Source organism: Rhodoferax sp. XS2R6 (assembly GCF_056521365.1).
Genome location: NZ_JBWMAY010000002.1, coordinates 113,267 through 168,935, shown reverse-complemented (window position 1 = coordinate 168,935; position 55,669 = coordinate 113,267). Strand labels below are relative to the sequence as shown.

Below are 55,669 nucleotides of genomic sequence, written 5' to 3'. Positions count from 1 at the left end.
GCCTACGTTGACTACTTGCATTGCCCTTGCCACGGGTGGGGTAGCCATGGCGAACTGCTCCCGCCCGATGCAAGTCCCCATGTCGTCCACGGGGCAAAGTGTGATCATCAGCGATGGCGAGATCAGCGGCATTTACCCCGAACTGCTGCGTTCACTGGGTGGCAAAGACGGTTGTGAATTTGTGCTGACGCCGGTGCCACGTGCGCGCCAGGAACTGTTGTTTGAAACCGGCAAGGCGGACCTGCTGGTGCCGGCCACCAAGACCCAACGACGCGACGAGCACGGCATATTTGTGCCGCTCACCCGCAGCCGCGCCACCCTGATTTCGTTGGATGGGAAGCGAGCACCCTTCAAGAGCGCCTACGACCTGATTGAGCGCAAGGACGTGCGCGTGGTGCTGGTGCGTGGATTCGATTACGGCGTGGCCTACCAGGAACTGACGGAGGCCCTGCAGCGGCAAAACCGCCTGGTGCTGGAATCTGACCCGCTGGCCGTAGCCCGGGTGCTCAAGGCCAACCCGGGGGATGTCACCATCATGGCGCCAGTGATTCTGGTGGGGGCTATCCAGGACGATGCGCGGGTTAGCGACATGGTGGACAAGCTGCGCTTCGACCCGATTGCGGAATTGCCCTGGGGAGACAACGGCCTTTACATCTCCAAAAACTCTCTCAGCAAAGAAGACAGCGCCACGCTGCTGGCCCTGCTGAACCGCCCCACCGTGGCGAGTACGCTGTGGAAGAGTTTTCAGACCTACTACCCGGCCAATGTGCTCAAGGAAAGCATTCGCCCACGCGACAGCAAGTAGGCGCTGCGCTCGCCTTCACCACTGGGGCGCCAGTGCCCCGTCCACCAGCCGGTAGCCGCATGTGCCCATGGCACGCGCTTCGGTTTCGTCGTGCGTCACCAAAATGGTGGCCATCTGGAACTCCGCAATACGCTGCACAAACTCCTGGCGCAGCTGCAGGCGCAGCTCGGCGTCCAGCGCCGAGAAGGGTTCATCCAACAGCAGCACGCGAGGCTGGGTGATCAGCGCACGCGCCAGCGCCACGCGCTGCTGCTCGCCACCCGATAGCTGCCACACCTTGGATTTGGCATAGGCCTGCAGGCCAAAACGCTCCAGCATGGCGCGCACCTGCTCGCGCGCCGCGGCCTTGCGCTGGCCCTGCTCCACCAGGCCAAAGGCCACGTTGTCCAACACGTTGAGGTGCGGGAACAGCGCGAAGTCCTGGAACATCAGTGCAAAGCCACGCCGCTCGGGCGGGGTGCGGGTGATGTCTTGGCCGGCAAACAACACGCGCCCACTCTCGGGCGGCTCCAGCCCGGCCACGATCTTGAGCAACGTGCTCTTGCCGCTGCCGGAGGGGCCCAGGAGCGCCGCCGTCTCGCCGGGGCGCACCTGCAGTTGCAGGTCCTGCAGCAGCGGGCGTGGTACCGCACCACGTGGTGCATGGGTGGGCTGCCAGTGTTTGCAGATGGCCTGCAGCTCAAGCATGTTCGCGGTCCTCAGAGGGCTTGGTTTCAATCAGCAAAAAGGCCAGCAGCGCCAGCCCCATGAGCACACAGGCCAGCACCAGCGCGGCGCTGCGGTTGGCCGCACCGGGGCGGCCCAGGTGCTGATAGATCAGGGTGGTGAGTGTGGCCCACTCGGGGCGCGACAAAAACAGCGTGACCGCAAACTCACCCACCGCCGTGGCCGCCGCAAACGCCATGCCACGGCGCAATGCGGGCGCCAGCAGCGGCAGCGTCACACGCACAAACGCGCGCCACGGACTGGCACCCAGGCTGCGCGCGGCATCCAGGTAGTGCTGGGGCAGGCTGTCCAGCGCGGAGGCAATGGACTTGGCCACAAATGGGTAGGCCAGCAAGGCATAGGCCGCCACCAGCAGGCCAAAGCTGCCGGTCCACGCCGGGTACAGCAGCAACAAGCCAAACGCCACCATCACCGGCGACACCATGAAGGGCAGAAACACCAGTGCCCGCAGCCACAACACACGCCGCGCCGCCAGCGCGTGCGCCAGGCCCAGCGCGGTGGCCAGCAACAGGGACAGTGCGGTGAAACGCGCCGTGTTCCACAGCGCGGCCAGCGTGTCGTCTTCCAGCAGCACGGCCCAAGCATCCGCTCCCGAATTCATAGCACCTTGCGCAATGGCGACGAGGGGTAGAGCACAAATCAGCATATAAACACCAGCCATGGCCAGCACCGCAGCCCATTGCGCCGCGCCGTGGGGTTGCACACGCGGTAGGCGGTCCGCACGGCCGGGCGCAGCCAGCCGGCGTTCAATAGCGGCGTAAGCCAACGCCACCAGCGCGGTTAGCTGCAGCATCCACACCGCCAGCACACCGGCCTGCTGCAGCTGCAGCTCGTGTGCCACCAGCGTGTAGATCTCCACCTCGGCCGTGGCGTAATCTTGCCCGCCCAGCACCAGCGCCAGGCCAAAGCCGGCAAAACAATACAGAAACACCAGGCACAGCGCCGAGGCCAGCCAGGGCGCGATGGCTGGCCACTCCACGCGCCAGAACGCACGCCAGGGCGTGGCGCCCAGCGTGCGCGCCGCGGCCACGCGCGAGGCACTCACCTGCCCCAGCGCATCGGTGCCCGCGCGCACCACCACGCAGAGGTTGAAAAACAGATTGCCGTAGAGCAGCAGCCAGGGCGTGTCCTGCAGGTCCGGCCCGCCAAACTGCACCAGCAGGCCCTGCGGCCCCAGCAGCGCCAGCACGCCCATGGCCGCCACCAGCGTGGGCACCACAAATGGCAGCATGAGCCCGCGCAGAATCAGCGTGCGACCGGGGAAATCAAAACGCGCCAACACCCAGGCCATGGGCAGGCCGAGAATGAGCGCAGCGACGCAGGTGATGGTGGCCTGGCAGAACGACCAGGCCATGCGCCAGCGCAAATACGGGTCCAACCAGGGTGCGAACAAGATGGCAACGCCCGCATCGCCCCGCCAGCCCTCCACCAGCAAACGCAGCGCAGGGGCCACCAGCACCACCAGCAAAAACACCAGTGGCAGCACGGGCAGCACCCAGCCCGCCCAGGGCTGCGCCGGGTTGCGGTGGCGCATGGTCAACTCCGCAGGCTCAGGTTTCCGCGGATTACTTCAGCACCACCTTGGTCCAGCGCGCCACCCAACCGGCGCCCTTGCTGGCAATGTCGGCATCGCTGGGTGCATTAAAAGCGGTGGGCTCGGGGGCGAACTTGAAGGCGTCGGACTTGGCCACACCTACTTCGGCGGGGTACATCCACATCTCGGTCTGCATGCCCTGTTGCACGGCGGGCGAGCGCAGGAATTCCACAAACTTCTCGGCCGCAGCGCGCTCCTTGCCGCCCTTGACCAAGGCCACGCCTTCGACCTGGCGGAACACGGCGCCGGGCAGGCTCAGCGATGCGGTGGGTGGCTCAGCCAGCTTGGTCTTGCTGTAAAACAACTCTGCTGCCGGGCTGGTGGCGTAGCTCACCACGATGGGGTGTTTGCCGCCGTTCTGGCTGAACTCGGTGTAGTAGGCCTCGCTCCAGCCCTTGGCCACCTTCAGGCCGTTGGCGCGCAGCTTGGCCCAGAAGTCAAAGGCCTTGTCCTCGCCCATGGCGCCAATGGTGGCCAGCAGGAAGGCGTAACCAGGGCTGCTGGTCGCGGGGTTTTGCACAACGAGCAATTTGGCGTAGGCAGGCTGGGCCAGGTCTTCCAGCGCCTTGGGCACGGCCACGTTGTTCTTGGCAAACCAGGCCTTGTCGTAGTTCAGGGTCACGTAGCCGTAGTCCACGGGCACCAGCGGTGCGGGCAGTTCGGCGGCGGGCTTGCGGCCTGCGGCGGCACCGGCGTAGCTGTCGAGCACGTCGGCCGCCAGGGCCTTGGGCGCCAGCGCGTTGTCGATGCCGTAGACCACATCGGCAATCGGATTGGCCTTGGTGAGGATGAGCTTGTTCAGCATCTCGCCGGCGTCACCGGCCTTGGTGATGCGCAGCTTCACGCCATTGTCTTTTTCAAACTGTGCCAGCAGGGGCTTGGGCACGGTGAATGAGCTGTGGGTCAGCACGCGCAGGTCGGCAGCGTGGGCAGCCGCCAAGCCGGCGGTCAGCAAGGCCGCGCCCAGCGTGGTCTTCAGAAACGAAAAAATCCCGTGTTGCATGGTGTGCTCGCTTTTAATGCGCCAGCAGAAGGTCGCATCAAAAACCGGCACCCGCAAGACGGGACAGGCTTCTCACACTTCCTACGCTGGCATAACCCAGATCAGGTACATGGGGTATTTCTCAGTCCTGTGACGGACACCCCCGGTGGAAGCTTGGATTGTAGGCTTTTGCGTCTGTGGGCCGCCTGCGCAGGCCTATGCCCACAGGGCCGGCTTGGCCACCATCAGGTAGAACACCGCCAGCATGGCGATGAAGGCGGGGTAGCCCAGCGCTTCCCAGCGGCGCGCGTACTGCCAGTAAAGCTCCGGCAAGGATTCGTTCTTTTCATGTGCCGCTTTCGCCATGTCGGCCATGCGCAGCTGCAGCGCCACCACGGGTGTCCAGCAGGCACCCGTGAACAGGTAGAGCGCCACCGTCACCAGCAACCATGGCGTGTGCCAGGGGTAACCGGCCAGGTAGGCCATCCACACGCCCGTGATGGGCTGGATCACCACGGCGGGCGAAGTGAACCAGGTGTCGGCCCGCACCACCAAGCGTGACACCACGGCCTGCGCGGCCACCACGCCACTGCGGTTCGCATAAAAGAAGAAAAACGCCGTGCCAAACCCGGTACCCACCAGCACCACGCTGGACAGAATGTGCACCCACTTCAAAAACACATACAGACTCACGGCGACCTCCGCGTCAAGATCCACAACACCACCGCAATCGGCACGTTTTTGGTCAAAGGCCCCAACGGATGCAACCACAGCGCAGGCTGCATGAAGGTCGCCACCACCGTCATGCCCAGCATCACCAACAAGGCCAAGCCGTAGACGCGCCGCACCGGCAACACCAGCAAAAGCAGTCCTAGCAATGCATCCACGGCAGCCCCCGCCCACACCAGGGCATCGGCCACGCGCACGTCCGTCACGCCACTGGCCACCAGCAGCATGCGGCTTTGCCCACGCAGCTCCAGCACACTGACGATCGCCGTGGCCAGCCAGACAAAAACCAGGCTGTAGCGCAGCCACCGCAGCTCAGCATGTCCCATGGCTTAGCCCTCCTCCAAGACATCCGTGACCATGCCCCACTTGGCGAACTCGGGGGTGAAGTCTTCCAACTTGTGCAGCCCCACACAAGCGCGTGCACCGGATTCCATGCGCTCACCTGCTGCCAAGCGGCGAGCCAGCAGGATGGCGGCCATGCAGGGGATTTCGGGGCCATGGTCTTTGTCAGCGGCGATGTGCCAGGCGCGTCGGGCCGGCATGTTGTCCGCGTTCAAACCACCCACGCGCACCACCATGCCGCCCAGTGCGGAACCCAGCGGGTCAAACCATGGGGCGCCTGCATTGAGTAGCCTAGCCAAAGCAGATGGATTCTTCAACACCCCATGTTTACGCAGCCAGGCCAGAAATGCAAAGGCCCGCTGGGAAAGGCCGACTTCCAGAGCCGCGCGAAACACCATGTGGTCTTGCACCTGGTAGTGCGCGGGGAATAGTTCCAGATCGGGGATGTCGCAGACCGCGCCCAACCGAGGCTTCAGGCGTTGAAACTCCACACGCTGCGGATAGGACCAGCCGGTCTGCGCCTGCCACTGCCCGCCGCGCCACACCTGCACGGGGGCACCGCAATAACTCAGCACCGCCTCCAGCGTGGCGACACCGCGCGGCGCCGTTTGTGCCGGGGCAATGCAGGTATCAATACTGTCGATGCACTGCCAGCCGCGGCACAGAAAGTCCACCACTGCAGACGACAAGGCCGGCACCGTGCTGGCACCGGTGATCGCCACCCGGTTGGCCGCCACAAACGGGCCCTGCATGGCCGAAGCAAAGTCACACACAAAACGCCGACCGTCGGCCAGGTCGATGTAATGCGCACCGGCCTCTGCACACGCCCGAGCCACCGCATAGTCTTGCCCCTGAAACGGGCCCGCAGTGTGGATCAGCAGTCCGACCCGGTGCTCGCGCAGTGTTTGTGAAAAATCCGGGCTCTGGCAATCCACCACCGCAGCGCTGGCACCCGCGCCATGCGCGTGGTTGAGTTCTGCAGCAAAGGCGGAAGCACGGCTCCCATCCCGTCCAGCAACCAGCAAGGTGATGGAGGGATCTGCAGCCAGGGCACGACAGATACGAGCGCCAAAGTTTCCGTACCCACCCAACACCATCACTCTCATGCAGACATTCCCATAAATCCCAAATCCACAGGATAGTCGGCTCGCCCAGCGGCCGCCCCAAACTGCCGCAGGTTTGGCAGGATGGTGTTCATCTCTAGTGGCCCGACGCCAAACCATCGTGCCAGTGTGGCGGCGTACTGATCCACCGAGGTACTGGGCAGCAGACGGCCTTGACCCACATGCCATTGGTCTTGTGGTGCGCCGGTGTTGCCCACGCTGACAGGGGGCGGCGCGCCATAAAAGGCGCGGCCCTTGACGGCGCCACCGACCACAAGGTGGTGGCCGCCCCAGCCGTGGTCGGAACCATCGCCATTCGACGTGAGCGTGCGGCCGAAGTCGGACGCCGTAAAAGCGGTCACATTCTGCGCCACGCCCAGCTCGACGGTAGCGCGGTAAAACGCCGCCATGGCTTCACTGACGCGACCCATCAACACGGGCTGTTGGGCAATCAGGTTGTCGTGCAAATCGAAGCCGCCCAGCGACACCATGAACACCTGGCGCTTGGCGCCCAGCACATCCCGGCCCTGGATCAGGCGCGCCACCATCTTCAGCTGGTCGGCCAGGGGATTGCCAGTGGGAAACTCCGTCATCAGTGGCGTAGTGCCACCACTTTGGCTACCGGCCAGCGCAGCGGCCACATGCACCTCGGCTTCGCGCGAACGTTGCATTACGCGTACGTATTCGTTTTCCAGTGGATGGGTGCTGGGCTCCGAAATCATCTGAGACAACAAATCTTTCACCGCTTTGGAGCCGTAGACCGCGTTATCGGTAGCCGCACGCACGCGCACGGCTCCGCCCGTGCTGACCTGGTACTGCAACGCCGAGTCGCCCGACAGAAACACCGCATTGCCGGTGACCGACATACAAGTGAACAAAGACTTGGCATTGCTGCGCAAAGCCAAGTCGCCCAGGTGCCCGCCCCAGCCCACGGTGGAGCCTTCGGGTGACGACGATTGCCAAATGGACTGCTGGTCGTTGTGCGAAAACAGCTTGGGCGGCAGCGGGTAGGTCTTGCGGTCCGGGCTGTTGAACTGGGCACGCGTGAGCGGCACCACCAGCGGCCCCACATTGAGCTGCACGGCGGCCTGCCCGGCGTTGAACAGGTCGGCCAACCCCGTCATGGCGGGGTGCAGCGCGTACTGCCGGCCCTCTGCCAGAGGATGGTGTGGCTTGAGCAGGGTGCGCTCCAGGTCGGCGCGCGCCAGGGCGATGCCGCCACCCGAATCCCCCGCCCCACCGCGCACGGTGGCGTATTGCGCGTAGCTGGCGGGGTCAAAGGTGACCACGGTGTTGGCGTAGTCATTGCCCCCGTAGAGAAAGACGCAGACCAGGGCCTTGTAGTCGGTGGCCGTGGCGGCAGCGGCCTCGCCCAGAGCGGCCAGGTTCAGGGCCGTGGGCAGGCCGACGCCGGCCAGGGCCAGCTGGCCACTGCGCTTGAGGAAGGCGCGACGGGTGTGCAATGCGGTGTTGAGCAGGTGCATGGGATGCCTCGCTTATTTCTGGACCAGGTACTGGGGGGCAGCCATGGCCAGCAGCACAGCTGAGGCCACGCGGTCCAGGCGTTTGTCGGGCGGACTGGTGGCGGTCAGCGGCGTGGCGTTGAGGGCCGCCTCCATGCGCGCCTGCAGGGCGGTGGGCAACTGGCCCGCGCACAGCAGCAGGTTGAGCCGCGCAACCAGCGCCTTGGTGTCTTGCGCCAGGGCCAGCTCGGTCGTGTAGCTGGCCTTGATGTCAAAGCCGTTCTTGGGGTTTCTGGAGTTGTTGATGTTGTTGGGCAGGTCCGGGTCGTTCACATAGATGCCGTTGCGGATCACGTTCTGCATGAAGTTCAGGTAACCCGCCACGCTGCTCTCGGTGACGATCTGGAACTCCGGCGCCGAGGCGCCGCTGGCCGCCATCTGTGTGGCCGGCGGCACATAACCGGGGCGAAAGAAGTTGAACACCGAGGGCGAGCGCAACGGGCTCTGGCCCAGCTGCGTGGCGGGGTTGCTGAGGTCGCCAATTTTCCAGCTGCCCTGGGCCGAACTGGCGCCAAAGGTGCGGCCCCACTGCACCAGGCGCAGCATGGGTTCGCGCAGGCGGCCAAAGCGGGCCTCGCGCACGCCTTCGGGGTTGCGCGCCTCGTCGTCCAGCAGCACCGCCGCAAACACCGCGCGCAAGTCACCCCGCACGCCGGCGCCGTTGTCCGCAAACACCGCCGACACGCGCGCCACATAGGCCGGACTGGGGTTGCTGGTGACCAGGCGCTGGATCATCTGCCGGCCAAAGAAGGGGCCCACATTGGGGTGGTGGAACAGTGTGTCCAGCGCGATCTTGAGCGCATCCGCCCCCGCCGTGTTTGCCGGAATGGTGACGCCCAGGAACTGCACGGGCAGGTCCGAATGGCGGTTGGCCGTGAACAGCATGCGCTGCTTGGCAAAGTAGGTGTTGCCCACCTTGCGCTTGCCTTCGGGGTCAAAGGGGGTGACCACGTTTTGCCGCTGGTCAAAGTCGTAACCCGTGAACACACGGGCCAGCTGGCTCACATCGCTCTGCACATAGGTTTCCAGCCGCTGGCCGTTGGCACCGGTTTTCTCGGTGCCGTCGGGGTTGAGCTGCACCAGGCCGATGCTGAAGAGCTGCATCACCTCGCGCGCGTAGTTCTCGTCGGGCACGCGGCCGGTGGCGGGGTTTTCTTTCTGGTTGCCCTTGGTGTTGAGGTAGTGGCCCATGGCCGGGTTCAGCGACACGTCTTCCAGCAGGTCGCGGAAGTTGCCCAGTGCGTGGCGCACCAGCGTGTCCCAGTAGTGCGCCATGGCGTGGCTGCGCCAGGCAAAATCCAGCCCCGTGAGCGAGACCACAAAGAACTCTGACATCGCCAGTGCCAGTCGCTTGCGCACCGCGTCGGGCGCGGTCATGAGCTGGTTCCAGACCATGTAGTCGCCAGGGTAGAAGTGGTCGAAGTAGCGCGTAGTGTTGTCAATCACGCCATAGCCGCGCTGGTTGAGCCAGTCCCAGCCGGTTTGGCCCAGGGGCGCATCGAACTGCTCTGCCAGCCAGCGCGCATAGCCCTGCTTTTGCACGGCGGCGATCTCGGCATCCGAGGCGGAGAACTGCGCCTGCAGCAGAAAGCGCGCGGCCTCCTGCGGCGTGTGGGCGCTGGGGTGGTGCTGGTCGGGCCGCTGCAGGGGCAGGCCGCGCCCCAGCCGCCCGCCGGGGGCAGCACAAGCCGCCAACAGACTGGCCAAGCCACCCAGGGCGGCCGCACGGGCCCAGGATGCCGATGCACTGGCGTCGGCCTCGGGGACTGCAACAGGGGTTTCGCTCACGTGATCACTCATAGGTTTACCCTCGGCAGCCGGCGGCTGCACCTTGCTGCGCATGGTAACCAGCCCCGATGACGTGGCCACACGGGTTTGCGCTAGGCTAGGCCCATGTTGCTACCTTTGCTTACCACTTTCTCCTGGCAGGAGCTGCGCCAGCACCCGTGGCGCAATGCAGCAGCCGTGGTGTCAGTGATGCTGGGGGTGGCGCTGGCGTTTGCGGTGCACCTGATCAACGCCTCGGCACTGGACGAGTTCTCGCAAGCCGTGCGCTCGGTGGGGGGCCAGCCCGACCTGGAGCTGCGCACGGCCGCTGGCAACGCCAGCAGCGTGGACCTGGCGCTATGGGGGCGGCTGCTGCACCACCCCGATGTGGCCCTGGCGGCACCTGTGCTGGAGCTCAGCACCTACGCCGTGCACGCAGGCCAGAAAACGCTGCTGCGCGTGGTGGGCGTGGACGCATTGCAGGTGGCCGCCGTAGCGCCAGACCTGTTGCCCCTGCCCGTCGCCAATGCGGACCGCCTGGCTGTTTTTGCCCCCGACACGGTGTTTCTCAACCCGCTGGCGCGCCAGGCCTTGCCAGGCGCCACACTGCAACTGCAGCAGGGGCTGCGCTTGCACACGCTGCAGGTAGCGGGCAGCGTGGCAGCGGGTGGGGCGCCGCTGGCGGTGATGGACATTGCCGCCGTGCAAAGCCTGTTTGGCCGCAACGACCTGAGCCGCGTGGATGTGCGGCTGCGCGCGGGGGTAGACCGCGCAACATTTGTACGCGAAGTCACGGGCGCCGCCGACTGGCCCGCTGGTGCCACGCTGCGTGCGCCCGGCGACGCAGTGGCGCGCATCAGCAACCTGTCGCGCGCCTACCGCGTGAACCTGACCGTGCTGGCGCTGGTGGCGCTGTTCACGGGGGGCTTTTTGGTGTTCTCAGTGCTAGCCCTGAGCGTGGCGCGGCGGGCGCAGCAGTTTGCGCTGCTGGGTGTGCTGGGCCTCGCTGGCCGGCAGCGGCTGCAGCTGGTGCTGCTGGAGGCAGGGGCGCTGGGCAGTGTGGGCAGCATGCTGGGTCTGGCGTTAGGCAGCGCGCTGGCCGCACTGGCGCTGCGCTTGCTGGGCGGTGATCTGGGCGGTGGTTTTTTTGCGGGCAGCGCACCGGCCTTGCAGTGGAGTGGCGCAGCCGCGCTGGTGTTTGGCCTGCTGGGTGTGGCCGCCGCGCTGGTGGGGGCCTGGGCGCCGGCCCGGCTGGCACAGCAGCTGCCACCGGCCCAAACCCTTAAAGGTCTGGGCACGCCAGATGCCAGCCACCACCGCGCCTGGCTGGGTGCGGCGCTGCTGGTGGCGGGTGGCCTGCTGGCGCTGCTGCCCCCGGTGTGGGAGATCCCGCTGGCGGCCTACCTGAGCGTGGCGTGTTTGCTGCTGGGCGGCATCACCGCCCTGCCCGCCGCCGTGGGCTGGGTGCTGGACGGGGTGGCGCCCTGGGTGGCACGCCGTGCCCTGCCCCTGCTGGCCGTGGAGCGCGCGCGCCGCGTGCGCGAAAGTGCCGCCGTGGCGGTGAGCGGCGTGGTGGCATCGCTCAGTCTGGCGGTGGCCTTGACCGTGATGGTGGCGAGCTTTCGCACCTCGGTCACGGACTGGCTGGACGCGGTGCTGCCCGCCGCCCTGTATGTGCGCACGGCCACCAGCGGCAGTGCGGCGGACACGGCGTACTTTGACCCCGCCTTTGTGCAAGGCGCCGCGCAGCTGCCGGGTGTGGAGCGCCTGAGCACGCAGCGCACCCTGTCACTCACGCTGGACCCAGCCCAACCGGCCATTGCGCTGCTGGTGCGCCCACTGCGCGACGCCCAGACAGGCGCACTCAACCTGCCGCTGGTGGGCAACCCCGTGCCGGTGCCCGCCGGGCGGGTGGGTGTCTATGTGAGCGAAGCCATGCTGGACCTGTACGCGGCGCAGGTGGGGCAGGACCTGCCGGCACTTTCTGCATCATTTAGGGCTCTAGCCCACGTGGAAACTGCGCAAGCAGCTACTTTTTTTGTAGCAGGCGTGTGGCGCGACTATGCCCGCCAGTTTGGCACCGTGGCCATCGACCCGGCCGACTTTGCACGCTACAGCGCCGACACGCGGGTCAACGACATTGCCTTCTGGCTGCTGCCGGATGCCGACGTGCCCCAGGTGCAAGACCGCTTGCGCACGCTGGCCAATCAACTCGCCCATACACCCGATGGTGCGGCGGGCAACTTGCTGGAGTTTGGCTCGGCCCGCGAGATCCGTGCGTCCAGCCTGAAGATTTTTGACCGCAGCTTTGCGGTGACCTACTGGCTGCAGGCGGTGGCCATTGGCATTGGCCTGTTTGGCGTGGCGGCCAGCTTCAGCGCGCAGGTGCTGGCACGGCGCAAAGAGTTTGGCCTCTTGGTGCACCTGGGCCTGACGCGCAGGCAGATACTGCGTGTGGTGGCACTGGAAGGCGCGGCCTGGACCACGCTGGGCGCCCTGGCCGGCGTGGCGCTGGGCCTGGCGGTAGCCGTGGTGCTGGTGCATGTGGTGAACCCGCAGAGCTTTCACTGGACCATGGAGCTGGCCTTACCCTGGGGCCGGCTGGCGGCGCTGGCTGCGGCCGTGGTGGCGGCCGGAACGACAACGGCCTGGCTGTCAGGCCAGGCCGCTGCGGGGCGCGATGCGGTGATGGCGGTGAAAGAGGACTGGTAAGCCCCGCCCCACCGCTGCAGGGATGCGCTTACTTCTTGGCGCGGATCTTCACCAACTCGGCCTGCGCTTCGTTCCACAGGTCCATGCCAATGTCGGCACCAATCTGGGCGTAGACGCGGGTCAGCTTGTCGCGCATGCGGGCCGACTCGGCGGGCGACAGTTCGTTGACCTGCATGCCCTTGGCCTTGAGGTCGGCCACGGCCCGGGAGGCTTCATCGCGGGTGTCCTTGCGCTCAAAGTCGCGGCTCAGCTTGGCGGCGTCGCTCAAGATTTTTTGCTCGTCTTTGGACAACTGGTCCCACCACTTCTTGCTGACCAGCACAATCCAGGGGCTGTACACGTGGTTGGTCACCGTCATGTACTTTTGCACTTCGTAAAACTTGCTGGAGAGGATGGTGTTGAAGGGGTTTTCCTGGCCGTCCACGGTGTTGGTTTCCAGCGCGCTGAACAGTTCTGAGAACGCCATGGGAACGGCGTTGGCGCCCAGGGTCTTGAAGCTGTTGAGGAACACGTTGTTCTGCATCACGCGCAGCTTGATACCGTCCAGGTCCTCCACCTTGTTGATGGCGCGTTTGCTGTTGGTCAGGTTGCGAAAACCATTCTCCCAATAGGCCAGGCCGACCAGGCCCTTGTCCTGCAGCTTGGCGCGGATCTTGTCGCCAATCGGGCCGTCCAAAAGTGCATCGGCTTCCTTGGCGTTGCTGATCAAAAAGGGCGTGTCCCACAGCGCCATCTCTTTGGTGATACCCACCAGCGTGGCCGTCGAGCCGACCATCATTTCCTGCGCACCGCCAATCAGCGAGTTCTGCATCTGCACATCGGGGCCCAGTGCGGAGGCGCCAATCGTGCGCACCTTCATCTTGCCTCCGGAGGCTTTTTCCACGGCCTCGGCAAACACCTTGGACGCACGGCCCTGGTTGCTTTGTTCGTTGAGGCCGTAGCCAAAACGGATCAGGCGCGGTTTAATGTCTTGGGCCAGCGCGGGCAGCGCCGCGCTGAACACGGCGGCACCGGCCACAGCCAGTACAGCGCGGCGGATGAGGGTAGTGGAAGTTCTCATGGAATGTCTCCTGGGTGTTGTTGTGGGAAAAAACGGGGACGAAACTCAACGCATCCACGCCACGGGCGCGGTCACGATTTGCGGGAACAGGACGAAGAGGAAAAGAATGAGCGTGTAGGTGATGAGGAAGGGATTCACGCCCTTGATCACCTGGTGCAGCGGCAGCCGGCCCACCCCGGCCACCACATTGAGCACCGTGCCCACGGGTGGGGTGATGAGACCAATGGCGCCGTTGAGCACAAACATCAGGCCGAAGTAGACCGGGTCAATCCCGGCTTTCACGGCGATGGGCAGCATCACCGGTGCAAAAATCAGGATGGTGGGCGTGAGGTCCAGCGCAGTGCCCACCAGAATCAACACCAGCATCATCACCACCATCAGGAGGCGCGGGCTCTCCACCAGCGGGCCCAGCCAGCCAGTCAGCGTGGCAGGCAGATCGGCCAGCGTGATCATGTAGCTGGCCACTTGCGCGCCGGCACACAAGAACATCACGATGGCCGTGGTCTTGGCAGCCCGCACCAGCACGCCGTACACCGCGGGCACCTTCATCTCACGGTGGATGAACAAGGCCACCACCAGTGCATAAAACGCAGCCACCACTGCGGCCTCGGTGGGGGTGAACACCCCGCTCTTCATGCCGCCGATGATGATCAGTGGCATCAGCAGCGCCCAAAACGCTTTGCGCGTGGCCTGCAGGCGCTCGCGCAGCGGCAGCGGTTGGCCTTCTGGCAAATCCATGTCGCGCAACACCAGCTTCCAGGCCACGATGAGGCCCGCGCCCATGATGAGACCCGGCACGATGCCCGAGAGAAACAGCGCCGAGATGGAGGTGTTGGTGGTCACGCCATAGATCACAAACGGCATGCTGGGCGGGATGATGGGCGCAATGATGCCGCCCGAGGCGATCAACCCGGCCGAGGTGTGCATGGGGTAGCCCTGCTGGCGCATCATGGGCATGAGGATGGTGGCCAACGCCGCGGTATCGGCCAGGGCCGAACCACTCATGCTGGCCATGAGCACCGCAGCCCCAATGGCCACAAAACCCAGACCGCCTTTGATATGCCCCACCCAGGCCTGCGCCATGGTGATGATGCGCCGGCTGATGCCACCGCTGTTCATCAGCTCACCCGCCAGAATGAAGAAAGGCACGGCCAGCAGCGGAAAGCTGTCCACCCCGGCCACCAGGTTCTGGGCCAACAACTGCGTGTCCCAAAAGTCCAGCACCCAGGCCATGGCGGCACCGGTGAGCACCAGTGACAGGGCCATGTTCATACCAATGCCCATGAGCGCCAGCATGCCGACGCAAAAGACGATAAAAGCGAGTGCTTCGTTACTCATGGCCCTACTCCACTTCTGCGCTGTGGCCGAGGTCCAGCGGCGTGCGCTGTACCAACTCCCAAGCGGCCATGGCACCAATCGCCACCGCGCACAACAGGGCCGGCAAGGGCAACAAGGCGGTGGGGTATGCCATCACCACGGAGGTGCTGTCCAGCCCCACCACCACCTGCTGCCAGGCACCACGCCCCAGCAACACACAGGCCAGCAGCACCAGGAGGCGAATCACGGCTGTCATCACCGCCAGCACCCGCGGCTTCTTTTGCAGCATGGCCACCAGGCTGGTGAACGCCATGTGCTCACCCGCCGGGTAGGCCGCGGTGGCACCAATGAACACCATCCAAACGAACAAGAGGCGCGACAGCTCTTCGCTGGCAGCCACACCGCTGCCAAAGCCGTAACGCAGCACCACGTTCACAAACACGGACACGGCCATCACACCCAGACACAGCGCCATGAGTCCATGGGTCAGGTGGACAAACTTGCCGGGCGTTGTGGCCGGGTCTTTCACGGGTTGCGTCATGCGGGCTCCTGAGTAGCGGCCAGCCACTCGGTCGTGGCGGTCTGCAACTGGGCCAGCGGACGCATGGCATCCAGGCGCAGCACACCGGCCTCGCCCACCGGGGATTCCAGCGTGGCGAACTGGTTGTCCACCAAGCTGGTGGAAAAGAAATGTAATGCACGCGCGCCCACACGGGCTTGCGCATCTGCCTTGCCAATCTCCAGAAACACAAAGCGCAAGCCCGGTGCGGCCTGGCGCAGGCGATCGCGGTAGGCGCGTTTGAGGGCTGAACAGGTGACCACCGCGCCACCGGGCCGGGCCTGCAGCTGGGCACCCAGGGTGGCCAGCCAGTCCGCACGGTCGGCATCGGTCAGGGCAATGCCGCGGGCCATTTTGTCGCGGTTGGCCGGGCTGTGGTGGTCGTCACCCTCCACCAGCGGCAGGCCAGTGGCTTGCGCCACGGCCTCACCCAGGCTGGACTTGCCACAGCCAGAGACGCCCATGATGACAATGGAATGCATAAACTTTGTGAATTGGATAGCGCTATCCAAAAATAACCAAAAAATGACGCCTGACAGATTGCAGCTCCATTCCCTGAGGGAAATTCCTGCTTAGGGGTTTGCCTGCTGCCTGTCAAACGTCGGATAGCGCTATCCTATGCGAAGATATTTACATGCCATTTAGTAGTTTCCCTAGTCCATGACCGCCTCCACCCGCCCCCGTGCCACCGGCCGCGTCACGCTGGCCGACGTGGCGCATCTGGCTGGTGTCAGCCCCATCACCGTGTCGCGCGCGCTGCGCGGTGAGCGGGCCGTGGCGGCCGAACTGGTGGCCAAAGTGCAGGCCGCGGCTGACACACTGGGTTATGTGCCCAACCCGGCGGCACGCGCGCTGGCCTCCGGCCAGAGCAGCCATGTGGCGGTGCTGATCCCCATGTTGTCCAACGCCTTGTTTGTGGATGTGCTGGAAGCCCTGCAACAAACCCTGCGCCAGGCCGGTTACCAAACGCTAATCGGTATCACCCACTACGACCCCAGCGAGGAAGAAAGCCTGCTGCGCGAGCAATTGCTGCACCGCCCGGCCGGGCTCATCGTGACCGGGCTGGAACGCAACGAAGCCACGCGCAGCCTGATTGCCCAAAGCGGTGTGCCCTGTGTGCACCTGATGACGGCGCAGGCCCCCGAAGGCGCCTACTGTGTGGGTTTTTCGCAGCGCGATGCGGGCCACGACCTGACCCGCCACCTGCTGGACCAGGGCCACAGGCGTATTGCCTTTGCAGCAGCCCAGCTGGACCCGCGCACCCTGCAGCGCCTGGAAGGCTGGCGCCAGGCCCTGCAGGCCGCAGGCCGCTACGACGCGACGCTGGAGTGGCTGAACCCGGCGGCCTCCTCGCTGTCATTGGGGGCGCGCATGTTTGAACAAATCATCGGCCAACAGCCTCCCGTGGACGCGATTTTTTTCTGCAACGACGACTTGGCCCAGGGTGCGCTGCTGGCCGCGTTGCGTTTGGGAGTGGCGGTGCCGCAGCGCGTGGCGATTGCGGGCTTTAACGACCTGACCGGCAGCGACCAGATGCTGCCACCGCTCACCACCGTGCGCACCCCGCGCGCCGAAATCGGTCAAGCCGCGGGGCAGATGCTGGTGGCGCTGATGCAAGGGGAAACGGTCGCGTCGCCTTGCATCAATCTGGGCTACACCTTACAGGTTCGCCAAAGCACTTAAGGCGCGTTGGACTCCAGCCCGCGCAGCACCCGGCCGCGGCCGGCGGTCAGAAAGTCGGTGTAACCCGCCAAACCACCCAACAGGCGCCACAGCGCGCGCGCCACCAGGGCCAGACCGTGGCCGATATCACGCGCTGGTTCCACCACATTGGTTTGCCACCGCGTCGCCAGGCAAGCCTGCGGCTGCGCCACCCATTGCAGCTGAATCCCGTCTTGCCCTTTGTGCGGCCACGCTTCCACCACCACACGCTGCCCAGCGCGCAACTGCAAGTCATGGCCCAACGCCACAAAATGGTCACCGGTTTCCAACAGCGGGGTGTGGCGGAACACATCCACCGTGGCCCAGGCGCGACCGGACACCACGCGCAACACGCCAGCCGTGCGCGGACGCAGGGTGACAGCCTTGCCCTTGGCCAGCACCCAGGGGGCGTCGGTGGACAAGGAGAACACGCCGTACTGGAGATCAGCGGCGGGTTGTTGACGCTGGGACGATCGTTGGGGCTGTTGTAGCGAGGGGCTTTGGGCTTGCATGGTGGACTCCGTTAAGGTGGTTGGGCAATGAATGATCGCGCCGCGCTGCACCACCGTCCAATGAAATCGGGCTATGCTATTCATTCCATTCCCGCATCAATTGGTTTCCTGCCATGTCCAACACCGCCCCCTCCAGCACCGAAATCCGCCTGCGCACCCGACCGATTGCCGTGGGCCACCTGCGTGCCTTGGAGGCGGTGGCCCGCCACCTCAATTTTCGGGCGGCCGCCGAGGAGCTATCGCTCACGCAAAGCGCGGTGAGCCGCCAGGTGCAGTCGCTGGAGGAAGAGGTGGGCGTACCCCTGTTTTTGCGCCACACACGCGCCGTGGAGCTGACCAGTGCGGGCGCCCAATTGTTGCGCGCCGTGGTGCCGTCGCTGGAGCGGGTGGACAGCGCGGTGCGACTGATTCGCCGCACCGCGGGGCGCAAAAGTGTGGCCATTTCCACCTGGGCGTCATTCGCCTCCATGTGGCTGATCCCGCGGCTCGAAGCCTTCCAGGCCGAGTACCCGGACATCGACATCCGCCTGGACGCCACCGACAACCCGGTAGACCTGGACACCAGCGATGTGGACCTGGCCATCCGTTACACCCGACCCGGCAACGCGGGGCCCGATGCGGTGCGCCTGTTTGGTGAACAGCTCACACCCGTGGCCAGCCCGTGGTTGCTCAAGAGCGGCCCGCCCTTGCGCAAGGCCGCCGACCTGAACCGCTTTGCGCTGCTGGAGGCCAGTGACAGCCACCGCCACCAAAACCTGGAATGGCTGACCTGGCGGCGCTGGCTGGACGGCAACGACCTGCCCAAGCTGGAGCCCAAACGTTGGATGTATTTCAACTACGCCCACCAGATCGTGCAGGCCGCCCTCACCGGCCAGGGCGTGGCGCTGGCGCGCATGCCGCTGGTGGCCGACAGCCTGGCCAGCGGTGACCTGGTGGAGGTGCTGCCCAATGGCCGCATCGACACGCCACTGGTGTACTTTTTGATTGTGGGCCCGCGCAGCCGTACTCGACCGGAGATTCAGGCCTTTTGTGCCTGGTTGATGGCGCAGGCCGCTGTCACCCGCAAGGCCATTGGTGAGGAGCCAGACCCTGAAACCCAGGCCCACCCGGACTGAGTGCCTGTTTGCGATCCCGGGCATTGCCGCGTTGCAGCCCTTCCCTGACAATGGCATCCATGCGTAAACCCCTCACCCTTACCCTGCTGGCCTTGGCGCTGCTAGGCAGTCTTGCGGCCCAGGCCCAGGAGGCGCTGGTCACCAAGCGCCAGACCACGCTGCGCGAAGGCCCGACCGAAAGCGCCGCCGCCATCGCCACGCTGCCGGCCCAAACCGCCCTGACGCGCCAGCCCACCCGCCAGGGCGCCTGGGTGCAGGTCAAAACAGCGGCCGGCGCCAGCGGCTGGATCCACTTGTTTGACGTGGGCACCGCTACCGAGCAAGGCAGTGTGGCCAGTGCCGCCACCGGAGCCCTGCGCGGCCTGTCCAACCTGTTCAGCCGTGGCAGCGCGCAAAACCAGAACACCAGCGGCACCACCGCCACCGTAGGCATACGCGGCCTGGGGGCCGAAGACATTGCCAACGCTCAGCCCAACTTGGCGGCGCTAGCCCAGGCCGAGGGGCTACGCCAGGACGCAACCCAGGCCAAACGTTTTGCCGCTGATGCCAGCCTGAGCCCGCAAGCCGTGGAGCCCCTGCCCGTGCCCGCGCCCCCCACCCCGGTGAATGCCCCTTCCTCAGGATATTCCCAATGAAGCGCCCCCTGATCGCCCTGAGCCTGGCTGCTGTCTGCTGCGCCACGCTGCCCTTGTCTGCCCAGGCACAAGACCCCGGCAAGATGCTGGGCGGCCTGCTGCAAAACATGCTCAAACCCAATGTGGCTAGCAACAACAGCGCCCCCGCTGCCGCTGCCAACAGCAGTGATTTGGTGGGCTTGCTCTCGCAGTCCATGGAGCAGATCGACGAGCCCAAAGAAATCGAGATGGGCCGCCAGCTCTCGGCCGTGCTGCTGGGCGCCAAACCCCTGCACAAAGACGTGGCACTGCAGCGTTATGTGAACCGCCTGGGCCGCTGGATCAGCCTGCAGTCCGAGCGCCCCAACCTGCCCTGGACCTTTGCCGTGCTGGACGACGCGGGCTACAACGCCTTTGCCGCGCCGGGTGGGTATGTGTTTGTGACCAAGGGACTGGTGGACTCCGTAGCCGACGAGTCGGAACTGGCCGGCATCCTGGCGCATGAGATTCACCACGTGATTGCCAAACATCATCTGGCCGCGCTGCGCAAATCCGCGCAGACCGGTTTGCTGACCCGCGCCATTGCCTCGCAACTCGGCAACAACGCCCAAGGTGCGCTGTCGGCCCAGCTGCTGGCGCTGGGACGTGAGGTGTATTCCAAGGGTCTGGACCAGGGCGATGAGTTTGACGCCGACCGCAGCGGTGTGGCCCTGGCCGCGCGCGCGGGCTTTGACCCCTATGGCCTGGTAGCCGTGTTACAACAATTGCGCACCGCCAAGCCCGACAATCCCGTGTTCACCCTGGCGCTGAGCACCCACCCCGCCACGCAGGTGCGGCTCGACCAGTTGGAGGCAGCCATGGGCCAGCGCCTGGACGCACTGTCCGGCAAACCCTCGCCCACCGTGGCACAGCGCCTGGCGCGCGCGGGTAACCGCTGAGCGCGGGCCGCCCCGCCATGCTCCAGCGGCGCGCCGCCTTGGTCGTACCGCTGCTGGCCGGCTTGTTGCCCACAGCCTGGGCGCTCCCCGCCAAACGCCTTGCGTTTCCGCGCGATGCGGGCAGTCACAACGACTTTGCCACCGAGTGGTGGTACCTCACGGGCTACGCCCATGTGGCGGGCCAGGCTGCGGCGCTGGGCTTTCAGGTCACGTTTTTTCGCAGCCGCGTCGCCAGCACCCAAGCCATGCTGTCGCGTCTGGCGGCCAAACAGCTGCTGTTTGCCCATGCCGCCGTCACCGACGTGGCGGGCAAGAAACTTTGGCACGACCAGCGCATTGCGCGCTGGTCTGGCGAGCCCGCGGGCAGCAACCCGGCGGATACGGCTTCGGCCAGCACGCAAGACACCGGCGTGCTGCTGCGCGACTGGTCGCTGCAGCGCCAGGGTGCGGACCTGCAGGCGCAGATTCCTGCGGGCGACTTCACGCTGAATTTGAGCTTCAAAGCCACCCAACCCGTGTTGCTGCAGGGGAAAGACGGCCTGTCCCGCAAGGGGCCGGAAGAAAAACAGGCAAGTTATTACTACAGCCAGCCGCAGCTGCAGGTGAGCGGCAGCATCGCACTGCAGGGTCAGACGCGCATGCTGGAGACCGGCAGCACCGCCTGGCTGGACCATGAATGGAGCCAGGAGGTACTGCACCCACAAGCCCAGGGCTGGGACTGGATCGGCATCAACCTGTTCGACGGCAGCGCGCTTACCGCGTTTCAGCTGCGCGACCGGCAAGGTGGCGTGTTGTGGGACGGTGGCTCCTTCCGCAGCGCGGCAGGGGTGCGCTACGCGTTCTCGCGCGGTGAAGTGCTGTTCAAACCAGTTCGCAATTGGCGCAGCCCGTTGAGCAAAGCCAGCTACCCCGTGGAATGGGTGGTGCGCACCCCGGCCGACTACTACACGGTCAAAGCCGTCCTCGACAACCAGGAGCTGGACAGCCGCGGCTCCACCGGCGCCATCTACTGGGAAGGCCTCAGCGAAGTCTGGGACAGCAACGGCAAGCTGGTCGGGCGCGGCTACCTGGAGATGACGGGCTATGCGGCAGCGCTAAAACTCTGACACCGCTGCAACAAACCGCAGCAAACCGACAATCAACCGCTACAAATTCAGTAGCTGCTCGCGCAATAATCACGGGCGCTAGAGGCATATTTCCTTATATTTCTCGGCCCACCTTGCCTCCACCGCCCTCGCCCCCACCTAGGCTGCCATGACCTCTTCCGACCGCCCCAAAGCCACCAACCCCAAATCCCTCTCCGGCCTGCTGCCGTTTTTGCGGCCCTACCGGGGCCGCATTGGCATGGCGCTGGTGTTTCTGGTGCTGGCGGCGGGCGCCACACTCGCGTTTCCGCTGGCGCTGCGCAGCCTGATTGACGGCGGGCTGGTGCAGGCCGACAAGGGCGCGCAGGTAATGGCGTTGCGCGAGCACTTTGCAGCGCTGTTTGGCGTGGCCGTGGCGCTGGGTCTGTTTTCAGCGGCCCGTTTTTACATGGTGAGCTGGCTGGGCGAGCGCGTCACGGCCGACCTGCGCAACGCGGTCTACAGCCATGTGCTCAAGCAAAGCCCCGAGTTTTTTGAAACCACACAAACCGGCGAGGTGCTCTCGCGCCTGTCGGCCGACACCACGCTGGTGCAAACCGTGGTGGGCTCGTCGCTCAGCATGGGCCTGCGCAACGCGGTGATGGGCATTGGCGCGCTGGGTGTGCTGGTGTGGACCAACCCGGTGGTGATGCTGCAGGTGCTGGTGGTGCTGGTCTTGGTGGTGGTGCCCAGCCTGTGGTTTGGCCGGCGCGTGCGCAAGCTCTCCCGTGCATCACAAGACCGCATTGCCGACTCCAGCGCCATCGCGGCCGAGGTACTGAACGCCATCCCCGTGGTGCAAAGCTACACCGCCGAGGGGCGCGAAACCGCGCGTTTTGTCACCTCCACCGACAACGCGTTTGAGACCGCCACCAAGCGCAGCCTGATGCGTTCGATGCTGGTCGCCTTCATCATCATCGCCACCAGTGCGGCACTGCTGTGGGGCCTGTACCAGGGCACGCAGGCCGTGGCCGAAGGCCGCATCACGGCGGGCCATTTGGGCCAGACCGTGGTCTACGTGATCATCCTGGCCAGCGCGTTTGCGGTGCTGGGCGAGGTCTATGGCGACCTGCTGCGTGCCGCCGGCGCCACCGAGCGGCTGATGGAGTTGCTGGGCACCCAGTCGCCTATCACTTCACCCTCAAAACCTCTGCTAGCCGCCATGCCTATTGCGGGAAGCGCTATCAAATTTGAAGCGATTGACTTTCACTATCCTTCGCGCCCCTTGCAGCCTGCACTGCAAAACTTCAGCCTGAACGTGTTGCCCGGCCAGACCGTGGCCATCGTCGGGCCCAGCGGGGCGGGCAAGAGCACGGTGTTCCAGCTGCTGCTGCGTTACTACGACCCGCAAAGCGGCGGCATTGTGCTGGACGGCGTGGGCACGCGCGACATGGCGCTGGACGCACTGCGCCAGCGCGTGGGCATCGTGCCACAGGACGCGGTGATCTTCTCCAGCAGCGCGCTGGAAAACATCCGCTACGGCAAGCCGGATGCCACTGACGCTGAAGTGAAGGCCGCAGCACAAGCTGCATTCGCGCACGAGTTCATCAGCGCCCTGCCTCAGGGCTACGACACCTTTCTGGGCGAGCGCGGCGTGCGCCTGTCAGGCGGGCAGCGCCAGCGCATTGCGATTGCGCGCGCCATGCTCAAAAACCCGCCGCTGCTGCTGCTGGACGAGGCCACCAGCGCACTTGACGCCGAGAGCGAACGCATGGTGCAGGCTGCACTCGAATCGGCCATGCGCGACCGCACAACGCTGGTCATCGCGCACCGCCTTGCCACGGTGCAAAAGGCCGACCTGATCGTGGTGCTGGACCACGGCAAACTGGTGGAACAAGGCACACACGCCGAGCTGGTGGCGCGCGGCGGTGTGTACGCCGGGCTGGCGGCGCTGCAATTTAACGCCTGACCTAGCAGAAACGTGGCTATGTAAAGCATTGAAATGCGGGGGTGAAGTGCCTAAAATCAAGGCATTCAACCCCCTGGAGACTCCTATGGACGTCAGCAAAGCCAAGCCGCAGCAGGTGCAACAGGCCCAAGCCACCAAACGCACCCAGGAAGTGCGGGAAACACAGCAGCGCGAGCTGCAGGCCAAGGCGGCCGAACCCAAAAAGACCGAAGAGCCCAAACCCCAACCGGTGGTCAACACCCAAGGCCAAACCACCGGCCGCCTGCTCAACGTCACAGCCTGACCTGCCATCGGAGCTGCGGCCATGGTCGCCATCACAGCCACCAACTCGGCATCGCCTTCTCTGCAGGCGACACTGAGCAAGACGCGCATCGAGCAGGCACGGCGCGAAGCCGACTCTGCCGAAGCGCGGGCCAGCGACCTGCGTGCACAGGCCGACGAAGCCGAGCGTGAGGCCCAGGACCGCAACCAGACAGCCCGCAAGCTGAGCACCGCCAGTACCAACAGCGACAGCACCTACGACAGCGCCCTGCGCCAGCAGAAAAGCGAAGTGCCACCGGCGACCCAGAACTTTCTGGAGCGCATGTACACCTCGGTCAGCCCCAAGTTTGCCGCCAGTGGCAACGCCCTCAAAACCGACAGCGACACGGCGCCCGTGGTGAACAGCCAAGGACAGGCGACCGGCCGCATCCTGGACGTCAGCGCCTAGCTCGTTATTAATTTTTTGCATAGTTTGCAAATGAAGTGGCCTTGGACAGGTCGCCATGGCCCGCCTACATTGCGGGCCATGACGACAACCACAAGGAGCATTCATGTCGCAACACCACGCTAACCCGGCGTCCCCCGCGCACCCCGCAGCCACCACCCATGCGCTGCCCTCTTACCTGCAGGCCGACCACCTCGGCCCCTGGGGCATTTACCTGCAACAGGTCGACCGCGTCACGCCCTACCTGGGCCACTTGGCACGTTGGGCCGAAACGCTCAAGCGCCCCAAACGCGCACTCATCGTGGACGTGCCGATCCAGCTGGACAACGGCACGGTGGCCCACTTTGAAGGCTACCGCGTGCAGCACAACACTTCGCGCGGCCCTGGCAAGGGCGGCGTGCGTTTTCACCAGGACGTGACCCTGTCCGAAGTGATGGCGCTGTCGGCCTGGATGTCGATCAAAAACGCCGCGGTGAACGTGCCCTACGGCGGCGCCAAGGGCGGTATCCGCATCGATCCCAAGACCCTGTCACGCGGCGAGCTGGAGCGCCTGACACGCCGCTACACCAGCGAGATCGGCATCATCATCGGGCCCACCAAGGACATCCCCGCGCCCGACGTGAACACCAACGAGCAGATCATGGCCTGGATGATGGACACCTACTCGATGAACGAGGGTGCCACCGCCACCGGCGTGGTGACGGGCAAGCCGATTGACCTGGGTGGCTCACTGGGCCGACGCGAGGCCACGGGCCGCGGCGTGTACACCGTGGGCGTGGAAGCAGCGCAGCACATTGGGCTGGATATTTCCAAAGCACGCGTGGCCGTGCAGGGCTTCGGCAATGTGGGCGGTATCGCCGGCAAGTTGTTCGCCCAGGCCGGTGCCCGCGTCGTGGCTGTGCAAGACCATGGCGGCACGATCTACCAAGAGTCCGGCCTGGACGTGCCCGCCTTGTTGGCCCACGTGGCGGCCCATGGCTCGGTGGCCGGGTTCACACCCGCGGAGACGATTGCCAATGACGCCTTCTGGGACGTGGACTGCGACATCCTGATTCCCGCGGCCCTGGAGCAGCAGATTACCAAGGCCAACGCAGGGCGCATCAAAGCCAAGCTGGTGATCGAAGGCGCCAATGGCCCGACCACGCCCGAGGCAGATGACATTCTGCAAGAACGCAATGTGCTGGTCTTGCCCGACGTGATTGCCAACGCCGGCGGCGTGACGGTGAGCTACTTTGAATGGGTGCAGGATTTCTCCAGCTTCTTCTGGAGCGAAGACGAGATCAACGCCCGCCTGGTCCGCATCATGAAAGAGGCCTTTGCCGGCGTCTGGAATGTGGCGCAAGACCACAAGGTAAGTCTGCGCACCGCCACCTTTATCGTGGCCTGCAAGCGCATACTGCATGCCCGGGAACTGCGCGGCTTGTATCCCTGATACCGGCCAAGGGCTTCTGCACGCTTATTGCAGAGGCCCTTTCAGGGCTTCGGGTAACAAGAGGGGCATGACTTCAATGCCCTCCTCTACCAACTCTTTGGCTTGCTCCGGGGTGGTTTGCCCGCGTATGTTGCGCACTTCGGCTTCGCCGTAATGCATCTTGCGGGCCTCTTCGGCAAACTGACCGCCTACGTCGGTGGTATTGGCCACCACGTGGCGGGCTACGGCCATCCAGGCGGCAGCGAGAGCCGTCTCCACCTCACCCATGCGCGCAGGCATCGCCGGACTGGCGGATGGTGTGGGCTCTGACTTGGCTGCTGGCGGCTCACGGGCGCCCGACAAGTTCAGCCGCGGCGCGCTGAGTTTTTTCACCACAGTGGGGTCTGCACACACGGGGCACTGCACCAGGCCACGCAGGCACTGTGAGACGAAGTCGTCTTCCGACGCAAACCAGCCTTCAAACAGGTGGTGCTGGCTGCATTGGAGGTCCAGGACTTTCATGGCGGAATGCTGCGCTCAGGCAGACACTGGAGTGGTCCACTCCAGGGGCCAGTCGCCACGCAGTACGTTCTGTACCCAGAGTGCACCGGCCAGGGTTTTGGCATCGGTCACCAGACCTTGCTGGCACCATTGCAGAAATTCGGTGGGGCTGGCGGTCACCACGTCGAGGAACTCCCCGTCATCGAGCTTGCGCTCGCCCAGCTGCAAGTCGCGTGCGAACCAAATGTCAATGAATTCGGTGGAATACGAAATGACCGGGTGCATGACGCCGGCCCGGGCCCAGGCGCGTGCGGTGTAACCAGTTTCTTCCAGCAGTTCGCGTTGGGCACAGCGTTGCACACTTTCCCCTGCGTCCAGTTTGCCGGCCGGAAACTCGATCATCACCCGCGCTACGGGGTAACGGTACTGGCGTTCCAGCACCAACTTGACCTCTCCACTGCCATCGTCCAGCAGGGGGATAACCATCACCGCACCGGGGTGCACCACATACTCACGCGTCGCGGGTCGGCCGCTGGGCAGCAACACCTGGTCGCGAAAGGCATGGAGGAAATGGCCTTTGAAAATTTCCTCGCCAGACGTCTTGCGTTCGATGAGGTGGCTGTCGTCTTGCATGGCAGTGCGCGGTTTACCCTGCCCGCTTGAGCAGGTAGCGGTAGACAAAACCGGGGAAGGCAAAGGTGACGAACAGCGCAAAGGTGATGGCATAAAACTCCCACCCCTGTGGGCTGATCTGCCCAGCACGATGCTCAAGACCCAAGCCGACGGCACCGGTCACGGCGTACAGAAACAACAATTCGAGCAAACGCCAGCCAAGCGACTTCTCAGCCGCCAGGCGGTAAAAACCCAGCAGCCGCTCCGTGAAAAACGGAAGGTTGGCACAGACCAACGCCAACACAACGACCAAGCCTGCCGCAAAAGAATTCATCATCGGTGATGCGCCCAAGGCAATGCCGGAACCAAGCGCTGCAGCGCTTAGCTGCCCAGCATTTGGCGCACAGAGTTGGCGCACACGGTCATCAAGCCACTGGGGAAGATACCCAGCAACAACACCAAACCGCCGTTGAGACACAACACCACACGCACATCGGCGGGCGCGGTCACGGGGGCAGTCGTAGCGGGCTCGTCAAAGTACATAACCTTGATGAGGCGCAGGTAGTAGAAGGCGCCGATGAGGGACATCAACACCGCAAACACAGCCAAGGCCAAGTAGAAATTGTCACCCGACGCAATCAGGGCTTGCAACACCGAGAGCTTGGCGTAAAAACCCACCATGGGTGGAATGCCAGCCAAAGAGAACAGGCAAATCGCCATGATGGCGGCGTACAGCGGGCTGCGCTGGTTCAGGCCGGCAAAGTCTGCGATTTCTTCACTCTCGAAACCATCGCGTGACAACAGCAAGATCACACCGAAGCTGGCCAAGGTGGTGAGCACATAACTCACCACATAAAACATGGCAGAGCTGTAAGCATTGGCACCGGAGGCGGTGTTGCCGTTCACCACGCCGGACATCAACCCGAGCAGCACAAAGCCCATCTGGGCGATGGTGGAAAACGCCAGCATGCGTTTGATGTTGGTCTGCGCAATGGCAGCCAGGTTACCGATCAGCAAGGAGCCAATCGACAAGACCATCAGCATCTGCTGCCAGTCACCGGCCAGGGGCAACATGCCCTCCACCAACAGGCGCATGACGATGGCAAAGGCTGCCAATTTGGGCGCACCACCAATCATCAGAGTCACGGCAGTAGGTGCACCCTGGTAGACATCGGGAATCCACATGTGGAAGGGCACCACACCCAGCTTGAACGCCAGGCCGGCCACCAGAAACACCAAACCAAACACCAGCACCATGTGGCGAATCTGGCCCGAAGCAATAGCCTTGAACACCTCGTTCACGTCCAGGGAGCCGGTCGCACCGTACAACATGGACATGCCGTACAGCAGGAAGCCCGATGCCATGGCGCCGAGCACGAAGTACTTCATGGCGGCCTCTGTGGCAGCCACATGGTCACGGCGCAGGGCCACCAAGGCGTAGCTGGACAGGGTCAGCAGCTCCAGGCCCATGTAGATGACCAGGAAGTTGTTGCCGGAGATCATGACAAACATGCCGAGCAGCGCAAAAATGCTCAGCGTGAACAGTTCGCCACCGCGCAGCATGTCGCGCTGGCTGGCGTAAGAGCGCCCGTACACCAACGTCACCATCACCGCCAAGGTGGCAAAACACTTGAGCCAGTTGCCCATGGAGTCGCTGACCACCATGTTGCTGAAGGCGTATTGCGTCTGGCCTGTGGAGGCATAAGACGCTTGCAACAAAGCAACTGCCGCCAAAGTGAGCAAGGTAAGCACATGGGTCACACCGCGCAGGGGGGACTTCACCCGCAAATCCACCAGGGCAATGACACACGCCATGATCAGCAAAATGAGCTCTGGCAGTACCGTGATCAAACTGAGTTTGTCTATCATCGTTCGTCTCGCAATTCAGTTGGATCAGTTCAACTTGGACACGGCCACGTGCTTGAGCAGCTCGGCCACAGAAACGTCCATCACATCGGTGAAGGGTTTGGGGTACAGGCCCATGTAGAGCACCGCCACCGCCAAAAGCGCCAGCATGAAAAATTCACGGGCATTGATATCCGTGAGGCCTCTCACGTCGTCATTGGTCACCGGGCCCAGGTAAACGCGTTTGAACATCCACAGTGTGTAGGCCGCACCAAAAATCAGCGCACTGGAGGCGGCAAACCCGATCCAGAAGTTAAATTTCACGGCACCCAAAATCACCATCCATTCACCCACAAAACCGGCGGTGCCTGGCAAGCCGCAATTGGCCATGGCAAACAACAGGGCAAATGCTGCGAACTTGGGCATGGTGTTGACCACACCACCATAACTGGCGATTTCGCGCGAATGCACGCGGTCATACAACACACCAATCGACAGGAACATGGCACCAGACACAAACCCGTGCGCAATCATCTGCACCAGACCACCGGACACACCCAGGTCATTGAAGATGAAGAAGCCCAAGGTCACAAACCCCATGTGCGCCACCGACGAATACGCCACCAGCTTCTTCATGTCTTGCTGCACCATGGCCACCAAGCCCACGTAGACCACGGCAATCAGGGACAGCGCCACCATGAAACCACCCCATTCGTGGGCAGCATCGGGGGCAATCGGCATGGAGAAACGCAGGAAGCCGTAAGCACCCAACTTCAGCATGATGGCGGCCAACACAGCAGAGCCGCCTGTGGGCGCTTCCACGTGTACGTCGGGCAACCAAGTGTGCACAGGCCACATAGGGACCTTCACGGCGAATGCCGCAAAGAAGGCAAAGAACAGCAGGGTCTGCGCCGTGCTGCCCAAAGGCAGTGCGTGCCAAGTGGCCAAGTCAAAGCTGCCACCCGACTTGGTGTACAGGTAAATCAAGGCCACCAGCATCAGCAAGGAGCCAAGCAAGGTGTAGAGGAAGAACTTGAAGGCAGCGTAGATCTTGTTGGGACCACCCCAGATACCGATGATGAGGTACATCGGAATCAGTGTGGCTTCGAAGAACACGTAGAACAGCAAGCCATCCAGTGCGGTAAACACACCGATCATGAGTCCGCTCAAGATCAGGAAGGCGCCCATGTACTGGTTAACACGCTGGGTAATGGCCTCCCAGCCTGCAATCACCACCACCACGGTGATGAATGCCGTCAGCGGTACGAACCAGAACGAAATGCCATCCACACCGAGGTGGTAATTGACATTGAAGCGACTGATCCAGCCCGCTTTCTCCACAAACTGCATGGCCGCGGTCGTGGTGTCAAACTGGCCGTACAGGGGCAAGGTCAGCAGGAAGCTGATCACGGCTCCGACCAAAGCAATCCAGCGAACCACCTTGGCATGTTCATCACGACCGCAGGCCAGCAACACCGCGCCGAAAGCGATGGGAACCCAAATAGCGAGGCTCAACAAACCCATTTTATTTTTCTCCTACTTGAGCCAAACGAAGTACGTCATCAGCACAAAGATGCCAAGGATCATGACCAAGGCATAGTGGTACAAATACCCCGACTGTCCCTTGCGAACGATGGAGGACACCCAGCCCACCAGCTTCCAGGAACCATTCACGACAGTGCCATCGATCACTGCCTGGTCACCCACCTTCCAGAGACCAGTGCCCAACGCACGTGCGCCACGGGCCAAGATGTTTTCGTTGATCCAGTCCAGGTAGTACTTGTTTTCCAACAAGTTGAACAGTGGCATGACGTTACGCTTGATCGCGGTCGGAACCGCGGGGAACACCATGTACATCAGGTAAGACGTCACAACACCTGCCAGCGCCAACCAGAAAGGGGCCGTGGAGAAGGCATGGACCGCCATCTGCGAGGGGCCGTGGAAGATGCCCGCTAGTTCTGCCATTGCACCGTGCTTCTCGGCATTCACAAAAATCACGTCTTTGAAGAAATCGCCAAACAGCATGGGCTGGATCGTCAGATAACCGATCAGGACCGAAGGAATGGCCAGCAACACCAGAGGTACGGTGACGACCCAGGGCGACTCATGCGGATGGTGATGCGCATCCCCGTGGTGACCGTGGTGGTCATCATGGTGTGCGTCAGGGTTCTGGTCAAAACGCTCTTTGCCGTGGAACACCAAGAAGTACATGCGGAACGAATAAAACGCGGTCACGAACACACCCGCCAGCACGGCAAAGTTGGCAAAACCAGCCGCGGGCAATTGGCTGAAATGCACTGCTTCAATGATGCTGTCTTTGGAGTAGAAGCCAGCGAACAGGGGGGTTCCGATCAACGCCAACGAGCCGAGCAAGGAAGTAATCCAGGTAATAGGCATGTACTTACGCAAACCACCCATCCAGCGAATGTCCTGGTTGTGATGCACCCCCATGATCACCGAGCCTGCGCCGAGGAACAGCAAGGCTTTAAAGAACGCATGGGTCATCAGATGAAACACTGCCACCGAGTAGGCGGAGGCACCCAAAGCCACAGTCATGTAACCCAGCTGCGACAGGGTGGAGTAGGCCACCACGCGTTTGATGTCGTTCTGAATAATGCCCAGAAAACCCATGAACAAGGCCGTGATGGAACCGATGACCAAAATGAAGTTCAAGGCTGTGTCACTGAGCTCGAACAATGGCGACATACGGGCCACCATAAAGATACCGGCAGTCACCATCGTTGCAGCGTGAATCAGCGCAGAAATAGGCGTAGGCCCCTCCATGGAGTCTGGCAACCAGACATGCAAGGGGAACTGGGCCGATTTGCCCATGGCGCCCACAAACAGGCAAATACAGATCACGGTGACCAGCATCCACTCGGTGCCCGGAAAGACCAGTTGGGCCAATTCACCAGACTTGGCAAACACCTCGCTGTAATTCAGAGTGCCCGCATACGCCACAATGAGGCCGATACCCAAAATGAAGCCAAAGTCACCCACGCGGTTGACCAGAAAGGCTTTCATATTGGCGAAGATGGCCGTGGGCTTGTTGAACCAAAAACCAATCAGCAGATACGACACCAGACCCACAGCCTCCCAACCGAAGAACAGTTGCAGCAGGTTGTTGCTCATGACCAGCATAAGCATGGAGAAGGTGAACAGGGAGATATACGAGAAGAAGCGGTTGTAGCCTTCATCCTCTTCCATATAACCCACGGTGTAGAGGTGCACCATCAACGAGACGAAGGTCACCACACACATCATCATGGCGGTCAGGCCATCAACCAGAAAACCGACTTCCATCTTGAGTCCACCCACCACCATCCAGGTGTAGAGGGTCTCGTTGAAGCGGGCACCATCCAAGGCAACCGATTTGAGCGTCGCAGCGGACAGAACGAAAGCCACCAGCACACCGAGGATGGTCAGCGTGTGGCTCAGCTTGCGGCCGATCCAGTTGCCACCAAAGCGGGTGCCAAAAATACCGGCCAACGCAGACCCCACCAAGGGGGCCAAGGGCACGGCCAACAACGTCGATGCAGAAAGGGTTTGACTCATTGTGATTAACCCTTGAGCGAATTGAGTTCGTCCACGCTAATGCTGTTCTTGTTGCGGAACAAGAGCACCAAAATCGCCAGGCCAATCGCGGCCTCAGCGGCAGCCACCGTCATGATGAACAACACAAAAATCTGGCCATGCAGATCATTGAGATAGTGCGAGAACGCTACAAAATTGGTGTTGACCGCGAGCAGCATCAATTCGATGGCCATGAGCAATACGATAAGGTTACGGCGATTGAGGAAGATACCCACCACCGACAGCGCAAAGAGCATGGCTCCCAGCGACAGGAAATGTCCTAAAGTCAAAGTCATTGTTTTTTCTCCGCATCTGCGTCGGCAATCACGGCCGGGGCTGCTTGCGTGGCCGCCATTTTCACCACGGTCATGCGATCACGCGACTTCACACGCACTTGGTCGCCGGGGCTCACGTATTTGCTGTCCTTGCGAGCACGCAGGGTCAAGGCAATGGCGGCAATCATGGCCACGAGCAAAATGGCTGCTGCGACTTCCAGTGGAAGCAAATACTGGGTAAACAACAAAATGCCAAGTTCTTTTGTATTGGAACTACCTGGGGCCACCACCACAGATGGATCCTCAATAATGCGGAAACCGCCCATCAATACGGCAGCCATCTCCAGCGCAATCACTACACCCACCAAGGCTGCCAAGGGGAAATGTTTCCAAAACCCGAGCCGCAAGTTCTCCACATTCACGTCCATCATCATCACGACAAACAAGAACAGCACCATTACCGCGCCCACATACACCAGGACCAATGCGATGGACAAAAACTCAGCCTTGAGCAGCATCCAGATCAGCGCGGCCTGAGAAAAGGTCAGTACCAAATACAGGGCAGCATGCACCGGATTGCGCGCCGTAATCACGCGGAAGGCTGCAAACAACAGCACCGCGGAAAAGGCATAAAAAAGACCAGTCGTAACACTCATGATTCAAACACTTTCTTGCGACAGATCAGCGGTACTTAGCGTCCGCTTGTTTGTTGGCGGCAATTTCCGGCTCATAGCGGTCACCCACGGCCAACAGCATTTCCTTGGTGAAATACAGGTCTCCCCGCTTCTCTCCGTGGTATTCAAGAATGTGGGTCTCCACGATTGAGTCGACGGGGCAGCTTTCTTCGCAGAAGCCGCAGAAAATGCACTTGGTGAGATCAATGTCGTAACGCGTGGTACGGCGTGAACCATCGTCGCGTACATCGGATTCGATGGTGATCGCCATCGCAGGGCAGACTGCCTCGCACAACTTGCAGGCAATACAGCGTTCCTCACCATTTTCGTAGCGACGCAAGGCGTGCAGACCACGGAACCGCGGCGACAAAGGGGTTTTTTCTTCCGGAAACTGCACAGTTACCTTGCGACGGAACAGGTAACGACCGGTCAGCGCGAGGCCCTTGAACAGTTCGATCAGCAAAAAACTGGACAGAAAGTCCCACAGCGAAAAAGCGGGGCTAGGGGTACGGGTAGCAGCGGACATTGTCATGGTGTAGTCCTTCACAGCCAGATGTTGAAGGAGGTTTGCATCCAGGCACCCACCACCAGCAGCCACACCAAAGTGACAGGGATAAACACTTTCCAGCCCAGACGCATGATCTGGTCATAACGAAAGCGCGGGAAGGTGGCGCGCACCCAGATGAAGAGGCTGACCACGGCACAGGTCTTCATACCGAGCCAGATCCAACCGGGGATGAAGTCCAGCGCTGCCCAAGGCGACAACCAACCGCCCAGGAACATGATGGAGGCTAGGATAGAGATCAGCCACATATTGGCGTATTCGGCCAAATAGAACATGGCGTAGGACATGCCGGAATACTCCACCATATGGCCAGCCACAATCTCCGCTTCACCCTCGACCACGTCGAAGGGGTGGCGGTTGGTCTCCGCCAAACCGGAAATCACATACACCACAAAAATCGGCAGCAGGGGCAACCAGTTCCAAGACAAAAAGCCCCAGCCCATGTTAGCGAATTGCCCTTTGCCCTGCCCCATCACGATTTCTGTGAGGTTCATGCTGCCGGAAATCATGAGAACGATCACCAGGCAAAAACCCATGGCAATTTCGTAACTCACCATCTGGGCAGAAGCCCGCAACGCACCCAAAAATGCATACTTGGAATTGGAAGCCCAACCAGCAATCACCACGCCATAAACTTCCATGGACGTGATCGCCATCACAAACAAGAGGCCGGCATTGATATTTGCCAAGGCGACATCCGGGCCGAAAGGGATCACAGCCCAGGCAGCCATGGCCGGCATGATGGTCAGAATCGGTCCGATGAAAAACAACCCTTTGCTAGCCTGGGTTGGCACCAAAATTTCTTTGGTGAGCAGCTTCAGGGCATCGGCAATAGGCTGCAGCAAACCCCAGGGCCCAACCCGGTTGGGGCCCACACGCACCTGCATCCACCCAAGGAACTTACGCTCCCACAAGGTGAGGTAAGCCACGGCCCCCATCAAGGGCAACACCACCACCACGATTTTTAACAAGGTCCAGATAAGGGGCCAGAGAAAGCCCGCCCACCAAGTTGCAGGGATCAAGCCCAAACCGGTGTTGTAAATCATGTCAATCATGACAAAGCCTCTTCTTGCGCTTGGGCGGCCCGCTGCGCATCCGCAGTCAATTGGAGTGATGTCGCACGACGAACCATGCCATCCAGTTGGTAAATGGATGCCGTCACAGGCGCGACCTCCGCCCTCTGCAGGTCAATCGCCACATCAGAGGTATTGCTCAAGCTTGCAGCGGGTACAAATACAGCCTCCCCTTGCGAATCCAAGGGGATGGACTTCAGAACATCCTGGGATGCGTCATAGTCCATACCCTGCACACCCAGCAGGTTGGCCAGAACGCGAAGCACCTTCCAAGCCGGGCGGGCCTCACCGGCAGGTTTGACCACTGCGTGGAAGCTCTGCACACGGCCTTCTGCATTGACAAAGCTGCCAGAAGTTTCCGTGAAGGGAGCAATCGGCAAGATCACATCGCTGATGTCCAAGTTGGCCTTGAAGGGGCTCAAGGTGACAACCATCTCGGCCTTGTCCAGACCCAACACGGCGTCGCGGCCCATGGCACTGTCGAACTCTGGCTCGGTATTGAGAAGCAGGGCCGCCTTCAGACCGCCAGACAACATTTGCGCGGCATTCAAACCATTCCCCTGGGGCACGGCACCCACGAGTTGGGCACCAACCGTATTGGCTGCTTCGGTGAGGTAACCCACCGTGGCGCCGGTTTGCACACCAATCCAGTTTGCCAGTGCCAGCAGGCTGGACGCCTTGGCGTGGTGTGCGGCAGCATTGCCCAGCAACACCGCTTTGCGATCACCAGACAGCAAGGAGCATGCAATCGACTGTGCTACCGGCGTTGCCGTTCCAACCGCTGGTGCAGTCACCGATTTTTCGGCCGCAATAGCCGTCGCAATATCAGCCAATGCCTGGACCCAAGAGGCCGCTGGCGCCGTGGCCACATGGGTCACGGGCAAGGCCCAATCGGAAGACTCGGACACCACGGCATTGACCACACAACCCAGCTTGGTCGCCTGGCGAATGCGCTGGGCAAACAGGGGGTGGTCTTTGCGCAGATTGGAGCCAATCACCAACACCCGCTGCAACTGCGACAGGGAGGCAATCGAGGTACCCAAATACCGCACGCCTGCAGCAGGCACGAACTCGCTGTTGCGCAAGCGGTAGTCGATGTTGTCACTACCCAAACCACGTACCAGAGCACCTGCCAGCTGCAACTCTTCGAGCGTGCTATGCGGGCTGACCAGGGCGCCAATGCTGGCAGCACCATGGTTGGACTTGATCTGCTTCAGACCATTCGCCACGTACTCCAAAGCCGTCTGCCAGTCCACGCTCTTCCACTCACCGCCCTGCTTGAGCATGGGGGTGGTCAGACGCTCATCACTGTTCAAGGCTTCGTAGGAGAAGCGGTCACGGTCTGCAATCCAGCATTCATTGACCGCATCGTTTTCCAGCGGAACCACACGCAACACCTTGTGGTTCTTCACCTGAACAATCAGGTTGGAACCCGTGGAATCATGCGGACTCACCGACTTGCGGCGCGACAGCTCCCACGTGCGGGCGCTGTAACGGAAAGGCTTGCTGGTCAAGGCTCCCACGGGGCAGATGTCGATCATGTTGCCCGACAGCTCGGAATCCACCGTGTCACCAATGAAGGTTTCGATCTCGGCATGTTCGCCGCGGTGGGACATGCCCAACTCCATCACGCCTGCCACTTCTTGGCCGAAACGTACGCAGCGTGTGCAATGGATGCAGCGGCTCATTTCCTGCATCGAAATCAGCGGACCTACATCCTTGACGGGAACCACGCGCTTTTCTTCTTCGTAGCGAGAGGACGATCCGCCATAGCCGACGGCCAAATCCTGCAACTGGCATTCACCGCCCTGGTCGCAAATCGGGCAATCCAGGGGGTGGTTGATCAACAGGAATTCCATGACCGACTTTTGGGCCTTGATGGCCTTGTCGCTCTTGGTGCGCACAATCATGCCCTGGGTCACGGGCGTGGCGCAGGCAGGCATGGGCTTGGGCATCTTTTCCACATCCACCAGGCACATACGGCAGTTGGCCGCAATGCTCAATTTCTTGTGGTAACAAAAGTGGGGGATGTAGGTGCCCGCTTTGTCGGCGGCATGCATGATCATGCTGCCTTCAACAATGTCCACCTTTTTGCCGTCGAGTTCGATTTCAATCATCTTGGGCTTTGCTTAAACGGAGGCCGCGACCATGCTGGTCTTGTGCTCTACGAGGTGCTCAAATTCGTGTCGGTAGTGTTTGATCATGGCGCGCACAGGCATGGCTGCCGCATCACCCAGGGCGCAGATGGTACGCCCCATGATGTTCTCGGCCACGTTGTCCAAAAGCGCCATATCGCTGGGGCGACCTTGGCCCTCCACAATACGGTCCACCATACGCGACAACCAGCCCGTGCCTTCACGGCAGGGCGTGCACTGGCCACAGGACTCATGCATGTAAAAGTAGCTCAGGCGTTGCAAAGCTGTCACCATGCAACGGGTTTCGTCCATCACGATGACCGCACCCGAACCGAGCATCGAGCCAGCCTTGGCAATGGAATCGTAGTCCATGGTGCATTCCATCATGATGGAAGCGGGCAACACGGGTGACGACGATCCACCGGGGATCACGGCCTTCAGTGCCTTACCACCACGCACACCGCCAGCCAGCTCCAACAGCTTGGCAAAGGGTGTACCCATGGGGATTTCGTAGTTGCCAGGGCGCTCTACATCACCGCTGATCGAATAGATCTTGGTCCCACCGTTGTTGGGCTTGCCACACTCCAGGTAGGCTTGGCCGCCGTTGCGGATGATCCAGGGGACCGCCGCAAAGGTTTCGGTGTTGTTGATGGTGGTGGGTTTGCCGTACAGGCCAAAACTGGCCGGGAACGGCGGCTTGAAACGCGGTTGGCCTTTTTTGCCTTCCAGCGATTCCAGCAAGGCGGTTTCCTCGCCACAGATGTAGGCACCAAAACCGTGGGCTGCATGCAGCTGGAAGCTGAAATTGCTGCCCTGAATGTTGTTGCCCAGCAAGCCTGCAGCACGGGCTTCTTCCAACGCCTCTTCAAAACGCTCGTAGGCCGAGAAGATTTCGCCGTGGATGTAGTTGTAGCCCACGCTGATACCCATGGCATAGGCCGCGATGGCCATACCTTCGATCACGATGTGGGGGTTGAACTGCAGAATGTCGCGGTCCTTGCAGGTACCTGGTTCACCCTCGTCCGAGTTGCACACCAGGTACTTCTGCCCCGGAAACTGGCGGGGCATAAAACTCCATTTCAGCCCCGTGGGAAAACCGGCACCGCCGCGCCCGCGCAGCGCTGATTCTTTGACCGTGGCAATTACCTGATCTTGGGTCATGCCCGCGACGCCAGTGTCGCTGTTCGGTGCTTCGCCGTCTTTGCCCAAAATTTTCCGCAAGGCCTGGTAGCCGCCGCGCGCTTCGTAATCTTTCAGCCGCCAGTTGTTGCCGTCCAGTCCTGCGTAGATCTGGGGGTTGATGTGGCGATCATGGAAACAGGTTTGCACGCCGGTGGCGCGAAACTGGGAGAGAAGGTTCTCAACGGTCATCACTTGCCTTCCGTGGCACGCAGGCCATCCACCAACTGGTCCAGCTTGTCGTTGGTCATGAAGCTGCACATGGCGCGGTCGTTGACCAACATCACAGGGGAGTCGGCGCAGGCCCCCAGGCATTCACTCTGCTGCAGGGTGAACAGGCCGTCAGCTGTGGTTTCACCCATGTGGATACCCAGCTTGTGCTCCAGATGGTGCAAGGCCTTCTGGCCATCGCGCAGCTGGCATGGCAGGTTGGTGCATACGTTCAGCTTGAACTTGCCCACCGGACGCTGGTTGTACATGTTGTAGAAAGTGGTCACTTCGTGCACAGCCATGGGCGCCATGCCCAAATGCTCAGCAATCACCTTCTCACTCTCGGCACTCACAAAGCCCAGCTCTTGCTGAACAATGGACAAACAAGCCATCACCGCAGACTGCTTTTGGTCTGCCGGGTACTTGGCCACTTCGCGGTCAAAACGCGCTTTGGTAGCGTCAGAGATCATCGGTCAATCTCTCCAAAAACAATGTCCATGGTGCCAATGATGGACACCGCATCGGCAATCATATGCCCGGTGGCCATCTCGTTGAGGCCCGCCAAATGGGCAAAGCCCGGTGGACGGATCTTCAGGCGGTAAGGTTTATTGGCACCATCGCTCACGATGTAAATACCAAACTCCCCTTTGGGGTGTTCCACGGCCGCGTAAGCTTCCCCTTCGGGCACACGAAAACCTTCGGTGAACAGCTTGAAGTGGTGGATCAACTCTTCCATGCTGGTTTTCATGGATTCGCGCGAAGGTGGTGCCACCTTGTGGTTGTCGGTGATCACCGGACCGGGATTGGCTTTGAGCCAGTCCACACATTGCTTGATGATGTGGTTGGACTGCTTCATCTCTTCCATGCGAACCAAGTAACGGTCGTACACGTCACCGGTCTTGCCCACGGGAATGTCAAAGTCCAGTTGGTCGTAGACCTCATAAGGCTGCTTCTTGCGCAGGTCCCAAGCAATACCGGAACCACGCAGCATGGGGCCGGTAAAGCCCAGGTTCAGCGCACGCTCTGGCGTCACCACACCGATATTCACGGTGCGCTGCTTCCAGATGCGGTTCTCGGTCAACAGGGTGTGGTATTCCTCCAAGCACGCGGGGAAACGCTGTGTGAAGTCTTCGATAAAATCCAACAAGGAACCTTGGCGGTTCTTGTTCAGCTCTTCCACACCTTTGGCATTGCGCACGCGGCTTGCCTTGAACTGAGGCATGGTGTCAGGCAGATCACGGTACACACCACCGGGACGGAAGTAGGCCGCATGCATACGCGCGCCACTGGCCGCCTCATACATGTCAAACAGGTCTTCACGTTCGCGGAAGGTGTAGATCAGGATGGTGGAGCTGCCGCAATCGTTACCATGTGAGCCCAACCACATCAGGTGGTTCAGCAGGCGCGTGATTTCCGAGAACATCACGCGGATGTACTGCGCACGCACCGGCACGTCAATGCCCAGCAATTTTTCAATGGCCAAGCAGTACGCGTGCTCGTTGCACATCATGGACACGTAGTCCAGACGATCCATGTAGGGCAGCGCCTGGATGTAGGTCTTGCTTTCGGCCAGTTTTTCGGTGGCACGGTGCAGCAATCCGATATGCGGATCTGCGCGCTGGATGACTTCGCCGTCCAGCTCCAGCACCAAGCGCAACACACCGTGTGCGGCAGGATGCTGCGGACCAAAGTTCAGGGTGTAGTTTTTAATTTCAGCCATGCATTCAACTGCTTACTGCAGGCCTCCGTAATTGTCTTCGCGGATGATGCGGGGCGTAATTTCGCGGGCTTCAATGGTGACGGGCTGGTAAACCACACGGCCCTGCTCTGCATCAAAACGCATCTCCACATGGCCCGTGGTCGGGAAATCTTTGCGAAAAGGATGGCCGATAAAACCGTAGTCGGTCAGGATACGACGCAAGTCGTTATGGCCTTCGAACACAATACCAAACAGGTCAAAGGCTTCGCGCTCGAACCAGTTCGCAGAATTCCAGATTTCGTTGACGGAAGACACAGAAGGCATGTCGTCATGGGGTGCAAATACCTTGAGACGCAGGCGCTGATTCAAGCTCACCGACAGCAAGTGCATGACAACGGCAAAACGCGGACCTTCGTACGCGCCGGCTTTGTAGTCAGAGTAATCCACACCACACAGGTCCACCAATTGCTCAAACTGGCATCCTGGCGCATCACGCAACAATTTGGCCACCGTCAGCACGTCGGTAGCAGACACCACCAACTCGACTTCACCCAAAGCAGTGGTCAATCGTTTGACCTTGTCACCCAAAACACGCTGCACCGCTTCCTGCGTCGCTTCAGGCCGAATGGAATAAACAGTCATATGTATCCTCAGGCCCGGGCAATGGTTTCAGTGCGACGGATTTTTTGCTGCAACTGCAAGATGCCATACACCAGTGCCTCGGCAGTGGGAGGACAGCCAGGCACATACACATCCACCGGCACAATGCGATCACAGCCACGCACCACGGAATAACTGTAGTGGTAGTAGCCACCCCCATTGGCGCACGAACCCATGCTAATTACCCAGCGTGGCTCGGACATCTGGTCGTAGACCTTGCGCAAGGCAGGAGCCATCTTGTTGCACAAGGTACCCGCCACGATCATCAGATCGGACTGGCGCGGGCTGGCGCGAAACACTTCCGAGCCGAAACGCGAGAGGTCATAACGCGCTGCAGCAGCATGCATCATCTCCACCGCACAGCACGCCAGGCCAAACGTCATCGGCCAAATGGAGCCCGTTTTGGCCCAGTTCATCACCGAGTCGTAACTCGTGGTGACAAACCCTTCTTTGAGAACACCTTCAATCATTGGATCACTCCCAGTCCAGCGCGCCTTTTTTCCACATGTACACGAAGCCGATGGTGAGCACCACCACAAACTCTGCACCGATGAGGAAACCCAGCATTCCGGTTTCTTTCAAGGACACGGCCCACGGAAACAGAAAAGCTGTTTCAAGGTCGAACAAAATGAAGAGGATAGCCACCAGGTAGTAGCGCACATCGAACTTCATGCGTGCGTCTTCGAAAGCTTCGAAGCCGCATTCGTAGGGGGAGTTTTTGGCGGGGTCGGGGCGATTGGGCCCCAGGATGTAGCCAAGTATCTGGGGGACTACGCCCACACCGACACCGACCAGGATGAACAAGAGTACGGGGAGATATTGATCGAGGTTCATCTTGAGATTCTGATCACCGTTACAGCCCAGCCAAGCAGGCCTTGGCTGAGCGGATATTTTTCTGGTGCCTTCGGCGAGACTCGAACTCGCACAGCTTTCGCCACTACCACCTCAAGATAGCGTGTCTACCAATTTCACCACGAAGGCGGCTCTCAGTTGGTGAATTTGCGTGAGGAACCTTGCGGCATTTGCTTATTCACCAGCCCTAGAGTTTACCCTGAATTTACCCTGCCGCCGGCAGGGACAAGGCATTTAAAACCCGGTTACTTGGCCGGAATTTGGGCGGCACCGGTTGCGGGCGCCGCAGGTGCAGATTCGGCTGCAGCAGGCGCGGCAGCGGGAGCGACCACGGCAGCGCCTTCGAGCACCGAGCCGGAGCTGGCGGGACGCAGATTGCCAAAGTAGGCCAGCGCCAGGGTGCAGACGAAAAACACTGTGGCCAAGATAGCCGTGGTGCGGGACAGGAAGTTAGCACTGCCGCTGGCGCCAAACAGGCTGCCGGAACCGCCGCTGCCAAAGGCCGCGCCCATGTCGGCACCCTTGCCGTGCTGAACCAGGATCAGACCAATCATGGCCAGGGCCGACAGCATTTGCACAGTCAGGATGATGGTGACGATAAAACTCATGAACTACTCCTCAATTTAAAAAATCTGCGCAACGTCAAACGGCTGCGGCAATGATGGACAGGAAGTCAGGTGCCTTCAGCGAGGCACCCCCCACCAGCCCACCGTCAATGTCTGCCTGGCCCAGCAACTGGGCGGCATTGGCGGCATTCATGCTGCCACCGTACAGGATCTGCACGCGGTCCGAATGCTCCGTGGCGGCATGCAACTGGGCACGCAACACGGCATGCACCTGCTGCGCCTGCTCGGGACTGGCGGTTTTGCCGGTACCAATGGCCCACACCGGCTCATACGCCACCACGATCTCGCTGATGCAATGGCCGTTGGTGTGGATGACAGCAGCCAGTTGGCGCTTCACCACCTCTTCGGTCAGCCCAGCTTCGCGCTCCTGCAGCGTCTCGCCCACACACACGATGGGTGTGATGCCTGCGGCCAGGGCCTTTTGGGCCTTGTTGGCCACCACAGCATCGGTCTCACCATGGTATTGGCGGCGCTCGGAGTGGCCCACGATGGCATAGCGCACACCCAGGTCGCGCAACATGCCAGCAGACACTTCACCCGTATAGGCACCCGCATCGTAGGCCGACACGTCTTGCGCGCCTACGGCAATGGCGGAGCCTTTTACCAAGGCACCCACCTCTGCCAGATACGGCGCAGGCACACACACAGCAATGTCGCAGGCCGCCTGGCCCACACCGGCCAGCAACTGCTGCACCAGCGCCGCGTTCGCGGCCGTGGAGCCATTCATCTTCCAGTTGCCCGCAATCAGTTTCTTTTTCATGCTGCATCCCACTTCAAAACAATTTTGCCAACGTGCTGGTTGCTCTCCATCAGCGCATGGGCTTTCGCCGCATCGGCTGGGGCAAACACACTGTGAATCACCGCCTTGATGCGCCCGGCGACCAACAAAGGCCAGACCACGCGCAAACAGGAGGCCGCAATCGCAGCCTTGAATGCCACGGGCCGCGCACGCAAGGTGGACCCCGTGATGGTCAGCCGCTTGCGCAGCACCAGCCCGGCGTTGACCTCGCTCTGCACACCGCCCTGCACGGCAATGATTACCAACCGGCCATCGTCTGCCAGGCACTGAACTTCCTTGGCCACATAGGCGCCTGCCACCATGTCCAGCACCACATCCACACCACGCCCCTGGGTGAGGCGCAAGGCCTCAGCCTGGAAGTCCTGGGTTTTGTAGTTGATGGCATGGTCAGCGCCCAGTGCCAGGCAAGCCGCACATTTCTCGTCGCTACCCGCTGTCGCAATCACCGTGGCGCCCAGGGCCTTGGCCAGTTGGATGGCGGTCACACCAATGCCGCTGGTTCCGCCCTGCACCAGCAAGGTTTCCCCGGCTTGCAGACGGCCCCGGTCGAACACATTGCTCCACACGGTGAACAGCGTCTCGGGCAGGCTCGCGGCCTCCACGTCACTCCACCCTGCGGGCACCGGCAGACACTGGCCCACAGGCGCCACACAAAACTCGGCATAACCGCCACCGGCCACCAGGGCGCACACGCGGCCCCCCAACTGGAAGCCGGCAGCCTGCATGGCTTCGGCATCGCCCGACACAATGGTGCCCGCCACTTCCAGCCCCGGGAGGTCGGACGCGCCTGCGGGCGCCGGGTAGTGCCCGGCCCGCTGCAGCACATCAGGCCGATTGATGCCACTGGCCGCCACGCGAATGCACACCTCCCCCACACCTGCAACCGGCGCAGGACGGTCCACCAGACGCAAAACGTCGGGCGGACCGAAGGACGAGATTTCGACAGCTTTCATAGCCAAATCGACTGGCAGCCCCCGTGCTTATTGCGCGAGCAGCTACCAATTCAATAGCAAGGTGGATTAACCGTGCTCGCCGTTTTGGGCGGGGCGGTCCAGCAGTGCTTTCATGGACAGCTTGATTCGGCCCTTTTCATCGGTTTCCATGACCTTGACCTTGACGATCTGGCCTTCGGACAGGTAGTCCGTCACCTTCTCGACGCGCTCGTGGGCGATCTGGCTGATGTGCAGCAGGCCGTCCTTGCCAGGCAACAGGTTGACCAAAGCACCGAAGTCCAGAATCTTGGTGATAGGGCCTTCGTAGACCTTGCCGATTTCGACTTCAGCGGTGATCTGCTCGATGCGGCGCTTGGCTTCTTCGGCCTTGGCGGGATCAGCCGACGCGATGGTGATGGTGCCGTCTTCGTCGATGTTGATTTGCGTGCCGGTTTCTTCGGTCAGCGCGCGGATCACGGAACCGCCCTTGCCGATCACATCACGGATCTTCTCGGGGTTGATCTTCATCGTGAACAGACGTGGTGCGAAGTTGGACACTTCGGTCTTGGCTTCGGCCATGGCGCTTTGCATTTCACCCAGGATGTGCATACGTGCTTCCTTGGCCTGGGCCAACGCGACTTGCATGATTTCCTTGGTGATGCCCTGGATCTTGATGTCCATCTGCAGCGCAGTGATACCGTTGGTGGTACCGGCCACCTTGAAGTCCATATCGCCCAGGTGATCTTCGTCACCCAGGATGTCGGTCAACACGGCAAAGCGGTTGTCGTCCTTGATCAGACCCATGGCGATACCGGCCACGTGCGCCTTCAAAGGCACGCCAGCGTCCATCAGCGACAGGCAGCCGCCGCAGACGGAAGCCATCGACGAGGATCCGTTGGATTCGGTGATTTCCGACACCACACGCATGGTGTAGGGGAACTCTTCTTTCGTTGGCAACACGGCAACCAGTGCGCGCTTGGCCAGACGGCCGTGGCCGATTTCGCGGCGCTTGGGCGTGCCCACGCGACCGGTTTCGCCGGTGGCGAACGGAGGCATGTTGTAGTGCAGCATGAAGCGGTCTTCGTAATCACCGCTCAGAGCGTCGATACGCTGGGCATCGCGCTCGGTACCCAGGGTGGCAATCACCAGAGCCTGGGTTTCGCCGCGTGTGAACAGGGCGGAACCGTGGGTGCGGGGCAGCACTCCGTTGCGGATTTCAATGGCGCGCACGGTGCGGGTGTCGCGGCCGTCGATACGGGGCTCGCCGGCCAGAATCTGGCTGCGCACGATCTTGGCTTCGATGTCGAACAACAGACCTTCCACCGCCACGCTGTCAAATGCAGCGCCGTCGGCCTTCAGGGCAGCCATGACTTCGGAATAAGCAGCGCGGCAGGCTTGGGTACGGGCTTGTTTGTTGCGGATTTGGTAGGCAGCAACCAGCTTGTCCTTGGCCAGGCCGTCGATCTTGGCGATCAGGGCTTCGTCCTTGGCAGGGGCTTTCCAGTCCCACACGGGCTTGCCAGCGTCGCGCACCAGCTCGTGGATCGCGTTGATGGCAATCGCACCTTGTTCGTGACCGAACACCACGGCGCCGAGCATGATTTCTTCGGACAGTTGTTGGGCTTCGGACTCGACCATCAGCACAGCGGCTTCGGTACCAGCAACGACCAGATCCATGATGGAATCTTTGCGTGCGGTCTGGCCGGGGTTCAACACGTATTCGCCGTTGACGTAACCCACGCGGGCTGCACCAATAGGGCCATTGAACGGCACGCCGGACACGGACAAGGCAGCAGACACAGCGATCATCGCAGCGATGTCGGCATCGACTTCAGGGTTCAACGAGACAGTGTGGATCACCACGTGCACTTCGTTAAAGAAACCTTCGGGGAACAGGGGGCGGATCGGGCGGTCGATCAGGCGGGATGTCAGCGTTTCAAACTCGCTGGGGCGGCCTTCGCGCTTGAAGAAGCTGCCGGGGATCTTGCCAGCGGCGTAGGACTTTTCCAGGTAGTCGACCGTCAGGGGAAAGAAGTCTTGACCGGGCTTGCCTTCAGTCTTGGCAACCACAGTGGCCAGCACCACGGTACCGTCCATGTCCAGCAGCACAGCGCCGGTGGACTGGCGAGCGATTTCGCCGGTTTCCATGGTGACCGTGTGTTGGCCCCATTGGAAGGTCTTGGTAACTTTGTTGAAAATACTCATGTCTTATCTCCTGTGAGTTAGGGGTCATGTTTGGGAGGTTTGGGCCACCTCACCCGAGCCCGGAGCCAACATCACAGTCCACGATGCCATTCCAGAAAAACTCCAGTTCTGACTGGAATTACTTTGGAATGACACAGCTTCGCTCTGTTTTTGCCGTCTCCGAAGTAAAAAACGCCTGAGCTAGTGACCTAACTCAGGCGCTTCACATTCGTGGGACCGATTACTTACGCAGACCCAGCTTGGCGATCAGAGCAACATAACGGTCAGCGTCTTTGCTCTTCAGGTAGTCCAACAGCTTGCGGCGACGGGAAACCATGCGCAGCAGACCGCGGCGACCGTGGTGGTCTTTGGCGTGGGTCTTGAAGTGGGGGGTCAGTTCGTTGATACGGGCAGTCAGCAAAGCCACTTGGACTTCGGGGCTGCCGGTATCGCCAGCTTGACGGGCGTTGTCTTTGACAACAGCGGCTTTGATGCTAGATGCAATCATGTGTTTTCCTAAGATTTTGGGACTGCACCAGAGGCGCCGTCCCGGTTTGTACAACTTGCGCCAAGTGCTGGAACTGCGCTTGGCGTGCGCCCTGCCGAATGCAAAGCCGCTCGATTATAACCCGGTCGCGTCAGGGACGCACCATCTTGCAGCTGCTGGCCTGCTCGGCCGCCGCCGCGGGCACAGTTTTCACCACGCGAAATCCGTAACCCGAACCTTCCACGTCAAATTTGACGCCGGGCGTGCCCTGGCGCTCCATCGTGCCCACCACCAGTGTTTGCTGGAATTGGTGGTCGGCCGCGCGCATGGTGCCCGTTTGACCACTAAAAGTGACGTTAGCCCGCTCCAGTTGTGCGGCGAAAGCTACCATATCGATAGCGCCATTGGCGCCCACCCCACCCTGCTTGCCGGCGGCCTCCAGGCTTTGGGCCAGCGCTTCCACCAACAACTGCATGCGCATGTGGACATAGTCGTCTTCGGGCTTGGGGTAGCGCACGCGGAAGGACTTGTAAAACGCCTCGCTGGCGGCGGTCTGCACATTGGGCAGCCAGTCGGCCACGGCCACCACCTTGCCAATGCCCGCATCGCCAATGGCGGCCGGGGCGCCAAGCGCGTTGCCGTAGAAGGTGTAGAACTTGCCGTCAAAACCCACGTCCTTGGCCGCTTTGATGAGCAGGCTCAGGTCATTGCCAAAGTTGCCCGTGATCACGGCACCGGCGCCGCTGGCCTTGATCTTGGTGGCATAGGGCAAAAAGTCTTTCACGCGGCCCAGGGGGTGCAGCTCGTCGCCCACCACCTGCACGTCGGGGCGCAACACGCCCAGCTGGCGTTTGGCCTCGCGACCCACGGCCTGGCCGAAGCTGTAGTCCTGGCCAATGATGTAAACACTTTTGAGTGCCTTGTCGTCCTTGAGCACATCCATGAGTGCGGCCATGCGCATGTCGGAGTGGGCGTCAAAGCGGAAATGCCAGAAGCTGCACTTCTCGTTCGTCAGCTCGGGCAGCACGGCGGCGTAGTTGAGGAACAACACGCGGCGCGCCGGGTCACGTTCGTTGTGTTTGTTGATGGCGTCGATCAGCGAAGCCGCCACACCCGAGGAATTGCCCTGCAGGATGACGCGCGCACCGCCGTCGATGGCCGAACGCAGTGCCGACAGCGCCTCTTCGGTCTGGCCCTTGCTGTCAAAACGCTCCAGCTGCAACAGCTGGTTGCCGCCCGCGCCGGCGGGCAGCTTCACGCCACCGCGGGCATTCACACGCTCCACCGCCCAGACGAAGTTGCGGAACCCGGCTTCACCACCGCTGGCGTTGGCGCCGCTAAAGCCTTCAATGATGGCAATTTTGATCGCCGAGGGGGTTTGGGCGAAGGCGCTGGCGAGCGACAAAGTGGACGCAAATAGCGCTGCTGCGCCCAATTTCAAGACCTGGCGGGAAAGAATAAACATGGGAAATTTCTCTTGAAATGAGAGGGAAAGCGCTCAGCTTGGGAACATGCGGCGATCGCTGTGAGAGCCGCGCAGTGTACTAGGAGTCACACCATGTTTTTTGCCTCTGCACCTTCCGCTTTCCAGTCCGCCGTGCGCCGCCCCGCTTATGCCCACGCAGGCCGTTCCGTCGAGCGTTTCATCGATGACACCTTGTTCTCGGCCCGCCAAAGCGCCGGCGCCTACAAGCAGGACGAAACCTCGTTCACCCTGACGCTGGACATGCCCGGCATTGCCAAGGAGCAGCTGAGCATTGCCATCGAAGGTGCGGTCGTTCGCATCCAGAGCAAGGAAGACGCCCCCCGCCGCTACCGCGCTGCTTACGAACTGCCCCAGGACGTGGACAGCGCACTGAGCGAAGCCAAGCTGGAAAACGGTGTGCTGACCCTGAAGCTGGCCAAAAAAGTGCCGGTGAACAACGCCACCGAACTGACCATCCAGTAAAGCCCGACCGCCAGCAGCTATCAATTCAATAGCTGCTGGCGCTTATTCCACGTAGGCTAGAGGCTAGTTTTACAGTAAATGCAGGGGCCAGCGGGGCTTGACGTCGAACGCGTAGGTCTTGCTGGCCTGTTGCAAGCCACTTTGCAGCCGCATGGCGGCGGCCATGGCAATCATGGCGCCGTTGTCGGTGCACAGGTGCAGCTCGGGGTAGTGCACGCGCACACCGCGCTTGGCGCACTCGGCATTCAGCAGCTCGCGCAGCTTGCGGTTGGCGCCCACGCCACCCGCCACCACCAGGCGCTTCAAGCCGGTTTGTTTGATGGCTGCCATCGATTTTTTCAACAGCACCTCCACAATCGCCGCCTGCGTAGACGCCGCCAAATCGGCCTGCTGCTGGTGCGGCAATGCGTCGAACACGCTGACTGCACCCGCAGCCACCATACGTTGGCTTTGCACCAGCACCGCCGTTTTCAGGCCAGCAAATGAAAAGTCCAGGTTGCCGCTGTGCAGCAGCGGCCGCGGCAGCTGGTAGGCCGTGGGGCTGCCCTCCTCCGCCAGCTTGGACAGCAGCGGCCCGCCGGGGTAGGCCAGGCCCATGAGCTTGGCGGATTTGTCAAAAGCCTCGCCCGCCGCATCGTCAATGGTTTCGCCCAGCAGCTCGTAGCGGCCCACGCCGTCCACACGCATGAGCTGGGTGTGGCCGCCAGACACCAGTAAGGCCACAAACGGGAATTCGGGGGGATCTGCACTTAGGAATGGGGACAGCAAATGCCCTTCCAGGTGGTGCACGCCCAGCACGGGCTTGTCCAGCGCCGCGCCCAGGGCGCAGGCCACACCGGCACCCACCAGCAAGGCACCGGCCAAACCAGGGCCGCGGGTGTAAGCCACCACATCCACGTCTTGCAGGCTGTGGCCGCTCTCATTCAGCACCTGCTGGGTCAGCGGCAGCACGCGGCGTATGTGGTCGCGGCTGGCCAGCTCGGGCACCACGCCGCCATAGGCCTGGTGCATCTCGATCTGGCTGTGCAGCGCGTGGGCCAGCAGTGTGGGCACGGCGCTGCCCTGCGACTGCACCATGGCCACGCCTGTTTCGTCACACGAGGACTCGATTCCCAACACCAGCATTGCTTGTTTCCTTCAGAGCCGCCGAGTTTAGAGGATGGGCCCTTCACCCCCCTAAAACCGCAGCCTTGCGCACTAGACTGGTGCGCCGCAACGCAGACTGGCGCGACTTTTGCATGCCATGATGCCCATATGACCGAGCCGCTTCGCATCGTCGTGATCAACTCAGACTTGCAGGTCGACGACCCGCAGGACACCCACGCGCTGGACCAGGCCGAACGCTCGCGCAGCCTGCGTATCGGGTTGCTGGAAAACGGTTTCAACCTGGTGGCCTCGCTGCCCGCCGACGTCTACCTGACCGAGCGCCTGGCCCAGCTGCAGCCGGACATGATCATTGTGGACGCCGAAAGCGACGCGCGTGACGCGCTGGAGCACGTGGTGATGGCCACGCGCGACGAGCGCCGCCCCATCGTCATGTTCACCAACGACAACGACAGCGGCAACGCGCGTGCCGCAGTGGCAGCCGGTGTGTCGGCCTACATCGTGGCGGGCCTGCAGGCCGAGCGCATCCGCCCGATTCTGGATGTGGCCATGGCCCGCTTCCAGCATGAACAGGCCTTGCGCCAGGAGCTGGCCAACACCCGCAGTGAACTGCATGAACTCTCCGCCGCCCTGCAAGACCGCAAGGTGATTGACCGCGCCAAGGCCCTGCTGATGCAGCGCCAGCAGCTCAGCGAAGAAGCCGCCTACGCCAAGCTGCGCAAAACGGCCATGGACAAAAACCTCAAGATTGTGGAAGTGGCCCAGCGCATGCTGGATGTGGCCGACCTGTTGTCCTGACAGAGGCACACAACTGGTTACGCCTGGTTAACACATGGGGAACATTCGAGGACTATGCTGAACACTATGTCACACGAAATCCCCATTGAACAACTGGCCGCCGAGGTGTACGACGCTGCGCCCGGTGCTGTGCAGGAGCGCATGGTGTCGCAACTGGTGGGGAAAATCTACGAAACCGCACCCGTAACGGTACGGAGCACACTCATCCTGCACCTGATGAAACCGTTGGGCGTGTTGTCCCTGGTGGCGGTGGCCGACGGCATCTTTGCCAAGATCCGCTTTCGCAGCGGCTGGCCCGAAGTGCAAGTGTTGCCCGACGATGTGAAAAATGTGGAACCCCACGACGTAGTGGCGCTAACGCACTATGCGCAGCAGGTCAGCGTGCACGTGCTGGACGGACTGGCTCGGGTCGTCATGGCCTCGCCGGTGCTGGCCACCTCTGCCGCTGCGGCCCTGCTGGTCCACATCCTGGTGCAGCGCAGCCGCGCAGATCGCCGCACCGAACACCGCGGCTAGTCACGCCGGGTACCCGCCCCAAACTACGGCGTAGGCGCCTGCCCCTGGGGCATTTTCCTGCTTTGGTGCAGTGCACAAAACCGGTGCGCCACATCCATTTTTTAATGAAATAGGCCTCTAGCGCCCGTAGTCATTGCGCAAGCAGCTCCTAAATTCATAGCACACCACAGCAACAACAAGCTGGCACAGACATTGCATTAATCCCTGCGAGACCGGCAACGGTCATGCACTGGGCTCCACCTAACGGCGGGTGGGTTCCATGCAACAGGACAAAGGCGTCCCCACGGGTTCACTTGCGCACCGCGCAGCGAACCCAGTGCGGACGCCTTTTTTGTTTTTCGTTTTGTGTTTTTCACTTTTGGAGCTTGTGCCATGACAGACCTTTTGAAAGCCAAACTCAGCCGCCGTGCTGTTCTGCAAACTGCCGCCGTGGGCGCCATTGGCATCGACCCTGCGCTGCGCGCTGCGGTGTACGCCGCGGGCTCGGACGCTCCGGAGAAAACCGAAGTCAAGATTGGCTTCATCCCGCTGACCGATTGCGCCAGTGTGGTCATGGCCTCGGTGCTGGGCATCGACAAAAAATACGGCGTCACCATCATCCCCAGCAAAGAAGCCAGCTGGGCCGGTGTGCGCGACAAGCTGGTCAACGGCGAGCTGGACTTTGCCCACGTGTTGTACGGCCTGGTCTACGGCGTGCACCTGGGTATTGGCGGCCCCAAGAAAGATATGGCCGTGCTGATGAACCTGAACCACAACGGCCAGGCCATCACGCTGTCCAAGAAGCTGGCTGAAAAAGGCGCGGTAGACGGTGCCGGTCTGGCCAAACTCATGGCTAGCGAGAAGCGTGAATACACCTTTGCCCAGACCTTCCCCACCGGCACCCACGCCATGTGGCTGTACTACTGGATGGCAGCCCACGGCATCAACCCCATGAAAGACTCCAAGGTCATCACCGTGCCGCCCCCCCAGATGGTAGCGAACATGCGTGTGGGCAATATGGACGGCTACTGCGTGGGCGAACCCTGGAACCACCGCGCCATCATCGACGGCATTGGTGTGACAGCAGCCACCACCCAGGACATCTGGAAGGACCACCCCGAAAAGGTGCTGGGCACCACCGGTGATTTCGTCAAAAAGTACCCCAACACCGCGCGCGCCGTGACCGCCGCGATCCTGGAAGCCGGCAAGTGGATCGACGCCAGCCTGTCCAACAAAAACAAGATGGCCGAAACCATTGCCGACAAGAGCTACGTGAACACCAGCGTGGACGCGATCAACCAGCGCATCCTGGGCCGTTACCAAAACGGCATGGGCAAGACCTGGGACGACCCCAACCACATGAAGTTCTTCAACGAAGGCACGGTCAACTTCCCTTACCTGTCGGACGGCATGTGGTTCCTGACCCAACACAAGCGTTGGGGCTTGCTGAAAGACCACCCCGACTACCTGGGCGTGGCCAAACAAATCAACCAGATCGACATCTACAAACAAGCCGCTGCGGCCAGCAAAACACCGCTGCCCAAGAGCGATATGCGCAGCAGCAAGTTCATCGACGGCGTGGTCTGGGATGGCAAAGATCCCAAGAAGTACGCCGACGGATTCAAGGTCAAAGCCTAAGTCACCCCACCCAAGGAGACCACCATGGTCAGTGCTGTCTTTCACTCTCCCCTGGCCGCCGCGGCCGAGGGGTCTGCTATCAAAACAGAAGCTGCTTCCGCAGATTCAACAAGGGCTGCAGCCCAAAAACCTGTGCAAACCGTAGCCTCCAAGCCGAGCACGCCCGGTTTTGACTGGCGCGGCCTGCTGCTACAGGTGGTACCGCCCCTGTGCGGCATCGCCCTGCTGGTCGGCATCTGGGCCCTGGTGAGTGTGGGGACCGGGGCCAGCATCCCTGGCCCGCTGGAAACCTGGAAACAAGCCGTCATCTTGTTCAGCGATCCGTTCTACAGCAAAGGCCCCAACGACCAGGGCGTGGGCTGGAACGTGCTGTTCTCGCTGGAACGTGTGGCGCTGGGCTTTGGCCTAGCCGCTGCGGTGGGCATTCCGGCGGGTTTCATGATCGGTCGTTTCGAGTTTTTGAGCCGCATGTTCAACCCGCTGATCAGCCTGCTGCGCCCCGTGTCGCCACTGGCCTGGTTGCCGATTGGCCTCTTGGTGTTCAAGGGTGCCAACCCCGCCGCCATCTGGACCATCTTCATCTGCTCCATCTGGCCCATGATCATCAACACCGCGGTGGGTGTGCAACGTGTGCCGCAGGACTACATGAACGTGGCGCGTGTGCTGAACCTGAGCGAGTGGAAGATCGTGACCAAGATCCTGTTCCCCTCGGTGCTGCCCTACATGCTGACCGGCGTGCGCCTGGCAGTCGGCACGGCCTGGCTGGTGATTGTGGCGGCCGAGATGCTGACCGGTGGCGTGGGCATTGGCTTCTGGGTCTGGGACGAGTGGAACAACCTGAACGTCAAGAACATCATCATCGCGATCTTTGTGATCGGCATCGTGGGCCTGCTGCTGGAGTACGCCCTGATCAAACTGGCCACCGCATTTACGTTTGAAGAGGTGAAAAGCTAGCAACTTTGCGGGACAGATCTTTAGCTCTGTCCTCAACTGATTAGGAAAAACTATGCAAAAGTACATCGAAATCCAGGGCGTCGAACAAACCTTCAAAACCAAAAAGGGCCTGTTCCCCGCGCTGCGCGACATCAACCTCACCGTCGCCAAAGGCGAGTTTGTGGCCCTCATCGGCCACAGCGGCTGCGGCAAGTCCACGCTGCTGAACCTGATTGCAGGCCTCACCACCCCCACCGCTGGCAACCTGCTGTGCGCCAACCGCGAAATCGCCGGCCCCGGCCCCGAACGCGCCGTGGTGTTCCAGAACCATTCGCTCTTGCCGTGGCTCACCTGTTTTGAGAATGTGTACCTGGGTGTGGAGCGCGTGTTTGGTGCAGGCGCCAAAAGCACCGGTGCCCCGTCTGAAAACAAGGCCCAGCTCAAGGCCCGCACCGATGCCGCGCTGGCCCTGGTGGGCCTGACGGCTGCGGCGCAAAAACGCCCGGGCGAAATCAGCGGTGGCATGAAGCAGCGTGTGGGCATTGCCCGCGCCCTGGCCATGGAACCCAAAGTGCTGCTGATGGACGAACCCTTTGGCGCGCTGGACGCCCTGACCCGCGCCAAGCTGCAGGACGAGCTGCTGGAGATCGTGGCGCGCACCCAAAGCACCGTGGTGATGGTGACGCACGATGTGGACGAAGCCGTGCTGCTGTCCGACAAGATCGTGATGATGACCAACGGCCCAGCCGCCACCATTGGCGAGGTGCTGAGTGTGGACCTGCCGCGCCCACGCAACCGCGTGGCCCTGGCAGACAGCCCGCAGTACCTGCAGTACCGCAAGGCCGTGATCGACTTTTTGTATACACGCCAGGCCCACGTCGAAAAGGCAGCCTGACCCCCTCCTGGCCCGCGGCAAATGCCCCAGGCCAGCACGGCACCTCCCATTGCGGCGCACACAAGTTGTGCGCCGCACCATTTCAGGCCTGCAAATCGCTCCAAAACACCGCAAAACTGCGCCCCAAGTTGGCCCGTTTTTTGCACTGTTTGTGGGAATACCACTCCCTTTTGAAGGATTTGCACCATGGCGGGCTTCCGCACCTTTCTCAAATCAGGGCATGCACCAACCTTGGCCGCAGCCTTTGTCTACTTCTCCTACTGCTGCGGTGTCTGGGTCACCAACGGCGCCATGGCACCCTTCATCAAGGAATCCCTGAACCTCAGCCCCTCGCAAATCGGGCTGATGTTGTCCATCCCCATTTTTGCGGGCGCCCTCATGCGTTTCCCGCTGGGCATCCTGGCCCAGTACATTGGCCGCAAAAACGCCACCCTGGTCGAGATGGGCGGCATCGCCATCGCCCTGTTGTTTGGCTACTTTTTTGTCGACACCTTCAACGACCTGCTGGCCATGGGCGTGTTGCTGGGCATTGCCGGCGCCAGTTTTGGTGTTGCGCTCTCGCTGGGCTCGGGCTCCTTCCCGGCGCGTTACAAGGGCCTGGCCATGGGCCTGGTCGGTGCGGGCAACGTGGGCACCTCAGTATCGGCCCTGCTGGCCCCCATGCTGGCCCAGGCCTATGGCTGGAAGACGGTGTACGGCATTGCCGCCGTGGGCCTGCTGATTCCCGTGATCGTGATGCTGGTGTTTGCCAAAGAACCCGATGACGTGGACAAACACGCGAGTTTTCGCGAACACATTGCCTGCCTGTTCGAAAAAGACGGCTGGGCCTTCTCCATCATTTACGCCATCACCTTTGGCGGTTTCATCGGCCTCACCACCTTTTTGCCCAGCTACTACTACGACCAGTTTGGCGTGAGCAAGGTGCAGGCTGGTCAACTCACCATGCTGGCGGCCTTCATGGGCGCGGCATTGCGCGTGTTTGGCGGTTGGATCTCGGACCACTGGGGCGGCATCAACACCCTGACCGCGGTGTTGGTCATCATCACCCTGTCCTTGTTGGCCTGTGGCCTGGCGGGTGGCTCGCTGGTGCTTACCACCCTGCTGCTCATGCTGTGTTTTGCAGCCCTGGGTGCGGGCAACGGCGCGTTGTTCCAACTGGTGCCGCTGCGCTGGCCGCTGTCCACCGCCGTGGCCGGCTCCATGATTGGTGAAATCGGCGCGCTGGGCGGTGGCCTGGTGCCCAACGCCATGGGCCTGTCCAAGCAGCACACTGGCACCTACTTCTGGGGCTTTGCCTTGTTTGCCGTGTTGTCCCTGGCAGTGCTGTTCATGATGCGCAGCATGCAACTGCGTTGGACCCGCACCTGGGCAGAAAAGGGAGGCCGTGCGCGCACGGCGTGAGGACGTTTCGCTGTAGCGGATACCGCCGGAATTAACCGCCCGCCGCCGCGCGGGCGGTGTCGTCGGGTGCAGGCGTATCCCGCATACCCATACGCCCCACAAACGGCAAACGCAGTGCCGGCGCGTTGAGGTCAATGCCGAAATTCAGGCCCAGCACATTCATCTCCAGGCCTTCCTGCAGCCCCACACTCACGCCCAGCAAACCGAGCAATGAGATTTGCAGGCCGGAGCCCGAGGGCGATACACCCACCGGGTTGGTCAGCGGCCGGTAGTCCTTGCCAATGGCGTTGGCGGGCAGGTCAAGCTGCAACGCCTTCACCTCGCGCC

At 61.8% G+C, this 55,669-nt stretch carries 56 protein-coding genes, 1 tRNA gene and 1 riboswitch (1 of these 58 only partly in view); of the genes, 18 read left to right on the top strand and 39 right to left on the bottom strand.

The window, feature by feature from the left end; genetic code table 11:
- Positions 1-67: 67 nt before the first annotated feature.
- Entirely contained in the window at positions 68-805 is a 738-nt protein-coding gene (locus AC097A_RS07340) for a substrate-binding periplasmic protein (RefSeq protein ID WP_236635404.1), read from the top strand.
- A gap of 15 nt (positions 806-820) precedes the next feature.
- On the opposite strand, the gene AC097A_RS07335 is transcribed toward AC097A_RS07340, so the two are convergent.
- The 8 genes from AC097A_RS07335 to AC097A_RS07300 form a co-directional block, all read right to left on the bottom strand.
- A complete protein-coding gene (locus AC097A_RS07335; protein WP_479620328.1) occupies positions 821-1,492 on the bottom strand; it encodes an ABC transporter ATP-binding protein in 672 nt (223 codons plus the stop codon).
- On the bottom strand, positions 1,485-3,065 hold the full coding sequence (locus tag AC097A_RS07330) for an ABC transporter permease (protein ID WP_479620327.1): 1,581 nt from the start codon (positions 3,063-3,065) through the stop codon (positions 1,485-1,487). The genes AC097A_RS07335 and AC097A_RS07330 overlap by 8 nt, the downstream gene beginning before the upstream one ends.
- A gap of 31 nt (positions 3,066-3,096) precedes the next feature.
- Entirely contained in the window at positions 3,097-4,128 is a 1,032-nt protein-coding gene (locus AC097A_RS07325; protein WP_479620326.1) for a thiamine ABC transporter substrate-binding protein, read from the bottom strand.
- A gap of 60 nt (positions 4,129-4,188) precedes the next feature.
- A riboswitch (TPP riboswitch) is annotated at positions 4,189-4,282 on the bottom strand.
- A gap of 41 nt (positions 4,283-4,323) precedes the next feature.
- Entirely contained in the window at positions 4,324-4,800 is a 477-nt protein-coding gene (locus AC097A_RS07320; protein ID WP_479620325.1) for a DUF2269 family protein, read from the bottom strand.
- Entirely contained in the window at positions 4,797-5,162 is a 366-nt protein-coding gene (locus AC097A_RS07315; RefSeq protein ID WP_479620324.1) for a DoxX-like family protein, read from the bottom strand. The genes AC097A_RS07320 and AC097A_RS07315 overlap by 4 nt, the downstream gene beginning before the upstream one ends.
- A gap of 3 nt (positions 5,163-5,165) precedes the next feature.
- On the bottom strand, positions 5,166-6,284 hold the full coding sequence (locus tag AC097A_RS07310) for a saccharopine dehydrogenase family protein (RefSeq protein ID WP_479620323.1): 1,119 nt from the start codon (positions 6,282-6,284) through the stop codon (positions 5,166-5,168).
- Complete coding sequence (locus AC097A_RS07305; RefSeq protein WP_479620322.1) at positions 6,281-7,765, bottom strand: DUF1501 domain-containing protein; 1,485 nt, start codon at positions 7,763-7,765, stop codon at positions 6,281-6,283. Before AC097A_RS07305 ends, AC097A_RS07310 begins: the two co-directional genes overlap by 4 nt.
- A gap of 12 nt (positions 7,766-7,777) precedes the next feature.
- Entirely contained in the window at positions 7,778-9,604 is a 1,827-nt protein-coding gene (locus AC097A_RS07300) for a DUF1800 domain-containing protein (protein WP_479620321.1), read from the bottom strand.
- Between the two features lie 93 nt (positions 9,605-9,697).
- On the opposite strand from AC097A_RS07300, the gene AC097A_RS07295 reads away from it, so the two are divergent.
- Positions 9,698-12,283, top strand: a complete 2,586-nt coding sequence (locus tag AC097A_RS07295; protein ID WP_479620320.1) for an FtsX-like permease family protein — start codon at positions 9,698-9,700, stop codon at positions 12,281-12,283.
- A 28-nt stretch (positions 12,284-12,311) separates the two neighbouring features.
- On the opposite strand, the gene AC097A_RS07290 is transcribed toward AC097A_RS07295, so the two are convergent.
- From AC097A_RS07290 to AC097A_RS07275, 4 genes are read right to left on the bottom strand one after another with little or no spacing between them, the layout of a single operon-like run.
- Entirely contained in the window at positions 12,312-13,343 is a 1,032-nt protein-coding gene (locus AC097A_RS07290; RefSeq protein ID WP_479620319.1) for a TRAP transporter substrate-binding protein, read from the bottom strand.
- 45 nt (positions 13,344-13,388) lie between these two features.
- Positions 13,389-14,681, bottom strand: coding sequence for a TRAP transporter large permease (locus tag AC097A_RS07285; protein ID WP_105262424.1), 1,293 nt, complete (start codon positions 14,679-14,681; stop codon positions 13,389-13,391).
- 4 nt (positions 14,682-14,685) lie between these two features.
- Positions 14,686-15,201: a TRAP transporter small permease gene (locus AC097A_RS07280; RefSeq protein ID WP_479620318.1), complete on the bottom strand. Its 516-nt coding sequence runs from the start codon at positions 15,199-15,201 to the stop codon at positions 14,686-14,688.
- Positions 15,198-15,701 carry a gluconokinase gene (locus AC097A_RS07275; RefSeq protein WP_479620317.1) on the bottom strand — a complete coding sequence of 168 codons (504 nt, stop codon included), beginning with the start codon at positions 15,699-15,701 and terminating at the stop codon, positions 15,198-15,200. The genes AC097A_RS07280 and AC097A_RS07275 overlap by 4 nt, the downstream gene beginning before the upstream one ends.
- Positions 15,702-15,879: 178 nt before the next feature.
- Here AC097A_RS07275 and gntR point away from each other — a divergent pair, with 178 nt between their 5' ends.
- A complete protein-coding gene (gntR, locus tag AC097A_RS07270; RefSeq protein ID WP_479620316.1) occupies positions 15,880-16,902 on the top strand; it encodes an HTH-type transcriptional regulator GntR in 1,023 nt (340 codons plus the stop codon).
- Here gntR and AC097A_RS07265 read toward each other — a convergent pair.
- Positions 16,899-17,432 (bottom strand): DUF2917 domain-containing protein, encoded by a 534-nt coding sequence (locus AC097A_RS07265; protein ID WP_479620315.1) that lies wholly within the window; start codon positions 17,430-17,432, stop codon positions 16,899-16,901. The genes gntR and AC097A_RS07265 overlap by 4 nt on opposite strands.
- A gap of 113 nt (positions 17,433-17,545) precedes the next feature.
- Between AC097A_RS07265 and AC097A_RS07260 the strand changes: the two genes are divergently transcribed.
- The 8 genes from AC097A_RS07260 to AC097A_RS07225 all read left to right on the top strand — a co-directional run bounded on the left by AC097A_RS07260 (position 17,546) and on the right by AC097A_RS07225 (position 25,270).
- Entirely contained in the window at positions 17,546-18,547 is a 1,002-nt protein-coding gene (locus AC097A_RS07260; protein ID WP_105262420.1) for a LysR substrate-binding domain-containing protein, read from the top strand.
- 59 nt (positions 18,548-18,606) lie between these two features.
- On the top strand, positions 18,607-19,182 hold the full coding sequence (locus tag AC097A_RS07255; RefSeq protein WP_161499953.1) for an SH3 domain-containing protein: 576 nt from the start codon (positions 18,607-18,609) through the stop codon (positions 19,180-19,182).
- Positions 19,179-20,099, top strand: coding sequence for a M48 family metalloprotease (locus tag AC097A_RS07250; protein ID WP_105262418.1), 921 nt, complete (start codon positions 19,179-19,181; stop codon positions 20,097-20,099). The genes AC097A_RS07255 and AC097A_RS07250 overlap by 4 nt, the downstream gene beginning before the upstream one ends.
- A gap of 17 nt (positions 20,100-20,116) precedes the next feature.
- Positions 20,117-21,205: a lipocalin-like domain-containing protein gene (locus AC097A_RS07245; protein WP_479620314.1), complete on the top strand. Its 1,089-nt coding sequence runs from the start codon at positions 20,117-20,119 to the stop codon at positions 21,203-21,205.
- A gap of 148 nt (positions 21,206-21,353) precedes the next feature.
- Positions 21,354-23,132: an ABC transporter transmembrane domain-containing protein gene (locus AC097A_RS07240; protein WP_479620313.1), complete on the top strand. Its 1,779-nt coding sequence runs from the start codon at positions 21,354-21,356 to the stop codon at positions 23,130-23,132.
- A gap of 85 nt (positions 23,133-23,217) precedes the next feature.
- On the top strand, positions 23,218-23,415 hold the full coding sequence (locus tag AC097A_RS07235; RefSeq protein ID WP_105262415.1) for a hypothetical protein: 198 nt from the start codon (positions 23,218-23,220) through the stop codon (positions 23,413-23,415).
- Positions 23,416-23,436: 21 nt separating this feature from the next.
- Positions 23,437-23,841 carry a hypothetical protein gene (locus AC097A_RS07230; RefSeq protein WP_479620312.1) on the top strand — a complete coding sequence of 135 codons (405 nt, stop codon included), beginning with the start codon at positions 23,437-23,439 and terminating at the stop codon, positions 23,839-23,841.
- Between the two features lie 103 nt (positions 23,842-23,944).
- Positions 23,945-25,270, top strand: coding sequence for a Glu/Leu/Phe/Val family dehydrogenase (locus AC097A_RS07225; RefSeq protein WP_479620311.1), 1,326 nt, complete (start codon positions 23,945-23,947; stop codon positions 25,268-25,270).
- Positions 25,271-25,294: 24 nt separating this feature from the next.
- On the opposite strand, the gene AC097A_RS07220 is transcribed toward AC097A_RS07225, so the two are convergent.
- The 24 genes from AC097A_RS07220 to AC097A_RS07105 all read right to left on the bottom strand — a co-directional run bounded on the left by AC097A_RS07220 (position 25,295) and on the right by AC097A_RS07105 (position 47,595).
- Complete coding sequence (locus tag AC097A_RS07220; RefSeq protein ID WP_105262412.1) at positions 25,295-25,771, bottom strand: DUF1178 family protein; 477 nt, start codon at positions 25,769-25,771, stop codon at positions 25,295-25,297.
- 15 nt (positions 25,772-25,786) lie between these two features.
- On the bottom strand, positions 25,787-26,383 hold the full coding sequence (locus AC097A_RS07215; protein ID WP_479620310.1) for an NUDIX domain-containing protein: 597 nt from the start codon (positions 26,381-26,383) through the stop codon (positions 25,787-25,789).
- 13 nt (positions 26,384-26,396) lie between these two features.
- Positions 26,397-26,699, bottom strand: coding sequence for a DUF2818 family protein (locus AC097A_RS07210; protein WP_105262410.1), 303 nt, complete (start codon positions 26,697-26,699; stop codon positions 26,397-26,399).
- A gap of 44 nt (positions 26,700-26,743) precedes the next feature.
- The gene (nuoN, locus tag AC097A_RS07205; RefSeq protein ID WP_479620309.1) at positions 26,744-28,231 is read right to left on the bottom strand and encodes an NADH-quinone oxidoreductase subunit NuoN; all 1,488 of its coding nucleotides are present in this window, start codon (positions 28,229-28,231) and stop codon (positions 26,744-26,746) included.
- A 24-nt stretch (positions 28,232-28,255) separates the two neighbouring features.
- A complete protein-coding gene (locus AC097A_RS07200) occupies positions 28,256-29,731 on the bottom strand; it encodes an NADH-quinone oxidoreductase subunit M (RefSeq protein ID WP_315494570.1) in 1,476 nt (491 codons plus the stop codon).
- A 12-nt stretch (positions 29,732-29,743) separates the two neighbouring features.
- On the bottom strand, positions 29,744-31,762 hold the full coding sequence (gene nuoL, locus AC097A_RS07195; protein ID WP_479620308.1) for an NADH-quinone oxidoreductase subunit L: 2,019 nt from the start codon (positions 31,760-31,762) through the stop codon (positions 29,744-29,746).
- A gap of 5 nt (positions 31,763-31,767) precedes the next feature.
- Positions 31,768-32,076, bottom strand: a complete 309-nt coding sequence (gene nuoK / locus AC097A_RS07190) for an NADH-quinone oxidoreductase subunit NuoK (protein WP_094478035.1) — start codon at positions 32,074-32,076, stop codon at positions 31,768-31,770.
- Positions 32,073-32,711: an NADH-quinone oxidoreductase subunit J gene (locus AC097A_RS07185; protein WP_479620307.1), complete on the bottom strand. Its 639-nt coding sequence runs from the start codon at positions 32,709-32,711 to the stop codon at positions 32,073-32,075. Before AC097A_RS07185 ends, nuoK begins: the two co-directional genes overlap by 4 nt.
- Before the next feature lie 25 nt (positions 32,712-32,736).
- The gene (gene nuoI / locus AC097A_RS07180) at positions 32,737-33,255 is read right to left on the bottom strand and encodes an NADH-quinone oxidoreductase subunit NuoI (protein WP_105262511.1); all 519 of its coding nucleotides are present in this window, start codon (positions 33,253-33,255) and stop codon (positions 32,737-32,739) included.
- 17 nt (positions 33,256-33,272) lie between these two features.
- Positions 33,273-34,349 (bottom strand): NADH-quinone oxidoreductase subunit NuoH, encoded by a 1,077-nt coding sequence (gene nuoH, locus AC097A_RS07175; RefSeq protein WP_479620306.1) that lies wholly within the window; start codon positions 34,347-34,349, stop codon positions 33,273-33,275.
- Positions 34,346-36,484 (bottom strand): NADH-quinone oxidoreductase subunit NuoG, encoded by a 2,139-nt coding sequence (gene nuoG, locus AC097A_RS07170; RefSeq protein WP_479620305.1) that lies wholly within the window; start codon positions 36,482-36,484, stop codon positions 34,346-34,348. Before nuoG ends, nuoH begins: the two co-directional genes overlap by 4 nt.
- Before the next feature lie 12 nt (positions 36,485-36,496).
- Positions 36,497-37,873, bottom strand: coding sequence for an NADH-quinone oxidoreductase subunit NuoF (nuoF, locus tag AC097A_RS07165; protein WP_479620304.1), 1,377 nt, complete (start codon positions 37,871-37,873; stop codon positions 36,497-36,499).
- On the bottom strand, positions 37,873-38,361 hold the full coding sequence (gene nuoE, locus AC097A_RS07160; RefSeq protein WP_105262403.1) for an NADH-quinone oxidoreductase subunit NuoE: 489 nt from the start codon (positions 38,359-38,361) through the stop codon (positions 37,873-37,875). Before nuoE ends, nuoF begins: the two co-directional genes overlap by 1 nt.
- Positions 38,358-39,611, bottom strand: coding sequence for an NADH-quinone oxidoreductase subunit D (locus AC097A_RS07155; protein WP_105262402.1), 1,254 nt, complete (start codon positions 39,609-39,611; stop codon positions 38,358-38,360). The genes nuoE and AC097A_RS07155 overlap by 4 nt, the downstream gene beginning before the upstream one ends.
- Positions 39,612-39,623: 12 nt before the next feature.
- Positions 39,624-40,232: an NADH-quinone oxidoreductase subunit C gene (locus AC097A_RS07150; protein ID WP_479620303.1), complete on the bottom strand. Its 609-nt coding sequence runs from the start codon at positions 40,230-40,232 to the stop codon at positions 39,624-39,626.
- 8 nt (positions 40,233-40,240) lie between these two features.
- Entirely contained in the window at positions 40,241-40,720 is a 480-nt protein-coding gene (locus AC097A_RS07145; RefSeq protein ID WP_094478019.1) for a NuoB/complex I 20 kDa subunit family protein, read from the bottom strand.
- Positions 40,721-40,724: 4 nt separating this feature from the next.
- Positions 40,725-41,084 (bottom strand): NADH-quinone oxidoreductase subunit A, encoded by a 360-nt coding sequence (locus AC097A_RS07140; RefSeq protein ID WP_315479892.1) that lies wholly within the window; start codon positions 41,082-41,084, stop codon positions 40,725-40,727.
- A 62-nt stretch (positions 41,085-41,146) separates the two neighbouring features.
- A tRNA-Leu gene (locus tag AC097A_RS07135) sits at positions 41,147-41,231 on the bottom strand.
- A gap of 116 nt (positions 41,232-41,347) precedes the next feature.
- Complete coding sequence (gene secG, locus AC097A_RS07130; protein ID WP_105262399.1) at positions 41,348-41,710, bottom strand: preprotein translocase subunit SecG; 363 nt, start codon at positions 41,708-41,710, stop codon at positions 41,348-41,350.
- Between the two features lie 34 nt (positions 41,711-41,744).
- Positions 41,745-42,488 carry a triose-phosphate isomerase gene (gene tpiA / locus AC097A_RS07125; RefSeq protein ID WP_315479890.1) on the bottom strand — a complete coding sequence of 248 codons (744 nt, stop codon included), beginning with the start codon at positions 42,486-42,488 and terminating at the stop codon, positions 41,745-41,747.
- Complete coding sequence (locus tag AC097A_RS07120; protein ID WP_479620302.1) at positions 42,485-43,480, bottom strand: NAD(P)H-quinone oxidoreductase; 996 nt, start codon at positions 43,478-43,480, stop codon at positions 42,485-42,487. The genes tpiA and AC097A_RS07120 overlap by 4 nt, the downstream gene beginning before the upstream one ends.
- A 66-nt stretch (positions 43,481-43,546) precedes the next feature.
- Complete coding sequence (pnp, locus tag AC097A_RS07115) at positions 43,547-45,664, bottom strand: polyribonucleotide nucleotidyltransferase (RefSeq protein ID WP_479620301.1); 2,118 nt, start codon at positions 45,662-45,664, stop codon at positions 43,547-43,549.
- Positions 45,665-45,884: 220 nt separating this feature from the next.
- Positions 45,885-46,151, bottom strand: a complete 267-nt coding sequence (gene rpsO / locus AC097A_RS07110) for a 30S ribosomal protein S15 (protein WP_094478006.1) — start codon at positions 46,149-46,151, stop codon at positions 45,885-45,887.
- A 130-nt stretch (positions 46,152-46,281) separates the two neighbouring features.
- Positions 46,282-47,595: a branched-chain amino acid ABC transporter substrate-binding protein gene (locus tag AC097A_RS07105; protein WP_479620300.1), complete on the bottom strand. Its 1,314-nt coding sequence runs from the start codon at positions 47,593-47,595 to the stop codon at positions 46,282-46,284.
- A gap of 93 nt (positions 47,596-47,688) precedes the next feature.
- Here AC097A_RS07105 and AC097A_RS07100 point away from each other — a divergent pair, with 93 nt between their 5' ends.
- Positions 47,689-48,078 carry an Hsp20/alpha crystallin family protein gene (locus AC097A_RS07100; protein WP_479620299.1) on the top strand — a complete coding sequence of 130 codons (390 nt, stop codon included), beginning with the start codon at positions 47,689-47,691 and terminating at the stop codon, positions 48,076-48,078.
- 69 nt (positions 48,079-48,147) lie between these two features.
- Here AC097A_RS07100 and tsaD read toward each other — a convergent pair whose 3' ends face one another.
- Complete coding sequence (tsaD, locus tag AC097A_RS07095; RefSeq protein ID WP_479620298.1) at positions 48,148-49,203, bottom strand: tRNA (adenosine(37)-N6)-threonylcarbamoyltransferase complex transferase subunit TsaD; 1,056 nt, start codon at positions 49,201-49,203, stop codon at positions 48,148-48,150.
- 129 nt (positions 49,204-49,332) lie between these two features.
- Here tsaD and AC097A_RS07090 point away from each other — a divergent pair, with 129 nt between their 5' ends.
- From AC097A_RS07090 to AC097A_RS07065, 6 genes are all read left to right on the top strand, one after another.
- A complete protein-coding gene (locus AC097A_RS07090) occupies positions 49,333-49,980 on the top strand; it encodes an ANTAR domain-containing response regulator (RefSeq protein ID WP_105262392.1) in 648 nt (215 codons plus the stop codon).
- A 66-nt stretch (positions 49,981-50,046) separates the two neighbouring features.
- On the top strand, positions 50,047-50,496 hold the full coding sequence (locus tag AC097A_RS07085; protein ID WP_479620297.1) for a hypothetical protein: 450 nt from the start codon (positions 50,047-50,049) through the stop codon (positions 50,494-50,496).
- Positions 50,497-50,868: 372 nt separating this feature from the next.
- Positions 50,869-52,113 carry an ABC transporter substrate-binding protein gene (locus tag AC097A_RS07080; protein WP_315494558.1) on the top strand — a complete coding sequence of 415 codons (1,245 nt, stop codon included), beginning with the start codon at positions 50,869-50,871 and terminating at the stop codon, positions 52,111-52,113.
- Positions 52,114-52,137: 24 nt separating this feature from the next.
- Positions 52,138-53,067 carry a nitrate ABC transporter permease gene (gene ntrB / locus AC097A_RS07075; RefSeq protein WP_479620296.1) on the top strand — a complete coding sequence of 310 codons (930 nt, stop codon included), beginning with the start codon at positions 52,138-52,140 and terminating at the stop codon, positions 53,065-53,067.
- A 52-nt stretch (positions 53,068-53,119) separates the two neighbouring features.
- Positions 53,120-53,941 (top strand): ABC transporter ATP-binding protein, encoded by an 822-nt coding sequence (locus AC097A_RS07070; RefSeq protein WP_479620295.1) that lies wholly within the window; start codon positions 53,120-53,122, stop codon positions 53,939-53,941.
- 186 nt (positions 53,942-54,127) lie between these two features.
- Positions 54,128-55,342, top strand: a complete 1,215-nt coding sequence (locus tag AC097A_RS07065; protein WP_105262387.1) for an MFS transporter — start codon at positions 54,128-54,130, stop codon at positions 55,340-55,342.
- A gap of 31 nt (positions 55,343-55,373) precedes the next feature.
- Here the strand turns inward: AC097A_RS07065 and AC097A_RS07060 are convergent, their stop codons facing one another.
- A protein-coding gene (locus AC097A_RS07060) for a DUF3750 domain-containing protein (protein WP_479620294.1) crosses the window boundary here: on the bottom strand, positions 55,374-55,669 show its final stretch. Its footprint extends 487 nt past the window's final position; only the last 296 of its 783 coding nucleotides appear in the window; the start codon falls outside the window, past its right edge; its stop codon occupies positions 55,374-55,376.

Excerpts from the sequence above, each read along its gene's own strand:
- secG (WP_105262399.1), bottom strand. The coding sequence starts at position 41,710 with ATGAGTTTTATCGTCACCATCATCCTGACTGTGCAAATGCTGTCGGCC.
- AC097A_RS07275 (WP_479620317.1), bottom strand. The coding sequence starts at position 15,701 with ATGCATTCCATTGTCATCATGGGCGTCTCTGGCTGTGGCAAGTCCAGC.
- AC097A_RS07120 (WP_479620302.1), bottom strand. The coding sequence starts at position 43,480 with ATGAAAGCTGTCGAAATCTCGTCCTTCGGTCCGCCCGACGTTTTGCGT.
- AC097A_RS07315 (WP_479620324.1), bottom strand. The coding sequence starts at position 5,162 with ATGGGACATGCTGAGCTGCGGTGGCTGCGCTACAGCCTGGTTTTTGTC.
- nuoG (WP_479620305.1), bottom strand. The coding sequence starts at position 36,484 with ATGATTGAAATCGAACTCGACGGCAAAAAGGTGGACATTGTTGAAGGC.
- AC097A_RS07255 (WP_161499953.1), top strand. The coding sequence starts at position 18,607 with ATGCGTAAACCCCTCACCCTTACCCTGCTGGCCTTGGCGCTGCTAGGC.
- AC097A_RS07280 (WP_479620318.1), bottom strand. The coding sequence starts at position 15,201 with ATGACGCAACCCGTGAAAGACCCGGCCACAACGCCCGGCAAGTTTGTC.
- nuoN (WP_479620309.1), bottom strand. The coding sequence starts at position 28,231 with ATGATAGACAAACTCAGTTTGATCACGGTACTGCCAGAGCTCATTTTG.
- tsaD (WP_479620298.1), bottom strand. The coding sequence starts at position 49,203 with ATGCTGGTGTTGGGAATCGAGTCCTCGTGTGACGAAACAGGCGTGGCC.
- AC097A_RS07085 (WP_479620297.1), top strand. The coding sequence starts at position 50,047 with ATGTCACACGAAATCCCCATTGAACAACTGGCCGCCGAGGTGTACGAC.
- rpsO (WP_094478006.1), bottom strand. The coding sequence starts at position 46,151 with ATGATTGCATCTAGCATCAAAGCCGCTGTTGTCAAAGACAACGCCCGT.
- tpiA (WP_315479890.1), bottom strand. The coding sequence starts at position 42,488 with ATGAAAAAGAAACTGATTGCGGGCAACTGGAAGATGAATGGCTCCACG.
- AC097A_RS07155 (WP_105262402.1), bottom strand. The coding sequence starts at position 39,611 with ATGGCTGAAATTAAAAACTACACCCTGAACTTTGGTCCGCAGCATCCT.
- nuoL (WP_479620308.1), bottom strand. The coding sequence starts at position 31,762 with ATGAGTCAAACCCTTTCTGCATCGACGTTGTTGGCCGTGCCCTTGGCC.
- pnp (WP_479620301.1), bottom strand. The coding sequence starts at position 45,664 with ATGAGTATTTTCAACAAAGTTACCAAGACCTTCCAATGGGGCCAACAC.
- AC097A_RS07305 (WP_479620322.1), bottom strand. The coding sequence starts at position 7,765 with ATGCACCTGCTCAACACCGCATTGCACACCCGTCGCGCCTTCCTCAAG.
- AC097A_RS07340 (WP_236635404.1), top strand. The coding sequence starts at position 68 with ATGCAAGTCCCCATGTCGTCCACGGGGCAAAGTGTGATCATCAGCGAT.
- AC097A_RS07080 (WP_315494558.1), top strand. The coding sequence starts at position 50,869 with ATGACAGACCTTTTGAAAGCCAAACTCAGCCGCCGTGCTGTTCTGCAA.
- AC097A_RS07100 (WP_479620299.1), top strand. The coding sequence starts at position 47,689 with ATGTTTTTTGCCTCTGCACCTTCCGCTTTCCAGTCCGCCGTGCGCCGC.
- AC097A_RS07325 (WP_479620326.1), bottom strand. The coding sequence starts at position 4,128 with ATGCAACACGGGATTTTTTCGTTTCTGAAGACCACGCTGGGCGCGGCC.
- AC097A_RS07285 (WP_105262424.1), bottom strand. The coding sequence starts at position 14,681 with ATGAGTAACGAAGCACTCGCTTTTATCGTCTTTTGCGTCGGCATGCTG.
- AC097A_RS07065 (WP_105262387.1), top strand. The coding sequence starts at position 54,128 with ATGGCGGGCTTCCGCACCTTTCTCAAATCAGGGCATGCACCAACCTTG.
- gntR (WP_479620316.1), top strand. The coding sequence starts at position 15,880 with ATGACCGCCTCCACCCGCCCCCGTGCCACCGGCCGCGTCACGCTGGCC.
- AC097A_RS07225 (WP_479620311.1), top strand. The coding sequence starts at position 23,945 with ATGTCGCAACACCACGCTAACCCGGCGTCCCCCGCGCACCCCGCAGCC.
- nuoF (WP_479620304.1), bottom strand. The coding sequence starts at position 37,873 with ATGACCGTTGAGAACCTTCTCTCCCAGTTTCGCGCCACCGGCGTGCAA.
- AC097A_RS07265 (WP_479620315.1), bottom strand. The coding sequence starts at position 17,432 with ATGCAAGCCCAAAGCCCCTCGCTACAACAGCCCCAACGATCGTCCCAG.
- AC097A_RS07185 (WP_479620307.1), bottom strand. The coding sequence starts at position 32,711 with ATGAGTGTTACGACTGGTCTTTTTTATGCCTTTTCCGCGGTGCTGTTG.
- nuoK (WP_094478035.1), bottom strand. The coding sequence starts at position 32,076 with ATGACTTTGACTTTAGGACATTTCCTGTCGCTGGGAGCCATGCTCTTT.
- AC097A_RS07070 (WP_479620295.1), top strand. The coding sequence starts at position 53,120 with ATGCAAAAGTACATCGAAATCCAGGGCGTCGAACAAACCTTCAAAACC.
- nuoI (WP_105262511.1), bottom strand. The coding sequence starts at position 33,255 with ATGTCCGCTGCTACCCGTACCCCTAGCCCCGCTTTTTCGCTGTGGGAC.
- AC097A_RS07230 (WP_479620312.1), top strand. The coding sequence starts at position 23,437 with ATGGTCGCCATCACAGCCACCAACTCGGCATCGCCTTCTCTGCAGGCG.
- AC097A_RS07330 (WP_479620327.1), bottom strand. The coding sequence starts at position 3,065 with ATGCGCCACCGCAACCCGGCGCAGCCCTGGGCGGGCTGGGTGCTGCCC.
- AC097A_RS07250 (WP_105262418.1), top strand. The coding sequence starts at position 19,179 with ATGAAGCGCCCCCTGATCGCCCTGAGCCTGGCTGCTGTCTGCTGCGCC.
- AC097A_RS07335 (WP_479620328.1), bottom strand. The coding sequence starts at position 1,492 with ATGCTTGAGCTGCAGGCCATCTGCAAACACTGGCAGCCCACCCATGCA.
- AC097A_RS07090 (WP_105262392.1), top strand. The coding sequence starts at position 49,333 with ATGACCGAGCCGCTTCGCATCGTCGTGATCAACTCAGACTTGCAGGTC.
- AC097A_RS07245 (WP_479620314.1), top strand. The coding sequence starts at position 20,117 with ATGCTCCAGCGGCGCGCCGCCTTGGTCGTACCGCTGCTGGCCGGCTTG.
- ntrB (WP_479620296.1), top strand. The coding sequence starts at position 52,138 with ATGGTCAGTGCTGTCTTTCACTCTCCCCTGGCCGCCGCGGCCGAGGGG.
- AC097A_RS07300 (WP_479620321.1), bottom strand. The coding sequence starts at position 9,604 with ATGAGTGATCACGTGAGCGAAACCCCTGTTGCAGTCCCCGAGGCCGAC.
- nuoE (WP_105262403.1), bottom strand. The coding sequence starts at position 38,361 with ATGATCTCTGACGCTACCAAAGCGCGTTTTGACCGCGAAGTGGCCAAG.
- AC097A_RS07220 (WP_105262412.1), bottom strand. The coding sequence starts at position 25,771 with ATGAAAGTCCTGGACCTCCAATGCAGCCAGCACCACCTGTTTGAAGGC.
- AC097A_RS07210 (WP_105262410.1), bottom strand. The coding sequence starts at position 26,699 with ATGATGAATTCTTTTGCGGCAGGCTTGGTCGTTGTGTTGGCGTTGGTC.
- AC097A_RS07260 (WP_105262420.1), top strand. The coding sequence starts at position 17,546 with ATGTCCAACACCGCCCCCTCCAGCACCGAAATCCGCCTGCGCACCCGA.
- AC097A_RS07105 (WP_479620300.1), bottom strand. The coding sequence starts at position 47,595 with ATGTTTATTCTTTCCCGCCAGGTCTTGAAATTGGGCGCAGCAGCGCTA.
- AC097A_RS07295 (WP_479620320.1), top strand. The coding sequence starts at position 9,698 with ATGTTGCTACCTTTGCTTACCACTTTCTCCTGGCAGGAGCTGCGCCAG.
- AC097A_RS07235 (WP_105262415.1), top strand. The coding sequence starts at position 23,218 with ATGGACGTCAGCAAAGCCAAGCCGCAGCAGGTGCAACAGGCCCAAGCC.
- nuoH (WP_479620306.1), bottom strand. The coding sequence starts at position 34,349 with ATGATTGACATGATTTACAACACCGGTTTGGGCTTGATCCCTGCAACT.
- AC097A_RS07150 (WP_479620303.1), bottom strand. The coding sequence starts at position 40,232 with ATGACTGTTTATTCCATTCGGCCTGAAGCGACGCAGGAAGCGGTGCAG.
- AC097A_RS07145 (WP_094478019.1), bottom strand. The coding sequence starts at position 40,720 with ATGATTGAAGGTGTTCTCAAAGAAGGGTTTGTCACCACGAGTTACGAC.
- AC097A_RS07140 (WP_315479892.1), bottom strand. The coding sequence starts at position 41,084 with ATGAACCTCGATCAATATCTCCCCGTACTCTTGTTCATCCTGGTCGGT.
- AC097A_RS07310 (WP_479620323.1), bottom strand. The coding sequence starts at position 6,284 with ATGAGAGTGATGGTGTTGGGTGGGTACGGAAACTTTGGCGCTCGTATC.
- AC097A_RS07240 (WP_479620313.1), top strand. The coding sequence starts at position 21,354 with ATGACCTCTTCCGACCGCCCCAAAGCCACCAACCCCAAATCCCTCTCC.
- AC097A_RS07290 (WP_479620319.1), bottom strand. The coding sequence starts at position 13,343 with ATGAGAACTTCCACTACCCTCATCCGCCGCGCTGTACTGGCTGTGGCC.
- AC097A_RS07200 (WP_315494570.1), bottom strand. The coding sequence starts at position 29,731 with ATGGGTTTGTTGAGCCTCGCTATTTGGGTTCCCATCGCTTTCGGCGCG.
- AC097A_RS07215 (WP_479620310.1), bottom strand. The coding sequence starts at position 26,383 with ATGCAAGACGACAGCCACCTCATCGAACGCAAGACGTCTGGCGAGGAA.